The organism is Achromobacter sp. 2789STDY5608615 (assembly GCF_001298995.1).
Classification (GTDB): Bacteria; Pseudomonadota; Gammaproteobacteria; order Burkholderiales; family Burkholderiaceae_B; genus Achromobacter; species Achromobacter insuavis.
In genome coordinates this window covers 99,906-157,576 of sequence record NZ_CYTY01000002.1, presented here as the reverse complement: position 1 = coordinate 157,576, position 57,671 = coordinate 99,906, and the positions used below count along the sequence as shown (strand labels likewise).

The window sequence follows — 57,671 nt, the reverse complement described above, 5'->3', positions numbered from 1 at the left end:
CGCCGGTGGCGCCGAGGTCAAAGGGGAAATCATCCACTTTCACCACGGTATCGCGCAAGGCATTACGGCGCTTGACCACCGCATATTCTTCGGCGGTGATGCCGCCGGCGGCAAAGGCGGCGTCGGCCAGGTCGCGCACGTTGGCCTGCGGGTTGCCCTCGAGCGCGCCGCTTTTCTCGAATTCGCGGATCTTCGACTCGATCGGTTCGGCTTCGAGCGTGGCCGCCAGCGCCTGCTCGATCGCGCCGACCGGTTCGTCGGCGGTGGCGGGCAGGTGGCAGCCGGCGGTCAGGCGGTCGCGGGTCGCGCCCGGGTTGATCAGCAGCCGCGCCACGTCCTGGCCCAGCTGGTCGGACGGCAGCGACTGCGGCCGGCCCCAGGGGAAGACGATGCGGCGCAAGCTCCACGCCACCACGCGGTTGGGATAGTTTTCCAGCACGCCGTCGATGGCGTCCTGCAGGCGGAACAGCGCGTCCTGCACCGACCAGTGCACCAGCGGCGCGTCGGCGTCCTGGCGGCCTTCGTCCTCGAAGCGCTTGAGCGCGGCGCTGGCCAGGTACATCTGCGACAGGATGTCGCCCAGGCGCGCCGACAGGCGTTCGCGGCGCTTGAGGCTGCCGCCCAGCACCAGCATCGAGGTGTCGGCCAGCAGCGCGAAGGCGGCCGAATAGCGGCTCAGCAGCTGGTAGTAGCGCTTCATCGCGGGCGCGACGTCGGCGTCGATGCCGACGAAGCGGCCGCCGGTCAGCGCCGTGCCCAGCGCGCGCAGTTTGTTGCGCGTCACGAAACCGACATGGCCCCAGAAGGCGCGGTCGAAATCGATCAGGCCCTGCTTGCGGTCGGGCGACTGCGCCGCGCGCATCTCGGCCAGCACATAGGGATGGCAGCGGATCGCGCCCTGGCCGAAGATGATCAGGCTGCGCGTCAGGATGTTGGCGCCTTCCACGGTGATGCCGATGGGGATCTGCTGGTAGGCGCGGCCGAGGAAGTTGGACGGCCCCAGGCAGATGCCCTTGCCGCCGATCACGTCCATGCCGTCATTGACGACCTGGCGCGCGCGCTCGGTGACGTGGTATTTGACGATGGCCGACACCACCGAGGGCTTCTCGCCCAGGTCGACGGCGCCGGCGGTCATGCTGCGGGCGGCGTCCATCATGTAGGTGTGGCCGCCGATGCGGGCCAGCGCTTCCTCGACCCCTTCGAACTTGCCGACCGGGGTGCGGAACTGGCTGCGCACGCGGGCGTAGCCGCCGACGGCGCGCGCGGTCAGCTTGGACATGCCGGTGTTGGACGAGGGCAGCGAGATCGAGCGGCCGGCCGCCAGGCATTCCATCAGCATGCGCCAGCCCTGGCCGGCCATGGCCGGGCCGCCGATGATGAAGTCCAGCGGCATGAAGACGTCGTGGCCGCGGGTCGGACCGTTCATGAACATGGCGTTCAGCGGGAAGTGGCGGCGGCCGGTGTCCACGCCCGGGTGGTCGTGCGGCACCAGCGCGCAGGTGATGCCCAGGTCCTTCTTGCCGCCCAGCAGGCCGTCCGGGTCGTACAGGCGGAAGGCCAGGCCCAGCAGCGTGCAGACCGGCGCCAGCGTGATGTAGCGCTTGTCCCAGCTGACGCGCATGCCGATCACTTCGCGGCCCTGCCATTCGCCCTTGCAGACGATGCCGCTATCGGGGATGGCGGCGGCGTCGGAACCGGCCCACGGGCTGGTCAGCGCGAAGGCCGGCACTTCCTCGCCGCGCGCCAGGCGCGGCAGGTAGTGGTTCTTCTGTTCGTCGGTGCCGTAGTGCAGCAGCAGTTCGGCGGGGCCGAGCGAGTTGGGCACCATCACCGACACCGCCAGCGCCGACGAGCGCGTCGACAGCTTGGTCACGATCTCGGAGTGGGCATAGGCCGAGAACGCCAGGCCGCCGTATTCCTTGGGGATGATCATGCCGAGAAAGCCGCTGCGCTTGAGGTAGTCCCAGACCTCGGCGGGCAGGTCGAAGCGTTCCTGCGTGATGTTCCAGTCGTTGACCATGCGGCAGGCCTCTTCGGCCTGGTGGTCGAGGAAGTGCTGCTCCTCGTCGGTCAGGCGGGGGCGCGGGTAGGCCAGCATGCGCTTCCAGTCGGGGCGGCCGCGGAACAGCTCGCCTTCCCACCACACCGTGCCGGCTTCGAGCGCGTCACGCTCGGTGTCCGACATCTGCGGCAGCACCTTGCGGTAGAGATTGAAGATCGGCGCCGACAGCAAGGCCCGCCTGACCGGGCGCACGCCCAGCAGGACGACGGCCAGCAGCGCGATGACGATCAGCGCGACGATGACTGCGTTCATTTCCTTGTCTCCTTTCTCGAATTCTCTGGAACCGCCGCACCGCGCTGACCTCGGGGCATGCCCTAGGTGGCGGGATGCTGCGGCAGGGGAGCGCGCAGGCCGCCGAGCAGGAAGCTCATCAGGCGGGGCAGCAGCAGCTCGGGGTTGTCGGGTTGCTCGGCTTCGTCCAGCGTCCAGCCGGTCACCGAGCGCAACAGGTCGGTGCCGATGATGGCGTAGGAGGTGGCGCCAAGCATGAATTGGAAACGCCACACGATCTCGGCGCGCGGCACGTCGGGCAGCGCGGCGAAGAAGGCATTGCGGTAGCGCTCGAGCACGTCGGCGTATTCCTCGGCGAACAGCGCGCGGATGAAGCCGGCCGGGTCGGTCATGGTGCGCTCGAGCAGCGGCAGGAAGGTGCTGCCGGCCTGTTCGGGATCGGCGGCCAGCCGCAGCAGCGTGCCGAAGAAGGCGTCGACGATCTGCGACGGCTTGAGCGGCTTGCCCTGGGCCTGCGCCTCCAGTTCGTCCAGCAGCCGCAGGCGTTCGCGGTTGAGGACTTCCAGGCGGCGCTTGAGCACGGCCTGCACCAGCGATTCCTTGGAACCGAAGTGGTAGTTGACCGAGGCCAGGTTGACGCCCGCCGCGCCGGTGATCTGGCGCATCGACGTGCCGTCGTGCCCCTGCTGCGCAAACAGGGCTTCGGCGGTGTCCAGGATCGATTCGCGGGTGCTGGAGGATCTGAGTTCTTGCATCGGGTTGAATTCAAACGTTCGTTTGAAAGAAGTATGCGCAAAAGATGACAAGGATGCGATCCCGGCAATCCCGAATAGGGTTTACCCCTAAAAATGGAGGGCATCCCGCCCGTCCGGCGGAGCCTGGCGCGGCGCTCGTTCCTTTGCATGAGGGCCCCTGCGGTTGGCTGAGGAGGAGCGCGCCGCGTCGTCCAAAAGGCCCTGCGCCGTTTGTCCTCGGACGTGCGCCCTAGGATGAAAGCCGTCTGGAAGGTCGGGCCGAAACGCCGCAGTATCACTGCGAGGACTTGAGAGCGTGGCACCGTGGATGCGCCTGGCGAGCCCGATCGCCGTTCCGGTGCCGCAGGCCATATCGACCTGACACAGGAGCAGGAGACATGAAGACCTACAGAGTGGGGCTGTTGATCGACGGGACCGACCAGCCCGGCTGGATCCACGACATGGCTGAGTGGCTCGCGCGCAGCCAGGATTTCGAACTGTCCGCACTGCTGGTCTTGGAGAAAGATACCGCCGATCGCGCGCCGCGACTGGGCGCCAAGGCGTTGTTCGGCACGCTGTCGCGGCTCGAATCGCGCCTGCTGCCAGCGCGCCAGCGACAGATGCTGACCTGCCGTGATCTGCGCGACGGCCTGCCCGCATCGACCGCCGTGCTGACCCTGCCGGCCGGCCCGCGGGACAGTGGGCGCGATGACGGCGTGGCGGCGCTGGGGCTGGACCTGGTGATCATGCTGGGCGCGCTGCCGCCGCCGCCGCGCGCGCGGGTGGCGGGCTGGGCGCGGCACGGCACCTGGCGGCTCAGTTATTCCGACATCGCCGTGTCCACCAGCCGCTACGCGGGTTTCTGGGAGGTCTACCAGCGCGAGGACCACACCACGGTGAAGCTGTGGCGCATGGGCGCGAGCGCGGATGAGGACGCGCTGCTGGACCAGCGCAGTTTCAATACCGAGGTGTTCTGGCTGAAGAACCAGACCCGCGCGTTCAGCCTGGGCAACTTCATGGTCTACGACGCGCTGCTGGCGCTGGCGCGCGCGCGGCCGGGCGCGGCGCCACCCGGCATGCAGATCATGAGCGGCCAGCGGCGCGACGATCCGGCGGAGTGGGACAGCGCCGCCTACATCGCGCGCCAGGCCTGGTTAATGACCGATTTGATTGTGCGGCGCGTCATGGGACGCAATGTGCGCTGGCGCATCGGTATGTTCGCGTCGACCCGGCAGCAGGCGGTGGTATCCGAGGCCATGGTATTGCAACCACCCAAGGGGCGTTTTTTCGCGGATCCGTTCGTTTATATGCGGGGCGAGAATCCATATATATTTTTCGAAGATTACGATTTTCACTCGCGCAAGGGCACGATCTCCGTCGCCACCTATGAAAATGGGGCTTTCCAGCTGTTGGGGACGGCCTTGAACCTGCCTTACCATTTATCGTTTCCGTATATATTTGAATATGAAGGAACCACCTACATGGTGCCGGAAACGTGCGGAAATCGCAGTATAGAATTATGGAAATGCATCGAATTTCCATTGAAATGGGAATTGGATTTGACGCTGATGACCGATGTTTCGGCGGTCGATACCATTATTTTCAAACGTGGCGAATACTGGTGGCTATTAACCAATATCGACCGCGCCGACGGCCAGAATCACTGCGATGAATTGTTCGCGTTCTTCGCCGACTCGCCGCGCTCGAGCCACTGGACGCCACACGCCTGCAACCCCATCGTGCGCAACCCGATGCGGGCCCGCAACGCCGGAATCGTTGTCTCTCCTGGCGGAGAGGTGATCCGCTGCGCGCAGTACCAGGGCTTCTGCCACTACGGCAAGGGCGTCTCGCTCAACCGGATCGAAGAGCTGTCGCCGTCGACCTACGTCGAGACCGATGGCGAAATCCATTACGCCAGCTTCCTGAAAAAGCGCCATGCTTCAATGCACCATTGGCATCATCAGGGTGGTCATACGGTATTCGACTTCGCGTATATGGAGTAAATGACGCAAGCTACCGGAAAATAAAAGTGTTACCTATATTTCGATTGCGGCGGAAGGCCACGGGCATAATGTGTCGGTGGAAACATATAGACAAGTCTGCCGCCGAATCTGGCCAAGTCTTGCCTGCATTTCCGCTGGCGCCGGTCGCGCCCCTTCCCATCTGTGAGCGCCCTGGATACGGCCCTGCCGGCGTCGCCCCGCAGGCGTGGCAGCGGCCTGCCAAGCGGCTCTCCGTCCGGGTGGGGTCGGTGAAAACCCTAGCGGATAAAAGGATGAGAGGGGTGCCTCATCCTGTTTTATGAGAACGTTTACGGCTAACGAATGATTTCTGTTTTTGTCGGATTATATCGCTTGCCAACGTCTTGATTTTGCCAATTTCGAACCATAAGATGGGTTCATGCCATCCGTTATGTTGGCTACGAAAGTCTCCCAGCCCAAATGGCCCGGTGCAGCGTCATTAGATATTCCGGGAGTCGCGGACCACCCCGCGGGGTTGGAAAAAAAATAGTCTTCAGCACAGCGAAGATCCCTTCTAGGCCTGTTGAACAACCGGGAGGAAACCATGGCCAAGATGGTCCTGATTGAAGCCCATCCGCTCCTGCGGCTGGGTTTGTGGCAGATTCTGAGCAAGTTGGACGATGTGTGGGAAATCGAGGGAATGGGGTTGGCCGATGTCTCGAAGGCCAACGGGGCGCATGCCGGCGCAGATCTTCTGATCTACGGCTTGCCGGTGGACAGCGAGGAAGCCTGGAGCACGCTGCATGAGATCCAGCGTGAACTCAGCCCGAAGCGCATCCTGCTCTTGACCGATGTCATGCCGCTGCCGATGCCGGTGCAGGGCCTGCCCGGCGCCAGCGTCTACGGTTGTCTGATGAAGACGGCCTCGGTGGAGATCCTGGAAGCGGCCATCCGCCTGGTCATGGCGGGCGGGCAGTGCTTCCCGAGCGAGCAGGCGTTGCAGGCGCCGGCGCAGGCCAGCTGCGTGTTGCCGGCGCGCGAGGCCGACGACGCCGGCAAGGGCACCATGCCGATCAGCGCCGGCGCGCAGTTGCTGCAGATCACGCCGCGCCAGTACGAGGTGCTGGTGCTGCTGGCCAGGGGCTATCCCATCAAGACGGTCAGCCGCATGCTCAACATCTCGGTGGCCACCGCGAAGACGCATGCCTGCACGCTGTACCAACGCCTGCACGTCAAGAACAAGGGTGAAGCCGTGTACGCCGCGCTGCAACGCGGCGCCACGCTGGAATGGCATGAACCCAATGGTCGCGACGTGGACGCCGGGCAGCTGTACGGGCGCAAGCTGGGCTGACGCGCCGGGGCAGCCGGCCCCGGTTCGCGCCGCCTGCCCGGCGGTGCGCGGCCCTCGCCCTGCGGTCCGGCGGGATGCTCCCCCGCCATCCCGCCTAGGGCATTCACTGCAGCATCGGCGGTCGCCGTGCCGCAGCATTCCTCCTCCAATCATCCTCCTGCACGAGATTCAGCGAACGTAGCCGCTGATAGCATGGGTTGTGTCCGCAAGCATGGGTTGAGACGGCGAATCACAATGCCCGCCCGAGCCACCCCCCGCGGCGGACGAGATTCCCGTGAGCCGGGTGACGCGCCTGATCCGTCGTCGCTGCCGTGCGCCGCCTTGCCATGGGAACCGTGTCTGGGCCCTGTGTCACAAGGTTCCCCCCGGGATGACAACCGTTCTGATCGAAGACTACGCGCTGCTTCGTGTCGCTATCCAGCATGTGTTGGAGCGCGTGCGCAATGCCGAGGACATCCTGGCGATCTCGCCAGCCCATCTCTTGAACATGCCCGGCTCGATCAACCGGCCGGTGGAATTGCTGGTTGTCGGCTGCAGCGGCGTGGCCGAGCCCGACATCGGCCTGCTGTCGCAGGCGATGGCGCTGTTCATGCCGCGCCTGGTGCTGGCGCTGTACTCCGTGCTGGACCAGAGCGTCATGGCGGCCTGCGCCCGGGCCGGCGTGGCCGGCTACCTGCCCAAGGCCTCCAGCCCCGATGCGCTGGCGGCCGCCGTCAGCCTGGTGCTGGCGGGCGGGGAGTGTTATCCGCAGCCAGCGGCGCGCCTGCTGGGCGCCTCGCAGAACCCGGTGCAGGAATTGCGCGAGCTGACGCAGCGGCAGGAGGAGATCCTGCAATTGCTGGTGCAGGGCAAGACCATGCGCGAGATCGGCCAGCACGTGGGCATTTCGGTGGCCACCGTGAAGAGCCATGCGCGCACCCTGTACTGGAAGCTGAATGCGCGCAATCAGGCCGAGGCGGCCTACATCGCCGTGCAGATGGGCTTGGTGCGCGGCAGCGGCAAGCCTGGCGACTCCACATGAAATCCACCCATTGAACAATGGCGGCGCGCCCGGGAGCGCGCCGCCATGGATGCCGTCTGGTCGAGAGAGGGGCTCGTCAGCGGCCGCTGTCGCGGCGCACGGCGCTGGCGGGGCTGGGCGCGGCCGGCGCGGCGACGGGATCGACCACCGCGGCGAATTCCCGTTCGGCGGCCGCCAGCACCGCGTCGATGTGCAGATAGCGCAGCGCGTGGCGGCGCGCGGCGGTGCCGAGGGTTTCGCGGATCTGCGCGTTGTTGGCCAGCTTGCGCACCGCCTCGGCCATGGCCGCGGCATCCTCGGGCGGCGTGACCAGGCCGCAGTGCGCCACCACGCCGGCCAGCTCGGTGCCGCGCGCGGCGCCGCACACCACCGGTCGGCCGCTGGCCAGCATGCCGGTCAGCTTGGACGGCATGACCAGGTCGGCGGCGCCGGCGCGCTGCGGCAGCAGGTGGATGTCGGCGGTGTTCAGCAGCGCGCCCAGGCGTTCGCACGGCTGCAGGTCGAGAAAGCGCACCCGCGCCAGGCCCTCGCACTGCGCCTGCAGCGGCGCGCGTTCGGGGCCCTGGCCGCAGAACACGAACCACAGGCGCGGCTCGTGTTGCAGCAGCCGCGCCACCTGCGCCAGCGTCTGCAGGCCCTGCTTGCCGCCCATGTTGCCCGAGTACAGCGCCACCACCGCGTCGGCCGGAATGCCGAGCTCGGCGCGCAGGTTGCCGGCGCGATCGGGGGGCGATGGCGTTGACGTCGATCCAGTTGGGCAGCAGCACCGCGCGTTGCGGGTCGATGCCCTTGTACAGCGCCAGGTCCTGCATGCGCCGCGAAATCGTCGAGACGCGGTCGAAGCGCCGCATCAGCCAACGTTCGGCGCGCTGCACCAGACCGCGCAGCCGCGCGCCCTTGAGCAGGCCCAGGTCGAAGGCGGCGTCCACCTCGTAGTCCTGGATGTGCAGCCAGGCGCGCGCGCCGCACAGCCGCGCCGCCAGCCATGCGGCCGGCGCGCAGAAGAGGGCGGGCTCGACCACGAGGATCAGGTCCGGCCGGCCGGCCGCCGCCCGCAGCAGCGACGGCAGGCTGGAGAGCGCGAAGCTGGCCAGGTGCACCAGGCGCTTGGCGCCGCCGGGCTTGCGCGGCACCCACAAGGGCGCGCGCCGGACGTCGACGCCGGCGCGCGTCTCGCGGCGGTAGCGGCCGGCCTGATAGCCGTCGTGGACCTGCCATTGGGGGTAGTAGGGCGGGGCGGTGACCACGCTGACCTGGTGGCCGCGGGCGGCCAGCCATTCGGCCATTTCCGCGTTGTACTTGCCGATGCCGGTCAGTTCCGGCGCGTAGTTGATGCTGTACAGAAGGATCTTCATGCTGGCGGCTCCACGCGGGGTTTGACGGGACGGCAGGGGTTGCCCAGGCACACCATGGCCGGCGGCAGGTTGCGGAACACCGAGCTGCGCGCGCCGACCACGGCCTCGCGGCCGATGGTGACGCCGGGGCCGACGAACACGTCGGTCGCGACCCAGGCGCCGTCCTCGATGCGGACGGCGCGTTCGCGCAGCGGGAAGTCGGGCTTGCCGGCGTCGTGGTCGGCCGCGCACAGGTAGCTGCGCTGCGACACCACGGCATGCGCGCCGATATGGATCGGTCCCAGGCTGTAGATCACCGTGTCGTCGCCGATCCAGGCGTAGTCGCCGATTTCCACCTTCCACGGATAGGTCACGGTGGCGCTGGGCCGGATCAGGACCTTGCGGCCGACGCGGGCGCCAAAGCAGCGCAGCAGCCAGCGCCGAAAGCCATAGGCCACCTGCGGCGACCAGCGGAACAGCGACCCCTGCACCAGCCACCACAGCTGCACCGTCAACGCCGAGCGGCCGCGCTGGCCGGGCGCCAGGGCGAACTGGTCGAGCCGCTGCAGGGCGCTCATTTGGCGGCTCCGGCGACCGTTCCCCCTTGTTGGCGTTCGGGCACGGCCAGCCGCGCCTTGCGGATTTCCTCGGTCTTGATGCGGATCTGCCAGTAGTACATGGCGCGGGCGATGGCGTAGTCGAAGCCGGCGCGGCCGTCGAGGAAACCCAGGCGCAGCACGTAGGAATGCAGGAACGAGATCGGCGCCTTGAACGGCATGGCCTGGAACACGCGCTTGAGCAGCGCGCGCGCGCCGACGTTGGCCTCGCGCGGGTCGTTCATCAGGCCCTTGATGCGCAGGTTGGCCTCCCAGTCGGAGTAGCGGTTGTGCTTGTCGAAGTAGTGGTAGAGCGAGTCGTGGTCGTTGTGCACCATGCGCGCCCGCAGCGCGAAGGTCTCGCCCTGCACCTGGGGCTGGTAGTGGCCCTCGACCTCCCACATGTGGGCCACGTCCAGGTCGTCGTAGTCGAGAAAGCGCGAACGGTCGCGCGCCAGCAGCGCCAGCTTGTAGACGCGATGGCCGTGGCGCAGCTTCCTGCCGCAGAACACGTAGTCGAACGGCACGAAGGCGCCGCCGGCGCCGGCGGCGAAGCGCGGCAGCGCGGCGCGGATCTCGGCCGCCAGCTCGGGCGTCATCTCCTCGTCGGCGTCGACGTACAGCACCACCGGGTGGGTGAAGGGCAGCTGCTCCAGGCACCACTGCTTCTTCTTGGGGTACTTGCCGTTCCACTGGAAGTTGCTGACCTTGGCGCCGAGCGCGGCGGCCATGGCGCAGGTGGCGTCGGTGCTGTTGGAATCGACCACGAAGACTTCGTCGAAGTCGGCCAGCGCCTTCAGGCACTTGGCGATGTTGCGTTCCTCGTTCTTGGTCATGACGACCACGGATACCGGTATCTTGGACATGATGCTTTCCTTTCAGGAGGCGCCGCGCCGCATCAGCGGCTGGAACAGCTCGATGACGTCGCGGCAGTGCCGCTCCAGTGAAAAGGCGTCGGCGCGCCCGGGGCCGTCGGCCGCCAGTCTCGCGCGCATGTCGCCGTCGTAGGCCAGGCGGCGCACCGCTGCGGCCAGGGCCGCCGCGTCGCCCACCGGCACCAGCAGCCCGTAGCGGCCGGCGTCGAGGATCTCGGCCGGCCCGTGCGGACAATCTGTGGAGATGACGGGAACCCCCAGGCACAGGGCCTCGACCAGCACGTTGCCGAAGCTCTCGCGCACCGAGGTCAGCGCGAAAGCGCCGGCGCCGGCGATCACGGGAAACGGGTTGTCGATGTGGCCGGCCAGCGTCACCGGGCTGCGCGAGACGCGCGCGTCGATGCGCTTTTGCAGGGCGGCGTGTTCCGAGCCCTCGCCCAGGATGGTGAAGCGGATGCCGGGGTCGTCCAGCAGCGCGGCGGCGTCGATCAGGGTGGCATAGTCCTTGACGGCCTCCAGGCGGCCGACCGCGACCACGTGGTACGGCGTGGCCACCGGTTCGGACGCCGGCGGCGTCGCGCTCTGCTCGCGCACGTCGTCCAGCGGCACGCCGTTGTAGATGGTGCGCACCTTGCCGCGCAGCGGCGGGAACATGCTGACCAGGTCTTCCTTGACGCCGCGCGATACGCCGACGACGGCGTCGTGGCGCCGGTAGGTCTGGCTCACCAGCCAGCACTTGAGCCGCCGCATGCGCGAGGCGCCGTAATGGATGGCGGGGCTGCTGTGCTCGAAGGCGACGGTGGCGAGCTTGCCGCGCAGCAGTTTCTTGGCCAGCACCACCAGCATGTTGCACAGCAGGCCGTGCGAGCAGACGATGGCGGGGCGGTCGCGGCGGATCTGCGCCAGCAGCCGCCAGAACGCCACCGGCAGCATCAGCCGCAGCGAGGTGGGCGATTCGATCACCGGCAGGGCCCGCGTCACGCGCGGATTGGCGACCGGGTATTCACGGTTGCGCGAACGCAGCAGGAACAGCGCGGCGTCCACGCCCCGTTCGGGCAGGGCATCGGCGATGAAGGCGACGCATCTTCCAACGCCGCCGTGCAGGTCGGGCGCGACGAACAGGACATCAGGCATGGGGCAGTACTCGCGGTGACGCCCGGTGCGTGGTGTCCGGACGGGGGCTGGGAGCCGCGGGTGCGGGCGTGGGCACGGGCATGGCCCGGGCATTGCGGATGAGCGACAGGCAGTAGCACAGCAGGAAGCCGGTGAAGGCGGTCTTGGGGGCGTACGCCAGGCCCCCCGAGAGCGAGTCGATGAAGATGTAGATCGGCGCCGTGGCGAGCAAGTAGCGCCGGTGCAGTTCGAGTCCGGGATGGGCGTAGCGCCGGAACAGCGACAGCAGCAGGATCAGCAACGGCGGCAGCATGATCATCACCGTGCCGACGATGCCGAACTTCATCAGGTAGAAGGCCCACGAGTTGTGCGCGAAGGTGCTCAGCTCGAAGCCGTTCTCGCCCATCACCCAGCTGCGAAAGCCGGCGCCCTTGCCGAACACCGGGCTTTCGGCGAACGAGTCCATCTGGCCCTGCATCTCCTGGATGCGGGCGCCGTAGCTGGAGTCCTCGTCCAGCCGCTCGACGCTGAAGACGCGGTTGGTCAGCACGTCCAGGTAGCCGATGCTGGCGAACACCAGGATGCCGGCCACGGCGGCCGGCGCGAAGATCATCACCACCCGGCGGCGCACATCGGAACCAGCCGCCAGCATCACCGCCAGCAGCACCGACACCATCAACTGCAGGTACTGGCTGCGGTTCAGCGAGAACACCAGCGCCAGCAGCATGTACACCGTCAGCGCGTAGGCCTTGGGGCCGGACACGTTGAGCGTCTTGCGGAAGTACAGCAGCGACACCACGCCGAACGGAATCGCCCAGACGCCGAGCCGCACGTTGCGCAGCGGGTTGGCGACGCTGAAGCCCTGCAACTGCTCCAGCAGCATCAGCGTGGCCACGGCCAGGCACGCCGCCACGATGTACTTCTGCAGCAGCGCGTAGGCCGCCGGACTGTCGATGTCCTTGTAGCAAAGGAACGGCACGCTCAGGAAATAGAACACGATGCGCAGGTCGCGCGCGACGTCGCCGGTCTCGATGCCTGGATGATGCAGCGACACCAGCAGCAGGTAGATCACCGTCAGCACCTGCAGGCCCAGCAGCATGCCGAGCGTGCCGCGCGGCAGGGCGTAGGCGGCGGGGTCCGCCAGCCGCAGCGCCTTGACCACCAGGATGGCGACGAACAGCACGTCGAACGGCGACAGCTTGAAGCTGCCCACCCCGAGGATGAAGTGGTCGTCGTTCAGCGCCAGCGCGGTGAAGGCGAACAGGCCCAGCAGGTGCAGCGTGGAAAGACGGCGGTGCGGATGCATGGCGGCTCCATGGCTGGGTGGGGTCAGTGCGCGGCCCAGTCGTCGCGTCCGAACAGCTTGATGGCCAGCTTCTCGACCAGGTACGACAGGTCGCCCTGGCGCGCGTGCGCCGCCACCTGCGAGGCGCGGCACGACAGGCCGAACAGCTTGCCCATGCCCGGTTCGGTGCGGCGGATGCGCTCGACGATCTGCTGGCGCTCCTCCAGCAGCACGTCCTGCATCAGCGCGGTCTTGGTCTCGTCATGGGCGGTGTAAACGCCCATCGCGTCCGGCACGATCTGGTTGCGGCCCTCGCGCAGCAGGCGGCTCCACAGTTCCAGGTCCATGCAGTAGCGCATGCTTTCCTGCAGCAGGCCGTGCTTGAGCAGCAGGTCGCGGCGGAAGATCGCCGACTGGTTCGGGATCGAGGCCTTGACCACGGTCAGCGTGCCGCGGTTGACGGGGGTGTAGTGGATCTTGCGGAAGATGTGGTTGTCGGCGTCGGCCACGAACAGGTTGCCGCTGACGATCGGCGCCCGGCCCCGCGCCGCCGCCGCGCCCAGCTTGCGCAGCGCGCCCGGGTAGTACAGGTCGTCGGAGTTCTGCCAGCCGACGTAGTCGCCGGTGGCGCGCTCGAAGCCCTTGTTGATGGCGTGCGACTGGCCGCGGTCGGGCGCGCTTTCCCAGTGGGTCAGGTAGCGCTCGTACTTGCGGATGATGTCGACGCTGCCATCGGTCGAACCGCCATCGATGATGATGTACTCCAGCCGCGGATAGCCCTGGTTGAGCACCGACACGATGGTGCGTTCCAGGAAGCGGGCCTGGTTGAACGAGGGGGTCACGATGGTCAGCTTGGGCAACAGGCCGCCGGCGATCGGCGCGGGCGGGCGCAGCTCGCTCACGAAGTCGATCAGTTGACGCGAGTACTCGTTGTGACGCTTGCGCATATAAGACCTCAGCATGTTCACTACCGGGTGGCCGCAGGCATTGCGCCCGGGTAGTCGGGCCGGGATTGACGGATGGCGAGCGCCACGCCGGCCAGCGTGATCGCCGCATAGGCCATGCGGCCCCAGGCCGCGGCGTGCTCGCCCGCCGCTTGCACCAGGACGGCCATGACGCACAGCATGGCCGGGCCGCCCAGGCCGTTGAGAATGGCGACCGCGCGCGAATTGCCCAGCCCGAGCAGGGAAAAATGCGCCGCGGCATTCAGCGACAGCAGCCCGGAGGCGGCGATCAGCAGGCGGAAGGTGCCCAGGTGGCCTGCGGCCACCGCGTGGCCCAGCAGCAGGTCCAGCAGCGGCTGGCTGACCGCCAGCACCGCCACGGTGGCGCCGGCCGACAGCAGCAGGTTCCACCACATCAGGCGGCGGATTTCCTCTTCGGCGGCGCCGGGGTGCGGCGGCGCGGCGGCCAGGCGGCTGACGCGCGGCATGGCCTTCTGGAAGATCGCCACCGACGCGGTGTGGATCATCTGGCCGACCTGCACGCCGACCGTGTAGATGGCCAGCGCGGCCGGCCCCATCAGGCTGCCCACCAGCACCCGGTCGACCGAGCCGAACGCCAGCGCGCTCAGGCTGTTGAGCCAGGACCAGCGCGAGAACTTGAACGCCGCCAGCATGGCGCCGCGGTCGCGCACCGGGCGCACCAGCGCATGGCCGTAGCGGCGCGCGAACACGCGCATCTTGACCGAGCCGGCCAGCAGCAGGCCGACGGCCTGGGCCAGGCCGGTCCAGGTGGGCGAGGCGGTCAGCCAGGCGGTGGCGCAGGCCAGGGCCATGGTGCCGCTGCGGCTGAAGACCTCGCACAGCGCGGTGGCGCGGAAGTCCTCGCGGCCCTTCAGGCAGCCGGACATCAGCTGGTCGTATTGCTGCGTCAGGTAGACGGCCAGCGCCGGCATGGCCAGCAGCGTCACGGCCACGCCGCCGAAGGTGGCGGCGGGCCAGCCCAGCCACACCACGCCCCACAGCAGCGCCGCGGCCGCCGTCACCACGCCGAGCGCGCAGCCGATCAGCGACATGGCGACGCCAGCCGCGCGGTAGGCGCCGCCCGGTTCGTGTATGCGTTCGGACACCAGCTTGGTGGCGGTCACGGCGGCGCCCAGGTTGGCGGCGTTGCCGAAGCCGGCCAGCGCGATGATCATCGAGTACTGGCCGAAGCCCACCGTACCCAGCTGGCGGAACAGGATGGGCAGCGCCACCAGCGCCGCGACCGGGCCGATGCCATATTCCACCAGCCCCCAGAACGAGGCATTGCCGGCGACGTGCTGCCTGATGAGTCGGTACATCGGTAGGCCTGTGCTCGGTTGGCGTGGCGCTCAGGCCACGGGCAGCGGCGGACGCACCTGCTCGCGCAGGAAATGGCCATAGGCCAGCGTCACCCCATGGGTCAATGAGATCTCCGGTTTCCAGCCCAGCGCGCGCACCCTGGACGAGTCCATCAGCTTGCGCGGGGTGCCGTCGGGCTTGCTGGCGTCGTAGACGATGCTGCCCTGGTAGCCGACCACCTGCGCCACCACCCGCGCCAGTTCGGCGATGGACAGGTCCTGGCCGGCGCCGATGTTGTACATGCCCTCGGCCGACGGCGTTTCCATCAGCATCACGCAGGCCCGCGCCAGATCGTCGACGTACAGGAATTCGCGCAGCGGCTTGCCGCTGCCCCACAGCGTCACGCTGTCGTCGCCGGCCTCGCGGCCTTCGTGGAACTTGCGGATCAGCGCCGGCAGCACGTGGCTGCTGTGCAGGTCGTAGTTGTCGTGCGGGCCATACAGGTTGGTCGGCATGGCGCAGACGAAGTGCGCGCCGTATTCGCGCTGGTAGGCCTCGCACAGCTTCAGGCCGGCGATCTTGGCGATGGCGTAGGGCTCGTTGGTGGCTTCCAGCGGGCCGGTCAGCAGCGCGTCCTCGCGCAGCGGCTGCGCCGCGTCGCGCGGATAGATGCAGGACGAGCCCAGGAACAGCAGCTTGCGCACGCCGGCCGCGTAGGCGGCGCGGATCACGTTGCACTGGATCATCAGGTTGCGGTAGAGGAAGTCCACCGGATGGTTCTGGTTGGCCAGGATGCCGCCGACCTTGGCGGCCGCCAGGTACACCACGTCGACCGGCGTGGTCGAGAAGAAGCGGTGCACCTGGTTCTGGTTCTCCAGGTCCAGTTCGCTGTGGCTGCGCGTGATGACCTGGCGGTAGCCGCGCCCCTGGAGCTCGCGCACCAGCGCCGCGCCCACCATGCCGCGATGGCCGGCCACGAACACGCGTTGATCCTGATGGCTCATGGCGGGCTACTCCTTGTAGGCGTAGATTTCGTAGCCGTTCTGCTCCACCAGGGCATCGCGGCGCGCGTCCTTCAGGTCGCTCTCGACCATCTCCTTGACCAGCTGGGCGAAGGTGGTGCGGGGCGACCAGCCCAGCTTTTCGCGCGCCTTGGTCGGATCGCCCAGCAGGGTCTCGACCTCGGTCGGGCGGAAGTAGCGCGGGTCGACCCGCACGATCACCTGGCCGGCCTTGATGTCGTGCACCGGGCTGAACAGCACCGTGGCCGTCTCGTTCAGGCCTTCGCCCTCCCACGCCAGCAGGATGCCCAGTTCGCGCGCGGCGGTATTGATGAACTCGCGCACGCTGTACTGCATGCCGGTGGCGATGACGTAGTCCTCCGGCGTGTCCTGCTGCAGCATCAGCCACTGCATTTCGACGTAGTCGCGCGCATGGCCCCAGTCGCGCAGCGCCGACAGGTTGCCCAGGTACAGGCATTCCTGCAGGCCCAGCACGATGCGGGCCAGGCCGCGGGTGATCTTGCGCGTCACGAAGGTCTCGCCGCGCTTGGGCGATTCGTGGTTGAACAGGATCCCGTTGCAGGCATACATGCCGTAGGCCTCGCGGTAGTTCACGCTGATCCAGTAGGCGTACAGCTTGGCCGCGGCGTAGGGGCTGCGGGGATAGAACGGCGTGCTTTCGCGCTGCGGCGTTTCCTGCACCAGCCCGTACAGCTCGGAGGTCGAGGCCTGGTAGAAGCGCGCCTTGTCCTCCAGCTTGAGGATGCGGATGGCTTCCAGCAGGCGCAGGGTGCCCAGGCCGTCGGCGTTGGCGGTGTACTCCGGCTCTTCGAACGACACCCCGACGTGGCTCTGCGCCGCCAGGTTGTAGATCTCGTCGGGTTGCACCGATTGCACGATGCGGATCAGGCTGCAGGAGTCGGTCATGTCGCCGTGGTGCAGCACGAAGTTGCGCGGCTGGTCATGCGGATCCTGGTACAGGTGATCGATGCGCGCGGTATTGAACAGCGACGCGCGCCGCTTGATGCCATGGACTTCATAGCCCTTGGCCAGCAGGAACTCGGCCAGGTATGCGCCGTCCTGTCCGGTGACGCCGGTAATCAGTGCCCGTTTTGGCATGGTTTTATCCTTAAGACTTAGTCACTGCACGAAAGGAGCCGAAGGCTGCGGAACCGATGTTCAACGAGATTACTGTCGCACCCGCCGCGGAGATATCGGCCAGAAGGTCTAAGAGATCAGCTTGTCGATAGGCAAAAAAGGACTGGATGGTTTCGTCCAGCGCGCCCAGCGCCGTCACCGTCGCCAATGCCGTCAACGCGGGCCGGCGACGCACCGAGGCGTAGATCAGCACCGTCAGAAAGGCGTAGGCCGCAAGGTGCAGGCGCTTGTCGCCGAAGGTGGCCGACATTTCGGCCGCCAGGCCCGGCAGGTTGCCCACCGTGACCAGCGTCAGGAAGAACAGCGCCGCCGCGGGCAGGCAGACCCGCGCCACGCCCGGGCGCCAGAAGGAGGAGGCCGCGCGCCGGGGCTCAGACACGGCCGTACATGTCCTGGAAACGGACGATGTCGTCCTCGCCCAGATAGGCGCCGGATTGCACCTCGATGATCTCCAGCGGGATCTTGCCGGGGTTCTCCAGGCTGTGGACCTCGCCCAGCGGAATGTAGGTCGACTGGTTCTCGGTCAGCAGGTACTGCTTGTCGCCGTTGTAGATGCGCGCGGTGCCCGACACCACCACCCAGTGCTCGGCGCGGTGATGGTGCATCTGCGACGACAGGCGCGCGCCCGGCTTCACGGTGATGCGCTTGACCTGGTAGCGCGGTCCCTGGCCCACCGAGTCGTAGGAGCCCCACGGCCGCTGCACTTCGCGGTGATGGTTCATCTCGCTGCGGTGCTGGACCTTGAAAGCCTCCACCAGCCGCTTGACGTCCTGCGAGCGGGACTTGTGCGCCACCAGCACGGCGTCGGCCGTTTCGATCACCACGATGTCGTCCAGTCCCACCGAGGCCACCAGCCGGCTGGTCGAATGGATGAGGCAGTTGCGCGAGTCCTCGACCATCACGTCGCCGCTGGTGGAATTGCCCTCGGCCGTCTTGCGGGCGATGCCCCAGACCGCGTCCCAGGCGCCGACGTCGCTCCACGGCGCGGCCAGCGGGATGACCACGGCGCTGTCGGTGCGTTCCATGATGGCGTAGTCCATCGAGTCGCTGGGGCAGGCCTCGAAGGCCGGGCCGTCCAGCTGGAACAGGCTGTTCTCGCCATGGCCGGCGGTCACCGCCGCGCGCACCTGCTCCAGGATGCGCGGCGCCAGCCGCTCCATTTCGGCCAGGAACACCGAGGCCTGGAAGGCGAACATGCCGCTGTTCCAGTAGTAGCTGCCGGTCTCGATGAAGCGCTGCGCCACTTCGGGCGAGGGCTTCTCGACAAAGCGGCGCACGCGCCGCGCCGGCGCCAGCGCGTCGGACTCGGCCGCCTGGATGTAACCGTAGCCGCTCAGCGGCGCCGTCGGCGTGATGCCGAAGGTCACCAGGGCGCCCTGGCGCGCGGCCTGGTAGGCCTCGGTGAAGGCGGCGGCCAGCACCGGGCCGTCCTCCAGCACGTGGTCGGACGGCATGATCAGCATGACCGGGTCCTCGCCGTCGCGCATCGCCCGCAGCGTGGCGGCGACGATGGCGGGCGCGGTGTTGCGGGCGTGCGGTTCGAGCACGATCTCGGCGTCCTGGATGCCCAGTTCCTGCGCCTGCTCGGCCGCGATGTAACGGTGGGCCTCGTTGCACACCAGCATCGGCTGCGCCTGGGCGCCGGCCGAGCCGAGCCGCAGCAGGGTGTTCTGCAGCAGGCTGCGGTCATCGGTCAAACGGATGAACTGCTTCGGCAGCAGCTCGCGCGACAGGGGCCACAGGCGCGAACCCGAACCGCCGCAGAGAATGACGGCCCGATAGGGGGGGGGTGGGGGTGGGTCATGGCGCTGACTCCTTGAAGTAGGCCTGGGTGTTCGGATGCGCGCCGGGATCGGCGGCGATGGCCGCCGGGGACTGCCAGCGGTAGCGGCGGTGCTGGCCCAGCGGCAGGCTGGCGGTGTCCAGCGTCAGGTCGGCCTCGTAGGCGAGGACGACGTAATGGGTGGCGCGGCCGGGCTCGCCGGCGAAATTGGTGTCATAGAAGTGTTCGTACACGCCGCGCGGCCGCCAGGCGTGAGGCGGCAGCGTCACGCCCAGTTCCTCGCGGGCGATGCGCTGCAGCGCGCGAGCCAGCGTCTCATTCTTGCGGATGCGGCCGCCGGGCACGAACCAGGCGCCCTGGGCCGGCGGATTGCTGCGCAGCCCGGTCAGGTAACGGCCCTCGGCGTCGCGCAGCAGCAGGTCGATGGACACCAGCGGCAGCATCTCCACCGCGCGGCGGAAGTCGTCCTCGGCCAGCAGGCCGGGGGCCGGCGCGGCCGGGCCGGGCGCGAAGCGCACGCGCGCCGGGACGATCAGGGGCCAGCCGAGCGGTTCAGTAGACATTTCGGCCCGTCCATCCGGAGACCGCCGTGCGGGCGATGATGATCAGGTCCATCCGGAACGTCCAGTGCTGGATGTAATAGATGTCGTGCTCGACGCGGTCGCTCATCTTGCGCAGCGTGTCGGTCTGGCCGCGCAGGCCGTTGACCTGGGCCCAGCCGGTGATGCCCGGCTTGACGCGGTGGCGCATCATGTAGCGCTGCACCAGGTCCTTGTAGAGCTCGTTGTGCTCCAGCGCGTGCGGGCGCGGGCCGACCACCGACATGTCGCCGCGCAGCACGTTCAGGAACTGCGGCAGTTCGTCCAGGCTGGTGCGGCGCAGGAAGCCGCCGATGCGGGTGATGCGGGCGTCGTTGCGGGTGGCCTGGGTGACCACGCCGTGCTCCTGGTGCACGGTCATGGTGCGGAACTTGTAGACGTGGAACACCTTGCCGTCCACGCCCAGGCGCGGCTGGGTGAACAGCACCGGGCCGCGCGAGGTCAGCTTCACCAGGCAGGCCACCGTCAGCATCACCGGCGACAGCCCCACCAGCGCGCACAGCGCGAAGGCGCGGTCGAAGGCTTCCTTGGCCAGGCCGCGCACGCCGGCGGCCGGCAGGCTGTTGAGCTGGATGGCGGGCAGGCCGAGGAATTCGCCGATGCGGTGGCCCAGCAGCCGGATCGACATCACGTCGGGGATCCAGCGGATGTCGACCAGGTCGTTGCGCAGGTGGTAGAGCACTTCGCGCAATTCCTGGCCGGCCTCCATCGGCAGCACGATCCAGACTTCTCGCACGTCGTTCTCGCGCACGAAGCCGTGCAACGCATCCAGCTCGTGCAGGCGCCGGACTTGCGGCGGCAGGTTCTCGTGGGCTTCGGCGTAGATGCCGGCGACCTCGTAGCCGGCCTCGCGGTAGCGTTCGACGCGGCGCCACAGGTCGTGGCCGAGCGCGCCGAAGCCGACCAGCAGCACGCGCTTGCGGTCCAGGCCGCGGTCGCGCGCCGCGCCCAGGACGGTGTAGGCCGCCAGGCGCACCCCGGCCAGCGCCAGGGCGACGGAGCCGAACCAGGTCGCGGCCCACAAGCGCGATACCGCCGCGCTCTGATGCATGAGAAAACTGACCAGGATGCCCAGCGCGAACACCAGGGCCCACGCCGCCAGGCTGCGCACCACCAGGTCGGTCAGGCGGCGGCCGCGCCAGGAGACATAGAGACGGAAGGCCGGGAACAGCGCGATGACGCCCAGGCCGCACAGGTAGATCAGGAACAGGTGGATCTGCGGAGGATCCGCCATCGCCTCATCCGAGAACTTCAGCTCGGTGACGGCGAGGCCGCAGATGATGACGATCGCGGCATCCAACAGCCGGTACAGATAGCTGGATCGATTCGATCTCGCCGACGTGTCCGTAAGGGACGGGTCCATCGCGTACTCCTTTGTTCGGGGAGTCGCCCTGCGGCCGCGCGAAAAACAACGGTGCACCGCCGCAAAGCATGTGGCTACCGTCGAAATCTTATTGAGTGCCCGGCGCACCCGAAACCTCCAAACGATGTAGGAGAAGGCTTAGGGCATCCGTCGAATGTGCGGGGGCTGGAAAAGAGAGTGGAATGTCGCAACCCGTTACGCATCGGGCTCCTTTCCAAGCAACGAAGTCATTCACAGTGGATTCGCCATGACGACATTTTTCGGAACGTTGAGCCGAGCCATCGCAGCCATTGCGCTCGTGTCCTCGCTGGGCGCCTGCGCCCTTTCTCCCGGCATGACCTTTGACGCCAAGCACCTGGTCGATCCCCTGGATCCGAACTCGGTGGCGCAGATCAAGGAGATCACGCCCTCCCTGGTGCTGGACGACAACCGCGCGCGTCAGGCGCTGCTGGACAACGACGGCGTTTCGCGGCTGGTCGACAAGGCCGAGCCCTATCGCATCGGCCCCGGGGACATCCTCTCGATCGTGGTCTGGGATCACCCCGAGCTCGTGCTTCCGACGCAAACCTACGCCATTGGCACTGGGGTGACCGAACTAGCCTTCGGGGACACCGCATCGGGCATTCCGGGGTATACGGTCTCCTCCACTGGATATATCCAATTTCCCTATACGGGACTGCTGAAAGTGGCGGGGTTGACTGAACTTCAGGCGCGCAATCTCATAGTCAATAGTTCGGGCAAATACATCCAGGACCCGCAGATCACGGTGCGCGTGCTGGGCTACCGCAGCAAGCGGGTCTACGTCGAAGGCGAGGTGAAGACGCCAGGCACGGTGGCGATCAACGACATTCCCATGACCTTGCTGGAAGCGATCAACCGCGCGGGCGGCGTACTGCCCACGGGTGACCGCAGCAGCGTCTATGTCATCCGCGAAGGCAAGAAGACGCGCGTGAATCTGCCCGCGCTGATCGACCGCGGCCAGGACTTGAACCAGGTCATGCTGAAGTCGGGCGACATCGTCCGGGTGACCCCGAGGGATGACAGCAAGGTGTTCGTGACCGGCGAAGTGACTACGCCGGCCACCATCGTGATGCGCGATGGCAGGTTGACGTTGAACGAGGCGCTGGGCGTGGCGGGAGGGCCCAACCAGCTGACCGCGGACTCGTCGCAAGTGTTCGTGGTGCGCAGCACCGAGCAGGCCACGCCGCTGGTGTTCCACCTGAATGCCGCCTCGCCGCAGGCTTACGCGGTGGCGGAGAAGTTCGAGTTGCAACCCAAGGATGTCGTCTTCGTGGATACGGCTGGACTGGTGCGGTGGAACCGCTTCATCAGCAATCTGTTCCCGAGCGCACAAACGGTACAGACCGTGCATTCCATCAAGTAACCCTGGAGAGCTGCATGCCGTTGCCCATCGAATCGTTCGAGCCCTCCGTCCCGGCTCGCCAGCAGGAAACCCCGCTGTCCTCGCACGTGGACGCCATCTTCTCCAACCGTTGGCTGATCATCGCCATCACCCTGATCGCGCTGCTGGGGGCCGTCGCCTACGTCATGGTGACCCCCTCGGTCTATTCGGCCGACATCATCGTCCAGGTGGAGGAGGAGCTGCCGCAAGGCCAGAACCGCAGCCTGCTGGGCGACGTCTCGGCCATCTTCGACACCAAGGCCGAGACCTCCGGCGAAATGGAGGTGCTGCGCTCGCGCATGGTGGTGGGGCCGGCCGTCGACAAGTTCATGCTGTACATCCACGCCAAGCCGCGCTATTTCCCGGTGGTGGGCGAGTGGCTGGCGCAGCGCCACGAAAGCCTGCCGTATCCGTCCGGGCTACCCCGCGGCGGCTACGCCTGGGGCGGCGAGTCGATCTCGATCTCGCAGCTGGACGTGCCCAACGAATGGCTGGGCAAGCCCTTTCGCATCACCAACCTGGGCGAAGGGGCCTACACCCTGAACGACAAGCTCACCGGCGCCACCTTCAACGGCACGGTCGGCAAGCCCGAGCATTTCCTGCTGCCCGGCGGCGGCGCGCTGGACGTGCACGTCGATGCGCTCAACGGCCGGCCCGGCACGGAGTACACCGTGTCGCGCACCTCGCGCCTGGCGGCGATCGAGGACGTGCAGTCGCGCCTGGGCATCTTCGAGCGCGGCCGCACCTCGGGCGTGATCGGGGTGACGCTGGAAGGCAACGATCCGGCGCTGACCACGGCGGTGCTGAACCAGATCGGCCAGGAGTACGTGCAGCAGAACGTCAACCGCAAGTCGGCGCAGGCCGAGAAGTCGCTGGCCTTCCTGGACCAGCAGCTGCCGCAGCTCAAGCGCGAACTGGACGCGGCCGAGACCAAGTACAACTCGCTGCGCAACAAGCGCGGCACCATCGACCTGAGCGAAGAGGCCAAGCTGATCCTGGCGCAATCGGTGGACGCCCAGACCAAGGTGATGGAACTGCGCGCCAAGCGCCAGGAGCTGATCACCCGGTTCGCGCCGACCCATCCGAGCATCGTCGCCATCGACCGCCAGATCGCCTCGCTGACCGGCGACGTCAACCGCATCGGCAACAACATCAAGCAGTTGCCTGACCTGGAGCAGGACGTGGTGCGGCTGGTGCGCGACGTGCGCGTCAACACCGAGCTGTACACGGGCCTCTTGAACAACGCCCAGCAGCTGCGCCTGATCCGCGCCGGCAAGGTCGGCAACGTGCGCATCCTGGACGCGGCGGTGCAGCCGGACAAGCCGGTTCGTCCCAAGGCCGCCATCATCATCGCCGTGGCCACGGCCATCGGCCTGATCTTCGGCGTGCTGTGCGCCTTCGTGCGCAACGCGCTGTTCGGCGGCCTGTCGGAGCCCGATGACGTCGAGCGCTACACCGGCCTGCCGGTGCTGGCCGCGATTCCCCATAGCGACCTGCAGGACAAGCTGTGGCGCCGCAGCCGGCGCAAGAACGCCACGGTGCCGGCGCTGCTGGCGCAAAGCCAGAGCACCGCGCCGCCGATCGAGAGCCTGCGCTCCTTCCGCAACGTGCTGCAGGCCTCGCTGCGCCAGTCGGCCAACAACATGGTCATGTTCACCGGCCCGGTGGCGGGCGTCGGCAAGTCGTTCCTGTCGGCCAACTTCGCCTTCATCCAGGGCGGGGTCGGCAAGCGCGTGCTGCTGATCGACGCCGACTTCCGCAAGGGCCAGCTGAACCGCTATTTCGGCGTGCCCAAGGAAGACGGCCTGTTCGAGGTGCTGTCCGGCACGCTGCCGCTGGAGCGCGTGCGCAAGCACAGCGTGTCGGAGGGGGTGGATTTCATTTCCACCGGCGCGGTTAGCTTCGATCCCTCGGAGCTGCTGGCCTCGCCGATCTTCGGCCAGACCCTGCGCGAACTGGCCAGCCAGTACGACATGGTCATCCTGGACACCGCGCCGGTGCTGTCCTCGCCCGACGCGGCGGTGGTCGGCACGCATGCGGCGGCGGTCATGGTGGTGGTGCGCTCCGGCATGAACACGGTGGGCGAGATCCGCGAAACCGCCAAGCGCCTGATCCAGGCCGGCGCCCCGGTCGACGGGGTGCTGTTCAACGGTCTGAAGCTGATGCCCGAGCGTTTCGGGTTCCGCTCCAAGTATGGCGGATACCGCTATTCGCGGGCGGCTTATTACGGTGATTTCAAGCAGAACGGCCCCAAGTAACCTCCGCGGAGAACTGGCATGCATGGAACGTTTGGCTGGGAAACCCCGCAGATCCTGGATGCGGTCTTCAAGGCGTATGACATACGCGGCACGGTGCCTGATGAAATCGACGCGCGCTTCGCCCACAGCCTGGGCATGGCGGCCGGCGTGCGGGCGCTGGAACTGGGCGCGCGCGCCATGGTGGTGGGGCGCGACGGGCGCCTGAGCAGCGTCGAACTGGCGGCGGCGCTGCAGGCCGGGCTGCGCTCGGCCGGCCTGCACGTGATCGACATCGGCATGGCGACCACGCCGATGGTCTATTTCGCGGCCCGCCTGATGGACACCGGCGCCGGCATCGCCGTCACCGGCAGCCACAATCCGCCGGCCCGCAACGGCTTCAAGATCGTGCTGGACGGCGCGTCGCTGTATGGCGACGGCATCACCGCGCTGCGCGACGCCATGCGCCTGCCGATCGAGTCGGCCAGCGTGGCCGGCGGCTGCACGCAGATGCAGATCCAGCCGTGCTACGCGGCGCGGCTGGTGGGCGACATCCGCCTGGCGCGGCCGATGAAGATCGCCATCGATTGCGGCAGCGGCGTGGCCGGCGCGGTGGCGCCGGCGCTGTTCCGGGCGCTGGGCTGCGAGGTCACGGAGCTGTTCTGCGAGGTGGACGGCGCCTTTCCCGGGCACCACCCGGACCCGGCCGATCCGCAGAACCTGCAGGACCTGATCTATTGCCTGCGCTACTCCGACTGCGAAGTCGGGCTGGCGTTCGATGGCGATGGCGACCGGCTCGGCGTGGTGACCAAGTCGGGCCAGATCATCTGGCCCGACCGCCAGCTGATCCTGTTCGCCCGCGACGTGCTGGCGCGCAACCCGGGCGCCGAGATCCTCTACGACGTCAAGTGCAGCCGCCACGTCGCGCGCGCCATCACCGAGGCCGGCGGCAAGGCCACCATGTGGAAGACGGGCCATTCGCTGATCAAGGCCAAGATGCGCGAGACCGGCGCGCTGCTGGCCGGCGAGATGAGCGGCCACATCTTCTTCAAGGAGCGCTGGTACGGCTTCGACGACGGCATCTACGCCGCCGCCCGGCTGCTGGAGATCCTGTCCGGCGCGCCCAATCCGTCGGCGCTGCTGGAGAGCCTGCCGCAGTCCTGCGCCACTCCCGAAATCAAGCTGGAAACCACCCAGGGCGAGCAGTTCGAGCTGGTCGAGGCGTTGCGCGCCGGCGGCCAGTTCCCGGGCGCGCTGTCCATCAACGACCTGGATGGCGTGCGCGTCGACTACGCCGACGGCTTCGGCCTGGCGCGGCCGTCGAACACCACGCCCACGGTGGTGTTGCGCTTCGAAGGAGACTCCGTGGCCGCCCTGGCCCGCATCGAGGAGGACTTCCGCAATGCGTTCCGGCGCGTTGCCCCCCATATCCGTTTACCGTTCTAAGGAGCATCACGCGATGGGTAATGCGAATTTTGCGAGAGAGGCCGAGGCCGCGGCCGAGGCCGACAGCCTCGCCGCCAGCCACGAATGGCGCGCTTTCGCGCAAGCGGCGCACGGCGCCGCGCTGGATGCGGGCGCCTTGAAGGTGATCGAGGCGGCGGGCCTGTGCGTGGACCTGACCATGCAGCGGCAGTCGCCCGCGCTGGACGCCGCCGCGCTGGCGCTATTGCGCGCCCGCGGCCTGGATGCGGCGCGGCAGGCGCTGTTCTCCGGCGGACCGGTCAACTGGACCGAGGGCAAGCCGGCCTGGCACACCGCGCTGCGGGCCGGCCGCACCCGCGAGCAGCCGGACGGCCAGGACCGGGATTCGGTCTGCGAGTATTCGCGCATGGCCGATTTCGTGCGGCACGTCGACCAGAACGCCGACTTCGCCACCGTGCTGCACATCGGCATCGGCGGCAGCGACTGGGGCCCGCGCCTGGCGATCCAGGCCTTCGGCGGCCCGGGCCAGCGCCGCCAGATCCGCTTCGTCTCCAACATCGACGGCCATGCTTTCCATGACGCGGTGGCCGGGCTGGACCCGCGCCGCTGCCTGGTGGTGGTGTCGTCCAAGTCCTTCACCACCGCCGAGACCCTGCACAACGCCCGCGCCGCCATCGCCTGGCTGCGGCAGGGCGGGGTGGCCGATCCGTCCGCGCACCTGGCGGCGGTCACCGCCAACGCGCCCGCAGCGCGCGCCCTCGGGGTGCCGGCGAGCCAGGTGCTCCGCATGTGCGACTGGGTCGGCGGACGCTATTCGGTCTGGTCGGTGGCCGGGCTGTCGATCGCGCTGACCGTCGGCACGGACGTGCTGATCGGCATGCGCGCCGGCGCCGAGGCCATGGACCAGCATTTCCAGCAGGCGCCGCTGGGCGCCAACGCGCCGGTGCAGCTGGCGCTGGCCGGCCTGGTCAATTGCAGCGTGCTGGGCCACGGCTCGCTCAACATCGCGGCCTACAGCGCGCGTCTGCTGCACCTGGTGACCTATCTGCAGCAGCTGGAAATGGAATCGCTGGGCAAGCGCGTCGGCGGCGACGGCGCCGCGGTGGACGTGCCGACCGCGCCGATCATCTGGGGCATGCCGGGCACCGACGGCCAGCACACCTTCTTCCAATGGCTGCACCAGAGCGCGCATGGCGCGCCGGTCGATTTCATCGCCAGCCTGCAGGGCCATCCGGACAGCCCCGACGCCCACCGCATGCTGCTGGCCAATTGCCTGGCGCAGCGCCAGGCGCTGCTGCGCGGCAAGGACCTGGAGCAGGCGCTGCTGGACGTGGCCCATGTCGAGGATCCCGAGCAGGCGCTGACGCTGGCGCACCACATGGTGCATCCGGGCGGGCGGCCGTCCACGCTGATCGTGCTGCGCCAGCTGGAGCCGCGCGCGCTGGGCGCGTTGCTGGCGCTGTATGAACACAAGGTGTTCGTGCAGAGCGTGGTGTGGGGCGTCAATCCCTTCGACCAGTGGGGCGTGGAGCTGGGCAAGCGGCTGGCCACCGGCATCGAGCGCGAGCTGGCGGTGCCGGTGTCGGCCGGCGTGGTCGACTGGGGCCACGACGCGTCCACCTCGTACTGGATCGACCGCTACCGTGGCCACGCCCAGGCGCCGCAGCCGCGCCATGCCTGGCTGCCCGGCGTGGCGGCGCATCTTTGACGGGGAGCCGGGCATGAGCGAGATGCGCGTGCTGGTCACGGGCGGCGCCGGCTACATCGGCGCCCATACCCTGGTGGCGATGCTGGCCGCCGGCCAGCGGCCGCTGGTGCTGGACAACTTCAGCAACGGCAGCCCGGAGGCGGTGCGGCGGGTCGAGCGCCTGTGCGGGACGCCGATCCCGCTGGTGCAGGGCGACATCCGCCAGACCGGCCTGGTGCAGGCGCTGCTGGCGCGCGAGGCGCGGCGCGGCGAGCCGGTGCAGGCGGTGCTGCACCTGGCCGGCTGCAAGGCCGTCGGCGAATCGGTGGCCGACCCGCTCAAGTATTACGACAACAACGTCGCGGGCTCGGTGGCGCTGCTGCGCGCCATGCGCGACGAGGGCGTGACGCGGGTGGTGTTCAGCTCGTCGGCCACCGTCTATGGCGAACCGCGCTCGCTGCCGTTCACCGAGGCGCATCCGCTGGCGCCGGCCAATCCGTATGGCCGCAGCAAGCTGATGGTCGAGCAGATGCTGCGCGACCTGTGCGCGGCCGAGCCGGCCTTCGGCGCGGTGACGCTGCGCTACTTCAATCCGATCGGCGCGCATCCCAGCGGCCAGATCGGCGAGAGCCCGCGCGACGTGCCCAACAACCTGTTCCCGTACATCACGCAGGTGGCGGTGGGGCGGCAGCCGTTCCTGAACGTGTTCGGCGACGATTACGCCACCGCGGACGGCACCGGCGTGCGCGATTACCTGCACGTCATGGACCTGGCGCAGGGCCACGTGCAGGCGCTGGCCTACGCCGCCGGCCATCCCGGCTTCGTGGCGGTCAACCTGGGCACGGGACGCGGCACCAGCGTGCTGGAACTGGTGCATGCGTTCGAGCGCGTCAGCCAGCGCCGCATCCCGCTGCGCACCGGGCCGCGCCGCCCCGGCGATATCGAGCGGATGTGGGCCGACCCGGCGCTGGCGGCGTCGCTGCTGGGCTGGCACAGCACCCGCGGGGTCGAGGCCATGTGCGCCGACGGCTGGCGCTGGCAGCAGGGCAACCCGAGCGGCTACGACACCGATCCGCCGCCGCCATAACCCCTGCGCCGTGTCGGATGGGTTCCGCGAAGCGGGCCGAGCGGTTACAGTTGACGGATATATTGCAAAGCAGCATCGCCGCGCGGCCCCGCCGCCGCGGGCGATGCACCGTCATCGAGGCCCCCTCATGTTCGATTCTCTTTTGTCTGCCGTTCCGTCCGGCGCCCAGCAGGGGCTGTTCCTATGAGCGGCCCGGCCTACCTTCCTTCCGCCCACTGGAACCTGGATAGCATCGTCTCGGGCCTGCGCGAGGCGCGCGTGGCCTGGCGCGGTCCGCGCGGCCGCCTGCGCGAAGACGCCGGCCTGCGCGAGTTTCCGTCGCAGGAAAGCCTGCGCCAGATCATCAAGGATCTCTGTGGCGCCTTGTTCCCGATGCGCCTGGGGCCCATCGACCTGCGCGAGGAAGTCGAGGATTTCTACGTCGGCCACACCATCGGCGCGGCGCTGGACGCGCTGCTGCACCAGGTCGGCCTGGAGCTGCAGTACGTCGGCCGCGATGATCCGGCGCTGCTGGCCGATTCGCAGCTGCGCGCCATCGAGATCGTGCGCCAGTTCGGCGCCGAGCTGCCGCGCGTGCGCGCCGCGCTCGACCTGGACGTGACCGCCGCCTACCAGGGCGACCCGGCCGCGCACAGCGTCGACGAGGTGCTGCTGTGCTATCCCGGCGTGGCCGCCATGATCCACCACCGCCTGGCCAACGTGCTGTACCGCCTGGGCGTGCCGATGCTGGCGCGCATCGTGGCCGAGATCGCGCATGCCGACACCGGCATCGACATCCATCCGGGCGCGACCATCGGCCGCAGCTTCTTCATCGACCACGGCACCGGCGTGGTGATCGGCGAAACCGCCATCATCGGCGACCGCGTGCGGCTCTACCAGATGGTCACGCTGGGCGCCAAGCGCTTCCCGCCGGGCGAGAACGGCGAACTCAAGAAAGGCCTGGCGCGCCACCCGCTGATCGAAGATGATGTGGTCATCTACGCGGGCGCCACCATCCTGGGTCGCGTCACCATCGGCAAGGGCTCGACCATCGGCGGCAACGTCTGGCTCACGCGCAGCGTGCCGCCGGGCAGCAACGTGACCCAGGCCAGCCTGGTCAGCGACATGCCGGATTGTGGCCTGGGCGGCTGATACGGCGTCCGCGTTTCGGCTGGGCGGCCCTGGCGCCGCCCGTTTCTCGCCTGGGCGGCACTGACCCCCGGGATTCGATACGGGAGCCTGGATGGACACACGTGTTTCGGATCTGGCCGCGCTGCGCGGCTTCGTCGACCGCCACCCGCGGCTGTTCGTGCTGACCGGGGCGGGCGTCAGCACCGATTCCGGCATTCCCGACTACCGCGACACCGACGGCGAATGGAAACGTTCGCCGCCCATGACGCTGCAGACCTTCATGGGCGCCGAACTGGCGCGGGCGCGCTACTGGGCCCGCAGCATGGTGGGCTGGCGCCGTTTTGGCAAGGTACAGCCGAATGCCGCCCATCGCGCGCTGGCGCAGTTGCAGCAGCGCGGCCGGGTGTCGATCCTGGTGACGCAGAACGTCGATGGCCTGCACGAGGCCGCCGGCAGCCGCGACGTGGTCGACCTGCATGGCCGGCTCGACCAGGTGCGCTGCATGAATTGCGACTGGCGCGGCGGCCGCGACGCCTGGCAGGACGCGCTGCACCAGCGCAACCCCGGCTGGATCGCCTTCGAGGCCGACGATGCGCCCGACGGCGACGCCGACCTGGAGGGCGTGGACTTCGCCACGTTCCAGGTGCCGCCCTGTCCGGTTTGCGGCGGCATCGTCAAGCCCGACGTGGTGTTCTTCGGCGAGACCGTGCCGCGCGAGCGGGTCGACCGCGCCAACGCCGGCCTGATGGCGGCCGACGCGGTGCTGGTGGTGGGCTCGTCGCTGATGGTCTATTCGGGCTACCGCTTCGTCACGGCCGCCTCGCGCAATGGCATGCCCATCGCGGCCATCAACCTGGGCCGCACCCGGGCCGACAACCTGTTGACGCTCAAGGTCGAGCTGCCCAGCGCCATGGCGCTGGAGGCGCTGACGGCGGCATAAAAGCGGGACGGACAGCGGCCGGTTTTTGACCGGTTTAACCAAGTGCCCGCCCTGTAAGGATTTTTTTGCGCCGTTACAGACCTTTCCATAGGGTTGTCCACAGATACTGTGGATAATTCCTAGGGATTACCCCGATTTTGTGAGCATGTTGGGGCCATTTTCGACCAACGCGTGGTCATCTGGCCCCGGTATTCAGCCTTCGGCGTCGGGGATGTCATCGCCCAGCAGGGCCTTGCGCGCCGCGTGCCAGCTGCCCGCGTCCGGGGCGTACAGCAGGCCGCCGCTGCGGTGGGTGGGCTTGTACGGCGAGCCGTCGAAGCGCGCCGCGTAGCCGCCGGCCTCGCGGTGCAGCAGCCAGCCGGCCGCGTGGTCCCAGGCGGTCAGCTGGTTGTACAGGGCGACGTGGCTGTGGCCGGCCGCCAGCATGCGGTATTCATGGGCGGCGCAGCGCAGGTTGGCGGTGCTGCCCAGGCGCGACAGGTTGCCGTTGACCGTGGTGCGCAGCGGCTCGGGCAGGAAGCCGGTGGAGATCAGGCCGTCCATGTCCTCGGGCGGCGCGGGGCTGGCCACCGCCAGTTTCGCCTGCTTGCCGTTCTCGTACTCCATCCACGCGCCTTCGCCGCGCACCGCCAGCGCGCTGTCGCGGCTGACCGGGTCGTAGATCACGCCGGCGATCACGTCGCCGCGATGGCAGGCCGCGATCATCATGCCGAACAGCGGCAGGCCGGCGACGTAGTTGCGGGTGCCGTCGATGGGGTCGATCAGGAACGCCAGATCGGCGTCCACCAGCATGTTCAGCAGGGCGGGGTTGCGGGTCGAGGCTTCCTCGCCGATCAGCACGGCGCCCGGGTGCAGCTTGGACAGGCGCGCGGCGATCAGGCGCTCGGCGGCCTCGTCGGCGTCGGTCACCAGGTCGCGCGGCGAGCTCTTGTCGCGCACGCTGCCCTCGGGCAGGTTGCGAAAGCGCGGCATGACCTCCGCCTGCGCGGCTTCGGCCAGGATGCCGGCCAGCTTGCGGGTGTCCTCACGGGTAAAGGTTCTGCTCATAGTCGCTCGTCCAGGGAACGCGCAAATCTATCACGCCTGGGCGGCATTTGATCGCGATTTATAACCGCATGAACTTAAAGGGGATTTTGTACCTGTGCAGGAGTTATCTGCCAGGTTGTCCACAATTCCTGGGGATAAACGGGACCGGAGCCCCGTTTATCTTCCCCCGGGCGGGCGCCCGGGGGAGGCAGGACGCGCTCAGGCGCCCAGGTCGACGCAGAGGTACTTGATCTCGAGGTATTCCTCGATGCCGTACTTCGAGCCCTCGCGGCCCAGGCCGGATTGCTTGACGCCGCCGAACGGGCCGACTTCGTTGGAGATCAGGCCGGTGTTGATGCCGACGATGCCGTACTCCAGCGCCTCCGACACGCGCCAGATGCGGGCGTAGTCGCGGGTGAAGAAGTAGGCGGCCAGGCCGAAGATGGTGTCGTTGGCCATGCCGATGACTTCCTCTTCGGACTCGAAGCGGAACAGCGGCGCCACCGGGCCGAAGGTTTCCTCGGTCGCGAAGCGCATCGACTGGGTCACGTCGCGCACCACGGTCGGCTCGAAGAACGTGCCGCCCAGCGCGTGCGGCTTGCCGCCGGCGATGACCTTGGCGCCGTGCGCGGTGGCGTCGGCGATGTGCTCCTGCACCTTCTCGACCGCGCTGGCGTCGATCAGCGGACCCTGCGTCACGCCGTCGCCGAAGCCGTCGCCGACCTTCATGGCGTTGACCTTGGCCACCAGGCGCTTGGCGATTTCCTCGTACACGCCGGCCTGCACGTAGATGCGGTTGGCGCAGACGCAGGTCTGGCCGGCGTTGCGGTACTTCGAGGCCAGGATGCCGTCGACCGCGCGGTCCAGGTCGGCGTCGTCGAACACGATGAACGGCGCGTTGCCGCCCAGTTCCAGCGACAGCTTCTTGATGGTGGGGGCGCATTGCTCCATCAGCGTGCGGCCGACTTCGGTCGAGCCGGTGAAGCTCAGCTTGCGCACCACGTCGCTTTCGCACAGCGCCGCGCCGATCTCGCGCGAGCTGCCGGTGATGACGTGGAACACGCCGGCCGGCACGCCGGCTTCCTCGGCCAGCACCGCCAGCGCCAGCGCGGTCAGCGGCGTCTGCTGGGCGGGCTTGACCACCATGGTGCAGCCGGCGGCCAGGGCCGGGCCGACCTTGCGGGTGATCATGGCGGCGGGGAAGTTCCACGGCGTGATGGCGGCGGTGACGCCGATCGGCTGCTTGAGCGCCAGCAGGCGCTGGCCGGCCTTGGGGCTTTGCAGCACGTCGCCGTCGATGCGCTTGGCTTCCTCGGCGAACCACTCCAGGAACGAGGCGGCGTAGGCGATTTCACCGGCGGCCTCGGTCACGGGCTTGCCCTGTTCCGAGGTCATGATGGCGGCCAGGTCCTGCTGGTTCTGCATCATCAGCTGGGCCCACTTCAGCAGGATCGCGGCGCGTTCCTTGCCGGTCTTGGCGCTCCAGGCGGGCAGGGCGGCCTCGGCGCTGGCGATGGCCTGCTCGGTCTCCTTGCGGCCCAGCTTGGGCACCGACACGATGGTCTTGCCGGTGGAGGGGTTGTCCACGGGGATCGACGGGCCGTTGCCGGCGGATACCCACTTGCCGTCGATGTAGCAGGCGTCGCGCAGCAGTTCCGGGCGCGCCAGGGGATGGGTCAAAGAAGTCATTGCAATAGTCCTAAGAGTTAGGCCCACCCCCGAAGCGCTGCGCGCTTCCCCCTCAAGGGGGCATGCCCGCGGACCGGCGGAGCCGGATCCGCGGCATCCCGATGGGGGCGCCGGCTCAGGATTGTGGGATGGCGCGATAACGCCATGGAAAACGGATATCCGGCCGGGCGCGGCTCAAGCCCGTTGAGGCTGCCGCTACCGGCCGGATGAACGAAATGCGCCCGGTTCCTATGCTGCCAGGGCCTCGGACAGGATGGCCAGCGCGCGATCGAACTGGGCGTCGGGGATGGTCAAGGGGTACAGGAAGCGCAGGACGTTGCCGTACACGCCGCAGCTCAGCAAGATCAGGCCTTGCTCGATGGCGCGGGCCTGCACCTTCTTGACCGCCTCGGCGTCGGGCTTGCCGTTGGCGTCGTTCAGTTCCAGCGCCACCATCGAACCCAGGCCGCGCACGTCGGCGATGCCCGGCACCTTGGCGCGCAGGCCCTCGAGGTGGGCGCGCAGCTTGTCGCCCAGCTGCACCGCGCGTTCGCACAGCTTTTCTTCGGCAATCACGTCCAGCACGGCGTGGGCCGCGGCCACCGCCAGCGGGTTGCCGGCGTAGGTGCCGCCCAGGCCGCCCGCGGCCGGGCCGTCCATGACGTCGGCGCGGCCGACCACGCCCGAGATCGGGAAGCCGCCGCCCAGGCTCTTGGCCATGGTGATCAGGTCGGCCTGCACCGAGTGGTGCTCCATGGCGAACAGCTTGCCGGTGCGGCCGAAGCCGGTCTGCACTTCGTCGGCGATCAGCAGGATGCCGTGTTCGTCGCAGAGCTTGCGCAGGGCCACCATCAGTTCGGGCGGGGTGATGTTGAAGCCGCCTTCGCCCTGCACCGGTTCGATGATGATCGCGGCGACGCGCTTGGGATCGATGTCGACCTTGAACAGCAGGTCCAGCGCCTTGAGCGAGTCGGCCACGGTGATCGACTGGGTGCCGTTGGGGAACGGCACGTGGTAGATGTCGCCCGGCATCGGGCCGAACGACAGCTTGTAGGGGGCGACCTTGCCGGTCAGCGCCATGCCCAGCATGGTGCGGCCGTGGAACGAGCCCGAGAAGGCGATGACGCCCGAACGGCCGGTGGCCGAGCGCGCGATCTTGATGGCGTTTTCAACGGCTTCGACGCCGGTGGTGAAGAAGGCGGACTTCTTCAGGCCGTCGATCGGGGCCAGGCGGTTGATGCGCTCGGCCAGCGAGACGTAGCCTTCGTACGGCACGATCTGGTAGGCCGTGTGGGTGAAGTTGTCGAGCTGGGCGCTGACGGCGGCCTTGACCTTGGGGTGCAGGTGGCCGGTGTTCAGCACCGCGATGCCGCCCGCGAAGTCGATGTATTCCTTGCCGTTGGCGTCCCACAGCGTGGCGTTCTCGGCGCGCACGGCATAGAAGTCGCACATGACGCCGACGCCGCGCGGCGTGGCCAGGGAACGGCGGGTATTCAAATCCTGATTCTTCATCTCAGCCTCGAATGGCAAGTGGGCGGTAAACCCTTACTTTAATGCTACTATGGCCCCATTGGTGGGAACCACTTTTATAAATCAGGTAGAACCAATTGCGGTCCATCGTCGGAGACTTGTTGCAGCTGCGCCTGGCCGATGCCGACGGCGGGCCGATGAACAAGCGCCTGTACCACGGCATCCGCGAGGCGATCCTGGAGGGTTCGATCGCCGCCGACTCGCGCCTGCCCGCCTCGCGCGACCTGGCCGCCGAGCTGGGCATCGCCCGCAACACCGTGGTGCACGTCTATGGCCAACTGCTGGCCGAGGGCTACACCCGCAGCCTGCAGGGCAATGGCACCTTCGTCAATGCCTCGCAGCCCGATTCCTGCCTGGCCAGCGGCCGCCAGTCGCGCCGCGCGCCGGTGCCGCAACCGCGTCCGGCGCTGTCGGCGCGCGGCGCCGCCATCGTCGACGGCGTCTCGGCCTCGCCCTACCAGTGGGGCGCCTTCATGCCGGGCGTGCCCGACCTGACCGAATTTCCGCACAAGAAGTTCGGCCGCATCTTTTCCGCGCTGTGGCGCAATCCCGCGCCCGACCTGCTGACCTATGCCTACGGCGGCGGCCTGCCGGCGCTGCGCGAGGCGCTGGCCCAGCACCTGGCGCTGACGCGCTCGATCGACTGCGACCCCGACCAGATCCTCATCACCGAAGGCTCGCACCAGGCCATCGACCTGGCCACCCGCATCCTGGGCGAGGCCGGCGAGACCGCCTGGGTCGAGGACCCGGGCTACTGGGGCGCGCGCACGGTGCTGCAGGCCAACGGCCTGCACACGGTGCACCTGCCGGTCGACGAAGAGGGCATGCGCCTGCCGGACGCCGACGCCGCGCCCGGCATGGCGCCGCCGCGCTTCATCTTCGTGACGCCGTCGCACCAGTATCCGCTGGGGCCGGTGATGTCGCTGGCGCGGCGCCGGCAACTGCTGGCGGTGGCGCGCCGCCACGGCAGCTGGATCATCGAGGACGACTACGACAGCGAATTCCGCTTCTCGGGCCGGCCCATCGCCTCGCTGCTGGGCCTGGAGCCGGACGCGCCCGTGATCTACATGGGCACCTTCAGCAAGACACTGTATCCGGGCCTGCGGGTCGGCTACCTGGTGCTGCCCAAGCCGCTGACCGCGGCGTTCCAGGCGGCCCACGCCGAGCTCTACCGCGAAGGCCACCTGATGACGCACGCGGCGCTGGCCACCTTCATCGCCGAGGGCCACTACGCCGCCCACATCCGCCGCATGCGCATGCTGTACGCGCGTCGCCGCGCCATGCTGGTCAACCTGATCGAACGGCGCCTGGGGCCCGACTGGCTGCACCGCGACGCCAGCCTGGCCGGCCTGCACCTGGTGCTGACATTGCCGTCTCACATGGACGACCTGCGGGTGGTCGAGGTGGCGCGCCGCAAGGGCGTGCTGACGCGCGCGCTGTCGCGCTACTACGTCGGCGCCGAAGGCCGCCGGCCCGGCCTGCTGCTGGGCTACGCCTGCGTGCCGGAGCACGACATCGCGCGCAAGTTCGAGGTGCTGCTGGAAAGCCTGGCCGAAGTGGCGCGCATGACGCCCGCCGCGCCGGCGGTGGCGGCGCAGCCCGCGTAATTCAGGTCAGGGGGCGCCGCCCAGCGCCGCCGCGAAAGCCGTGGCGTTGCGCATGCCCTGATCCTCGAAGTTGGTGTTGAACACCGCGTGCGCCTGCGCGCTCTGCCGCGCCAGGTCCTGGAAGCGGCGCGCCAGTTCGGCCAGCTCGGCCTCGGAATATTCATATTGGAAGCGCCCCGACGACGCGGCGCCGTTGGCGTTCCAGGTGGCGGCGTTGCGCCCGTGCAGGCGCAGCAGTGTCAGCTCGGGATGGGTGCAGGCCCACACGGCCGGCACGCTGTTCTCGAACCCCTGCGGCGCGTCCACCACGGTATGCACCACGCCCAGCTCGCGCTCGAACGCCAGCGTGGCGGCCGTGGCCTCGGACGAGTCGAACCAGCTGTGGTGGCGGAATTCGACCGACAGCAGGTGTTCCGGCAGGCGCCGCGCGCCTTCGGCCACCAGGGCGCGGCCGCGCGCGTCGCGCCGGACCCAGGGCGGGTACTGGAAGTGCACCGCGCCCAGCTTGCCGGCCATGCGCAGCGGTTCCAGCGCCAGCGTGTAGCGGCGCCAGAGCTCGTCGCGCAGATCCTCCGGCATGGCGTGGTGGTAGATGACCGGTTCGGGCCAGTCGGCCAGCTCGCGGCGGATGTCGGCGGGCAGCGAGGCCAGCGGCGTCTGGTGGCCGGTGAAGAGGCGGTAGGCCTTGATATTGAAGACGAAATCGTCGGGCGTGCGCTGCGCCCACAGGTAGGCGTTGTCGGCGCTGGGCAGGGCGTAGTAGCTGGAATCGACCTCGGCCAGCCCGAAGCGGGTGGCGTAGAAGCGCAGCCGTGACTGGGCGTCGTGCGCCTCGCGCGGGTAGAAGCGGCCGCACGCCAGCAGCGTGGGATCGGTCCAGGAAGCGGTGCCGGCAAGCAGGCGCATGGGGAAATCGGGCGTAGCGGGAGCGGGAGGCGATGCGGTTATGATACCTGGATATATCCCCAGGTATCGGGCCGCGCCGACCGCGCCCGCCGCCCTCCATTCCACGCCCCATGTCCGACCAGAATCCCGCCAACCCGTCCAGCCATCCCGATCCCCTGGCCGACCTCAACCCCGCCCAGCGCGAGGCCGCCGAGTTCGGCGTCGGCGGGGCGGGCGGCGACGGGCCGCTGCTGGTGATCGCCGGCGCCGGTTCGGGCAAGACCAACACCCTGGCGCACCGTGTCGCCCACCTGATCCTGAACGGCGCCGATCCGCAGCGCATGCTGCTGCTGACCTTCTCGCGCCGCGCCGCCCAGGAAATGGAACGCCGCGTCGGCAGCGTGCTGCAGCGGGTCATGAACCTGCGCGGCGGCCAGCAGGCGCCGTCGCTGCCCTGGGCCGGCACCTTCCACGCCATCGGCGCGCGGCTGCTGCGCGATTGCGCCCAGCGCATCGGCCTGTCCGAGGCCTTCACCATCCACGACCGCGGCGACGCCGAGGACCTGATGGGCATGGTGCGGCACGAACTCGGCCTATCGTCCACCAAGTCGCGCTTTCCGCTCAAGGGCACCTGCCTGGCGATCTATTCGCGCGTGGTCAACAGCCAGACGCCGGTGGCCGACGTGCTGCACGCCACCTTTCCGTGGTGCGCGCAATGGGAAGACGAACTCAAGAACCTGTTCCGCGCCTACGTCGCCGCCAAGCAGGACCAGCAGGTGCTCGACTACGACGACCTGCTGCTGTACTGGGCCGAGATGATGGGCGACGCGGCCATCGCCGCCGACGTTGGCGCGCGCTTCGACCACGTGCTGGTCGATGAATACCAGGACACCAACCGGCTGCAGGCCGCCATCCTGCTGGCCATGAAGCCCGATGGCCGCGGCCTGACCGTGGTGGGCGACGACGCGCAGTCGATCTATTCGTTCCGCGCGGCCACGGTGCGCAACATCCTCGATTTCCCGGCGCAGTTTCCGCAGCCGGCGCGCGTCATCACGCTGGACCGCAACTACCGCTCGACCCAGCCCATCCTGAACGCCTCCAACGCCGTCATCGGCCTGGCGGCCGAGCGCTATGCCAAGGGTCTCTGGAGCGACCGGCCGTCGTCGCAGCTGCCCGAGCTGGTCACCGTCAGCGACGAAGGCGGCCAGGCCCGCTGGGTCGCCGACCAGGTGCTGGCGCAGCGCGAGGGCGGCGCCACGCTCAAGTCGCAGGCGGCGCTGTTCCGCACCTCCAGCCACAGCGCCGCGCTGGAACTGGAGCTGACCCGGCGCAACATCCCCTTCGTCAAGTTCGGCGGCCTGCGCTTTCTGGAAGCGGCGCACGTCAAGGACCTGCTGTCGCTGCTGCGCTGGGCCGAGAACCCGCGCGGGCGCATGGCGGGGTTCCGCGTGGCGCAACTGCTGCCCGGCATCGGCCCGGCCACCGCCGGCAAGCTGATGGACGCCATGGCGCAATCGGCCGAGCCGCTGCGCGCGCTGCGCGAATTCAAGCCGGGCGCGGCGGCGCAGGCGGAGTGGGGCGCGTTCGCCGACACCTACGCGGCGCTGGCCGACCCCAAGCTGCGCTGGCCCGCCGACGTCGACCTGGCGCTGCGCTGGTACGCCGGCCAGCTCGAACGGCTGTACGACGATGCGCGGGTGCGCAAGACCGACCTGGACCAGCTGGTGCGCATCGCCGCGGGCTACCCGTCGCGCGAGCGCTTCCTGACCGAACTGACGCTGGATCCTCCCGACGCCACCAGCGACGAATCCGGCGCGCCCTCGCGCGACGAGGACTACATGATCCTGTCCACCATCCACTCGGCCAAGGGCCAGGAATGGAAGGCGGTCTATGTGCTGAACGTGGTCGACGGCTGTATTCCGTCCGACATGAGCACCGGCACCGCCGAAGAGATCGAGGAAGAGCGGCGCCTCCTGTACGTGGCCATGACGCGCGCCAAGGAACGCCTGCAGCTGATCGTGCCGCAGCGCTTCTACGTGCACCAGCAGACCGGCATGGGCGACCGCCACGTCTACGGCTCGCGCACCCGCTACATCACCAACGCCATGCTGCCGCTGTTCGACCACCTGCCCAAGCTGCCGGACCTGCCGGCGCGCGAGGCCAAGGCGCCGCAGGCGCCGAGCGTGGACGTGGCCAAGCGCGTGCGCAACCTGTTCGCATAGCGCGCGGTCCGGCGGGTTCGCGCGCCGCGCCCGCCGGGCGGCGCGCGGCCGCGCCCATGCGCCGGTGGGCTATCATCGGCCGATACGCTGGATACACGTTGCACCCGCAGGGCTCGCATCGCCAAAGGATGTCTATGTCTACCGAAGAGAATGCCGCCGCCGCTGCGCCCAAGAGCGAAGTCGTGGCGTCCATCGCCTATGTGAATGGCCGGCGCGACCACGAGGTGCCCATCGAGGAGGTGGGCAAGCACGTCGATGCCAAGCGCAGCATGCTGTGGATCGGCCTGCGCAATCCCAGCCCGGAGCGGCTGGCCGACGTGGTCAACCAGCTCGGCGCCTGCGACAAGAACCAGGAAGAGATGCTGGAGTCGCACCGCCGGCCCAAGATCATCGACTACGGCAACATGGTGCTGATCGTCGCCATCACCGTCGAGGTCGAGGCCGAGCGTCCCATCTTCGGTGAAACCCAGTTCCTGATCGGCGAGGGCTTCCTGGTCACCGTGCGGCGCGGCGCCACCGCCGGCCACAGCCCCTTGCGCGAACGGCTGGAGTCCTCGCCCGACCTGCTCAAGCGCGGCAGCGACTACGTCGCCTCCGAACTGCTGGACTGGCTGGTGGACCGCTACGTGGCGGCGGCCGGCAAGATCGAGTCGGTGGTCGAGGGCGCCGAACAGAAGCTGCTGATCCGCGGCGCCAAGGATTCCGACATCCGCAGGCTGTATCGCCAGCGCCGCGACCTCCTGCGCATCCACACCGTGGTGTCGCCGCTGGCCGAGATCTGCCGGCGCCTGGCGCGGGTCGAGATGTCGGCGGTGGACGAGCATGCCCGGCCGTATTTCGGCGAGGTGGCCGACCGCGTGCTGCGGGTCGATGAACTGTTCAATTCGCTGCGCGAGTCGCTGGCCTTCGCCTTCGAAGCCAGCCTGATGATCGGCCAGGCCGCGCAGAACGACACCACCCGCAAGCTGGCCTCCTGGGCCGCCATCCTGGCGGTGCCCACGGCCATCGCCGGCATCTACGGCATGAACTTCAAGTTCATGCCCGAGCTGGAATCGCCGTTCGGCTATCCGGTCACGCTGGGCGTGATCGCGTCGGTCTGTTCGTTCCTGTACTGGCGTTTTCGCAAGTCGGGCTGGTTGTAGGACTACGTCCGCCGGGAGCGTGGCGGCGGCGACGCGCTTTGCCGCGCGGCGCCGGCGCGGCTGTGGCAAACTGCCTGCGTTTTCCTTTTCGGAGCGCGGCCCGTGCGCGGCAATTCCCCCTTTCGCGGCGGCAGCAAGCTGACCGCCCTCGTGGTCGCCCTGATCCTGGCGGCGGCGGGCGCCCTCGTCAATTGGCTGCAGCCGTCCCGTCAGGGCGGCGAGCGCCCGGCCGAACGGCCCGGCGCCAGCGCGCCGGCGGCAACCGGCAAGTCCGGCGCGGCCCCGGCCGGCGCCGTCCCCGCCGGCAGCTATACCCTGACCGGCATGATCGTCAACGTCGCCGACGGCGACACCGTGACGCTGCGCGCGCCCGACGGCCAGCGCCGCATCCGCATGGACAGCATCGACGCGCCCGAGGAGGGCCACGGCGCCGACCAGCCCGGCCAACCCTACGCCGAGGCCTCGCGCCAGCACCTGGCCAGCCTGGTGGCCGGCAAGACCCTGACCGCCCAGTGCTACCTGAAGGACCAGTACGGCCGCGACGTCTGCGCGCTGATCCTGGACGACGGCCGCTCGGTCAACCGCCTGCAGGTCGAGGCCGGCTACGCCTGGGCCTACACCGCCCGCCAGGGCGAGTACCTGAACGACAAGGCCATGCCCGACCTGCAACGCCAGGCCAAGGCCGCCGGCCGCGGCCTGTGGGCCGGCAAGGACCCGATGCAGCCCTGGAAGTGGCGCTACGACTGCTGGCGCCAGCGCCAGTGCGGGTGATGGCCGCGGGCCCGCAAGTTCCCTAGGGGGATGCCAGGGTACTGGGGCGGATGCACCTTTGCTATCCTCTGTCGCACTGAATAGAAGGAAAGGTTTCCATGCGTGCTTTGATGCGGCTCTGGGCGGCGGCCATGATGCTGTTGCTGGCGTTGGCGGGCTGCTCCCGGGAGGGCAGTCCCATCAACAGCCCCTATCCGGCCGGCGCCGAAAGCCAGAACACGCTGTATTCCGCCTTCGTCAAGCGTTCGCCCAAGTACCTGGATCCGGCCAGTTCTTATTCCGGCGATGAAACCCCTTATACCTACAGCATCTATGAGACGCTGTACGGCTACCACTACCTCAAGCGGCCTTACGAACTGATCCCGCGCGCCGCGGCCTCGATCGACCCGCCGGTCTACCTGGATGCGCAGGGCAAGGTGCTGCCGGCCGACGCGCCGGGCGAGCAGATCGCCGAAAGCGTCTACGACATCAAGATCAAGCCCGGCATGCGTTTCGCGCCGCACCCGGCCTTCGCCCGCAAGACCGACGGCAGCTACGACTACTTCCCGATCGCGCCGGAGGACCTGGCCGACAAGTACGCCATCCCCGATTTCCCGCGCACCGGCACCCGCGAACTCACCGCCGACGATTACGTCTACGCCTTCCGCCGCCTGGCTAGCCCGCGCGTGGTGTCGCCGATCTATTCGCTGATGGCCGAATACGTCAGCGGCCTGAAGGACTACGGCGACCGCCTGCGCGAGCGCGACAAGGCGTTGCGCCGCGACCTGCCGGGCGGCGCCGGCGCCTCGTGGCTGGACCTGCGCGAGGCCGACGGCTTCACCGGCGTGCAGGCGCTCGACCCGCACACGCTGCGCATCCGCGTCAACGGCAAGTACCCGCAGTTCAAGTACTGGCTGGCCATGACCTTCACCGCGCCCGTGCCCTGGGAGGCCGACCGCTTCTACAACCAGCCCGGCATGGCCGATCACGACCTGTCGCTCAACACCTGGCCCGTCGGCACCGGACCCTACATGCTGGCCGAGTCGCTGCAGAACCGCCGCCACGTGCTGGCGCGCAATCCCAACTTCCACGGCGAACCCTATCCCTGCGAAGGCGAGCCGGGCGACCGCGCCGCGGGCCTGCTGGCCGATTGCGGCAAGCCCACGCCCTTCATCGACCGCGCCGTCTTCAGCGTCGAGAAGGAAGCCATTCCGCTGACCGGCAAGTTCATGCAGGGCTACTACGACGTGCCGCAGATCGAGCGCGGCGAGTACGGCGTGGCCATGCTGGTGGCCGCCGGCGACAGCCAGGACAAGGCGCGCAAGTATGCCGAGCACGGCATCCGCCTGCCCACCACGGTCGAGACCGCCAACTGGTACATGGGCTTCAACTGGCTCGATCCGGTGGTGGGCAAGGGCGACACGCCCGAGCAGGCCGAGAAGAACCGCAAGCTGCGCCAGGCCATCAGCATCGCCTTCGACTGGGAGGAATACGTGGCGGTGTTCGAGAACAGCCAGGCCTCGGTGGCCTACGGCCCGGTGCCGCCCGGCGTGCTGGGCTACCGCGAGCCGCCCGAGGGCGTGAACCCGGTGGTCTACGACCTGGTCGACGGCAAGCCGGTGCGCAAGTCCATCGACACCGCGCGCAAGCTGCTGGCCGAGGCCGGCTATCCCGACGGCCGCAACGCCGTCACCGGCGCGCCGCTGGTGCTGTACTACGACTCCATGACCGGCGGCGGCTCCAATCCGCAGTTCGACTGGATGCGGCGGCAGATGGCCAAGATCGGCGTGCAGATGGACGTGCGCTCGACCGACTACAACCGCTTCCAGGACAAGATGCGGCGCGGCTCGGCGCAGATCTTCCTGTGGGGCTGGAACGCCGACTACCCCGACGCCGAGAACTTCCTGTTCCTGCTGTACGGTCCCAACGCCAAGGCCAAGAACGGCGGCGAGAACGCCGCCAACTACGACAGCCCCGAGTACGACAAGCTGTTCGAGCAGATGAAGTTCCTGGACGACGGTCCCGAAAAGGAAGCCCTGATCCAGCGCATGGTCGCCATCGTGCAGCGCGACGCGCCCTGGATGTTCGGCTACTTCCCGATGTCGGGCGGCGCCTACCAGCAGTGGGTCGGCAACGCCAAGCCGACCCAGATGGTGCGCAACACGCTGCAGTACATGAAGATCGACCCGGTCCTGCGCGAGCGCAAGATCGACGAGTGGAATTCCCCCATCTGGTGGCCGGTGGGCCTGTTCGCGCTGCTGATCGCGCTGGCGATCTGGCCGTCGTACGTGGCGCTCAAGCGACGCGAGCGGCAGACCGCCTTCGTCCCGGCCGCGCGCAAGGAGCATCAATCATGATCGGCTACGTCATCCGCCGGCTGCTATATGGCGTGCTGATCCTGATCGGCGTGAACCTCTTCACCTTCATCCTGTTCTTCGCGGTCAACACGCCCGACGACATGGCGCGCCTGGCCATCGGCGGCCAGCGCATCAGCCAGGACGCGGTCGAGAAATGGAAGGTCGAGCACGGCTACGACAAGCCGCTGTTCTACAACGCCCAGGCCAAGGGCGCGGCGCAACTGACCGACACCGTGTTCTACCAGCGCTCGGTGCCGCTGTTGGCGATGGACTTCGGCGCCTCCGATGGCGGCCGCGACATCGGCCGCGAGATCCAGACGCGCATGGGGCCGAGCCTGGCGCTGGCGGTGCCGACCTTCTTCCTGGGGCTGTTCGCCAGCATCGTGTTTTCGCTGACGCTGGTGTACTTCCGCGCCACGCGGCTGGATTTCTGGGGCGTGGTGGTGTGCGTGATCCTGCTGTCCATCTCCAGCCTGTTCTACATCATCGCCGGCCAGTGGATGTTCGCCAAGCTGCTGCGGCTGGTGCCGTTCTCCGGCTTCGAGGGCGGGCTGGACATGGTCAAGTTCCTGGCCCTGCCGGTGCTGGTGGCGATCGTCTCGCGCCTGGGGCCCGAGGCGCGCTTCTACCGCACCCTGTTCCTGGAGGAGATCGGCAAGGACTACGTGCGAACCGCCCGCGCCAAGGGGCTGGCCGAGCGCGTGGTGCTGTTCCGCCACGTGCTGCGCAATGCCATGCTGCCGATCCTGACCAGCACCGTCGCCGCCTTGCCGCTGCTGTTCATGGGCAGCCTGATCGCCGAATCCTTCTTCGGCATCCCGGGCCTGGGCAGCTACACCATCGACGCCATCAACGCGCAGGATTTCTCCATCGTGCGCGCCATGGTGTTCCTGGGGGCGTCGCTGTACATCGTGGGGCTGATCCTGGCCGACATTTCCTACACGCTGGCTGACCCCCGCGTCCGATTCGAGTAGCCGCCATGCCCAAGTTCGTATTCCTCTGGACCGACATTGCGCTGTGGCTGATGGTGCTGGGCGCGCTGGCCTATGCCTGGCACGTGCGGCGCAGCCCGAACCTGCGTTCGACCTGGGCGCGGGTGGCGCGCGACACGCCGGCGATGTGCTCGGCCGTGGTGCTGGCCGCGTTCGCGCTGGTCGGCCTGCTCGATTCCGTCCACTACCGCCCGCAATTGCCGCCCGCGCCGGGCGCCGCCGCCGACGCCGCGCCGGTCTACGCGCCGGCGGTCAAGTCGGCGCTGGACGGCCTGCTGGGCGGCAGCGTGCTGACCCAGCCCGAAAAAACCTATTCCAGCCCGCTGGCGGTGCGCCAGTTCACCAAGGAGACCCTGCTGGTCGACGACAAGCCGGTGCGCGACTTCCCGCGCCTGCGGGCGGCCGGCACGCACCTGGCCGATCCCGACCGCGACCACCTGGGCGACGTCTACTACTGCCTGGGCCTCGGCCTGGCGGCCGGCCTGGCGGTGTCGCTGGTTGGCGCCGGCCTGCTGTTCGCCTGCCTGGCGCGGCGCCAGGGCGCCGCGGCGGCGGCCGAGGCCCTGCTGGGCGGACGCGCCGAGGTGCCGTGGCGCGCCATGGCGATCACCTTCACCCTGCTGTGCCTGGTGGCGGGGGCGCTGGCCGGGCTGTCCAGCGGCTACCACGCCCTGGGCACCGACCGCATCGGCAACGACGTGCTGTGGCAGGCGCTCAAGAGCATCCGCACCGCGCTCGTCATCGGCAGCCTGACCACGCTCGCCATGCTGCCGCCGGCCATCGTCTTCGGCATCGCGGCCGGCTACTTCAAGGGCAGGGTGGACGACGCCATCCAGTATCTGTACACCACCATCACCTCGATCCCGGGCGTGCTGCTGGTGGCCGCCTGCGCGCTGATGATGCAGGTCTACATCGACAACCACGCCGAGCTGTTCGACACCTCGGCGGCGCGCGCCGACCTGCGCCTGTTCCTGTTGTGCATGATCCTCGGCTTCACCGGCTGGGCCGGCCTGTGCCGCCTGCTGCGCGCCGAGACCCTCAAGCTGCGCGAGCTGGAATACGTGCAGGCCGCGCGCGCCTTCGGCGTGTCGCACTGGCGCATCATGACGCGCCACCTGCTGCCCAACGTCGCGCACCTGGTGCTGATCACCGTGGTGCTGGAATTCTCCGGGCTGGTGCTGTACGAGGCGGTGCTGTCGTACCTGGGCATCGGCGTCGATCCCAGCATGAATTCCTTCGGCTCGATGATCGACGGCGCGCGCCTGGAAATGTCGCGCGACCCGATGATCTGGTGGAACCTGATGACCGCCTTCCTGTTCATGCTGGCGCTGGTGCTGGCCGCCAACCTGTTCGCCGACGCCGTGCGCGACGCCTTCGATCCGCGCACCCGCCGCTACAAGCCGGGCCGCCTGCCCGGCATGGGCTGGTTCGGCCGCCGCCCGGGCGCCGCGCTGGCGGCCGACGCCCGATCCACCAAACCGGGAGACGCGCCATGAGCCAGGATATCCGGCAGGACACCCCCTTGCTGGCCGTGCGCGGCCTGGACGTCGACATCGCCGGTGAGAGCGGCATGACGCACGCGGTCAAGCGCCTGCAGCTGGCCATTTCGCAGCGCGAGACCTTTGCCCTGGTGGGCGAGTCCGGCTGCGGCAAGAGCATGACCGCGCTGGCGCTACTGCGCCTGCTGCCGGACGCCGGCCGCATCGTCGGCGGCCAGATCGACCTGGATGGCGAGGACCTCAACCGCCTGCCCGAGAGCGCCATGCGCGGCGTGCGCGGCGGCCGCATCGGCATCATCTTCCAGGAACCGTCCACCAGCCTCAACCCGGTCATGCGGGTCGGCGACCAGATCATCGAGACGCTGGTGGCGCACACGCCGCTGCGCGGCGCCGCGGCCCGCGCCCGCGCCATCGACTGGCTGCGGCGGGTCGGCATCCCCGAGCCCGAGCGGCGCGTGGACGATTACCCGTTCCAGTTCTCCGGCGGGCAGAAGCAGCGCGTCATGATCGCCATTGCGCTGGCGGCCGAACCCTTGCTGCTGATCGCCGACGAGCCCACCACCGCGCTCGACGTCACCGTGCAGGCGCAGGTGCTGGCGCTGCTGGCCGACATCCAGCGCGAGATCGGCATGGCGGTGCTGCTCATCACCCACGATCTGGCGGTGGTGCGCAACGTCGCCCACCACGTGGCCCTGATGCGCGGCGGAGAGATCGTCGAAAGCGCCAGCGCCGAGGAATTCTTCCGCGCGCCCAAGCATCCCTACGCGCGCCAGCTGTTCGACGCCATTCCCACTTTCGAGAAGCGCGGCGTGCCGCTGAGCGAGGCCGGCCGCGCCGCCCTGGGCGCGGACGCGGCCGTGGCGCGCAAGCGTGCGCGCGAACCCGGCGTGGTGCTGGACGTGCAGGACCTGAAAGTCCATTACCCGGTGCGCAAGGGCCCGTTGCGGCGCGTGGCGTCATGGGTCAAGGCGGTCGACGGCGTGACTTTCAGCCTGCGCGCCGGCGAGACCCTGGCGCTGCTGGGCGAGTCGGGTTGCGGCAAGACCACCACCGGCAAGGCCTTGCTGCGGCTGATCGACGGCGCCCGCATCTCCGGCCGCGCGATGCTGCAGGGGCAGGATCTGCTGACCGCCGACCGTGCCCGGCTGCAGCGTCTGCGCCAGGACATCCAGATCGTGTTCCAGGATCCCTACGCCTCGCTCGATCCGCGCATGCGGGTCGGCGACATCCTCGACGAAGGCCTGGAATCGCTGCGCCGCGGCATGGGCGCGCAGGCGCGCCGCGACCGCGCCGTCCGGCTGGTCGAACGGGTCGGCCTGCCGGCCAATACGCTGGCGCGCTATCCGCACGAGTTCTCGGGCGGCCAGCGCCAGCGCATCGCCATCGCCCGGGCGTTGGCGGTCGAACCCAAGGTGCTGATCTGCGACGAGCCGACCTCGGCGCTGGACGTGTCGGTGCAGGCGCAGATCCTGGACCTGTTGCGCGAGCTGCAGGACGAGCTGGGCATCGCCTACCTGTTCATCACCCACAACTTCGGCGTGGTCGAATACCTGGCCGACCGCATCGCGGTGATGGAGGGCGGCCGCATCGTCGAACTGGGCGAGGCCGACGCGGTGCTGCACGCGCCGCGCCAGGACATGACGCGCCGGCTGCTGGAAGCCGTGCCCAGGCTGCAATTCGGCCAGGCCTGAGCCGGGTCCTCCCCTTGCCGCCGGGGCGGGGGACGGCCGGAATCATGCGATACTGTCTCTTCGAACACCGCGAAAAACGATCTTGCGCGTGACGCCGCCAGCCGGCCGCGCCCGCACAGGATCGCGCACACGTCACCCGGCCCGCCAGGCCAGGTCGGCCAGCGATTCCCCGACATCCGTCGGAACGTCCCGAGTCATCGCGCCGTTGGCGCGCATGGCTCGTTTCACCGGAATACGCCATGCACCGACCTTTTTCTCCCGCCATTCCCCTTGTTCACGCCACCATCGCCATTGTCGGCGCCGGCCTCGGCGGCCTGACGTTGGCCCGCGTCCTGCACCGCCACGGCATCGCCGCCACGGTCTACGAGGCCGACGCCTCGCCCGCGGCGCGCACGCAGGGCGGATTGCTGGATATCCACCCGCACAACGGCCAGGCCGCGCTGCGCGCCGCCGGTCTGTACGAGGCCTTCCTGCCCCTGGTGCGGCCGGGCGAGGATGCCAAGCGCGTGGTCGACCGCCACGGCCGCGTGCTGCTCGACCGGCCGGGGCAGGGCCAGGCGCGGCCGGAGGTCGACCGCGGCGACCTGCGCCGGCTGCTGATCGATTCGTTGCCGCCGTCCGCCATCCGCTGGGGCCACAAGCTCACCGCCGCCGCGCCCCTCGCGTCTGGCCGTCACCGGCTGGCGTTCGCCAATGGCGCGACGGACACGGCCGACCTGTTGGTCGGCGCCGACGGGGCCTGGTCGCGGATCCGTCCGCTGCTGTCCGGCGCCGCGCCGGCCTACGTCGGCACGACCTTCTTCGAGAGCACGCTGTTCGACGGCGACCGCCGCTATCCGGACAGCGCGCGCGCGATCGGCCATGGCACGCTGATGGCGGTCGAACCCGGCCAGGGCATCCTGGCGCATCGCTACGCCGATGGCACCCTGCGTAGCTACGCGGCCGTGAACTGGCCGCTGGCGGCGGTCGACGCGCTGGTCCGCGATGGCCAGGCCGCCGTGCGCCAACGCATCGCCGCCGCATTCGCGGACTGGGCGCCGGCGCTGCGCGCGCTGGTCATCGAGAGTGATGGGGCGGTCATCGCCCGGCCCCTGCATGCATTGCCGGTCGAGCATCGTTGGCCGCGCATCGCCGGCGTCACGCTGGTGGGCGACGCGGCGCACCTGATGTCGCCGTTCGCGGGGGAGGGCGCCAACCTGGCCCTGTTCGACGGCGCCGAGCTGGGCCTGGCGCTGTGCCGGCATCCCGCCGACCTCGGCGCGGCGCTGGCGGCGTACGAACAGGCCCTGTTCCCGCGCAGCGCGGCGGTGGCGGCGCGAACGGCGCGGAACCTCCAGCGCTTCTTCGGCCCCGACGCGCCTGGCAGCGTGGCGGCGCTGTTCGCCGCCCAATGAAAACCGCGCCCGGATCCTTGCGGATCGGGGCGCGGCGCGTCGAGGCTGGCGCCTCAGTCGTGGGCGTTGCGGGTCTCGAGCCAGACCAGGGTGTCGTGCCTCAGGGCGCGCACGCATTGCGCCAGGAAGGCATGCACCACCTCCAGTTCGCCGGCGTCGTAGCGCCGGGCCATCAACACCACCGCCTCGGCCACCCACTGGCGTTCCTGGGCCAGTTGCTGGCACTGCTCCTCCACCGGCCGGATCACGATCATGCGGCGATCCAGCGGATGGCGGCCCCGTTGCACATAGCCAGCCGCTTCCAGGCGGTTGATCAGCGCGGTGGCGCCGCCGGAGCTGATGCCCATCAGCTGGGCCAGTTGGCCGGTGGGCAGGGCATCGAACTCCATCACCAGTTCCAGCGCTTTCAGATCCGCCAGGGGGATACCCATTTTCTCCGCCAGGGCCGATTGGCAGGCCGCGTTGTACACGGCGAACTGTCGGCCCAGCATCAGGGCGATATCGTCAAGCATTCCGGGCCGCAGATCGTTGTTGCGAGATTCAGGCATCACGGTCACATGCTCGTGGTGAACGATGGATTCTTGTTGCAGCATGGCGTCGCTCCCTCACGGATCCGGTTGATTACTTCTTGGCCGTCAGGCCGCCGAGCAGGCCGCCCAGCAGCCCGCCGTTGTTGCCGCCGGTGCTGGCGCCGCCGCTGACGCCGGCCGTCACGCCGCCCAGCAAGCCGCCCAACAGGCCGCCGTTGTTGGTCGAACCCGAGGCCCCCGCACCCGCGCCCGCTCCGGCACTGGCGCCGGCCGAGGCGCCGCCGCCGGTCAGGCCGCCCAGCAAGCCGCCCAGCAGGCCGCCATTGGCGCCCGCGGTGCCGCCCGCCGTGCCGCCCGCGCCGCCGGTCACGCCGCCGAGCAGGCCGCCCGGCAAGCCGCCGTTGGGCGCGCCGCCCGTGGCGCCGCCCAGATTGCCCGTCACGCCGCCCAGCAGGCCGGTCACCGGGGCCAGCAGGCCGCCGTTGCCGCCGGCCGCGCCGCCGGTCACGCCGCCCAGGATCCCGGTGATCGGGCTGAGCAGGCCGCCGTTGTTGCCGCCGACCGCGCCGCCCAGGCCTAGGCCGCTGGTCAGGGAGGCGACCGCGCCGGTGGCATTGGCCAGCGTGTTGCCGAGCGGGTTGGTGTTGCCCGGCGTGGCATTCAACAGGCCGCCGGCGCTGCTGACCGCGCCGCCCGGGCCTTGCAGCACGCCGTTCAGGCCAGCCACGTTGCCGCCAGGCAGTTGGTTGCCCAGGTTGCTGACCGTGCCGCCCAGCGTGTTGAGCAGGCCGGCGACCGGCGCGCCCAGCTTGGTGGTGGCGCCGACTTGTTGCGTCAGGCCGACCACCGTGCCCGCCAGGGGGCTGGCCGTCGGGTCGAGCGCCTTGCCGATGCCGCCCAGGGTCGGCTGCAGGCCGAGCGGCAGCACGTTGTCGACGGTCTTGCCGACATTACCCAGCGCGGGTTCGAGCAGCGGCTTGGACGGTCCGCCCAGCACGCCGCCGGTAACGCCGCCGACCAATTGGTTGACGGGGTTCAACAGCCCGCCGGGGCCGGACAGGCCCGCGGTCAGGGCGCCCACCGCGTTGGTGGCATTGCCCAGCACCGTGGTCAACGGTTGCGGATTCTTGGGATCGGCATTGAGCAGGCCGCCGGTGCTGGCGACCGTCTTGCCCAGGCCTTCCACCAGGCCACCGACGCCGGCGCTCAGGCCGCCGGGCAGGCCGGTGCCCTTGACCGTGGTGCCCAGGCCTTCGACCAGGCCGCCCACTTGCTTGACGGTGCCGTCGACGGGCTTTCCCAGGCCAGTGGTGGCGCCGACCTGCTGCGTCAGGCCGACGACCGTGTCGGCGACCGGCTTGATGGTGGGATCGAGCGCCTGGCCGATACCGCCCAGGGTGGTGCCCAGATTCAGGGGCAGGGTATTGTCGACCGCCTTGCCGGTATTACCCAGCGTGGTCTGCAGCAAACCGGTGGTGACCGGGTTGTTGGGGTTATTCGGTTCGTTCGGACCGCCAGGGCCGCCAGGGCCGCCGGGGTTGCTCGGATTATCGGTGCCAGGCAGGCTGGCGGAACTGTTGTGACCACCACCACCGCCGCCGCATGCGGCCAGCGCGCTCATCAGAGCGGCCGCCATAACGGTGGAGGTCAGAATACGTTGTACGCGCTGCGTGTCAATCTTGGCATTCATGGCGAGCTCCTGTGGGGGAAGTGTCAGGCGTCGAAACTGCCCGATACATCCCTACATGCATAAACCGTGCCAATATTTTTCAAACGCAGTTCCGGTTTGCGTTCAGGCCATTTTTATATAATTAAAAATCCTTTTAAATCAATAACTTGAATTTAAAACAGAGGGTTTGTACCAATATTTGGAATCCCCCATTTTTACGATCACGCGCCACCTGCGAATGTTACGTCCGGGCCCGATTGGGCCGTTACGTTACGGGCCGCGTTACGTAACGTGGTGTATGGAACAGGCAAAAAAAAGCGCCTGTCGAAACAGGCGCGGGTGTTGCGAGGCGGCTGCCCGCGGCGCGCTAGAACGCGTCGTAATACAACGAGTAATTGGCGTTGAAGCGCACGTCGCGGCCATTGTTTATGGTGGCCGAACCGATCGGCTTGGCCACGTTGAAATCAAACAGGTAGTACTTGTCATCGGTAAAGCGCAGCCCCAGCGCCACTGACGACAGGTGCCGCTGGTTCAACTGCTGCAGGCTGGAATTGTTGTACCAGGTGCGGGCGTAGTCGATCAGCGCATAAGGCTGCACGTTCGACAGGTACTGCCAGCCGATACCGAAGCGGCGATTAACTTCGGCGGAAACACCCACGCCCTTGTCGCCGCTCTGTTCGCCTTGCGGATAACCCATCGCATACCGCCAGCTGCCGTACGACACCTGTTCCGACGAGGGCAGGATATTGCTGGAGTACTGCGCGGCGCCGGACAGGGTCAGGCCGAATTGCGCCGGCAGCGCGAAGGTCTGCTTGGCGTTGAGGTTGTAGCGGGTGAAGTCCGGGTCGAGGATCGGCACGGCCGAATAGCCGTAGTTGGTGTTGATCTCCTTCTTGGCCCCGGCGCCGGTGAAGCCCCGGTCCACCGCCAGCGTCACATCGGTGGTCTTGGACTCGGATACCTGGATATAGCGCATCTCGAGGTTGGCGGCGCGCACCTGGGCGTCCTGCTGCAGCCAGCGATCGGAGTTCTTGGCGTCGTAGCGATCCTTCGAGTTGGCCGCGTAGACCCCCAGCGTGCCCGTCAGCGAACGGGTGTTGTTCAGCAGGAAGGGATAGCTGACGCCGATGCCGATGCGGTCGTTCTTGACCCGGCGATTGAAGCCCAGGTATTCGATCGCCTCGTCCTTGGGACGGGCGTCGTAGTGGTAGCCATCGACCTTGACCGCCAGGCCGTCATTGCCCAGCGGCACGCGGACCTCGCCCGAGATGTATTTGACGTCATCGGTGTTGAACGGCACCGAGGCCGTCAGCTTGACCTGTTCGCCCAGCGGCGTGAGGCTGTTGGTGGCGAAGTTCACCAGCGGCTGCATGCCCGTGCCCAGGTCCGCCACTCCGCCAGTCAGGCTGACCGGCTGGCGCGTGGCCGCCAGCACCAGTTCGGTGGCGCCGTCGGCGCGGCGCGGCAGATCCAGCGACGGGGTGAACTTCACGCCCGGCACCGTGCGCATCAGGTTCAGCACCCGTTCCAGCGTGGCCTGTTTCAGCGGTTTCTCCGCCTTCAGCGGCTCGGCCAGCGATTCCAGGCGGTCCTGGGCATTGCCGAGATCGCCCTCGATGCGCACCGTGCCGATATAGCCTTCGACCACGGTCACCACCACCAGCCCGTTGGCGAAAGTCTGGTTCTGCACCAGCGCGAACGACAGCGGATAGCCGCGGTCGCGGTACAGCTGGGTGATCTTGTCGACCTGCTGCACCAGCTCGCCCAGGCTGATTTCCTTGCCGGACAGCGGCGCCAGCAGGGCGGAGACTTCCTCGAACGGCATTTCGTGCACGCCCGTGACGTCGAAATGCTGGGGCACGATGCGCTGCGCCAGCCGGGCCTGCAGAGCCAGTTGTTCGGGAGTGGGGGGCCTGCACCACCGGCGGCGGCTGGGTGGCGCCGGGCGGCCGTTCGATCTGCGGCAGCGCGTCCACCGGGTTGCCGCGCAACGGGCCGTCGGCATGTGCCGTGCCGACGGCGGCCAGGGTGCAGATAAGGGCGAGGGAAAGCGGACTTGCGGGAAGCGTGCGTCTCATGCCTGGTTGTCTCTCTTTTGCCGCTGGCGCCGTTTAAACAGGGGCATCCATATTAAGGGTCTGAATAAAGGCTTAACTATATGGGGCCGCTATATAAGTAAACCGGTGGCGCGCCGCTCAGGCGGTATGTTGCCAGCGCGCCGAGGCAATGACAAATTATTTCATTGTGACTGGCCGGAAACGTGGATATAACAATAGAGCGACATACAAGGCAATCTTTCCTCGGCCGAATTCAGGGTTTACCGGTACATTGAAAAATGACCCTGGCTAATTTCCGAGTATTCGTTACAAGTAAGCTGTCGCACTGTTGCGAATACTGGTATAAACCCTGATGTGTATTAATTGTTAATAGATAAGACTATATAAACGTATCAAAACACATCGGGTTTACCGGCTCTCGGGAGTCCACAGATGGACCAGGATGACCGCAACAAATTCGTCGCAAGTCGGCTCGCCGCAAGCGCCTGCCGACCGCCGGCTCACAGGGGCCGCGCATGAACCCGGGCGATATCGTTCCCCTTTCCTTCAACAGCGGCCTGGTGGCGCTGTCGTTCCTGATCGCGGCGCTCGGCTCCTACGTGGCGCTGCTGGCCGCGGTGGGTATCCGCGCCGAAATGCAGGACGGCGAGATCCGCATCGGTTACATCATCATCGGCGCCCTGGCGATGGGCGGCGTCGGCATCTGGAGCATGCACTTCATCGGCATGCAGGCACAGGACTTGCCGTTCGCAGTGGGTTACCAGATCGGTTTGACCGTGCTCAGTTTCCTGGTGGCGGCGGGTTTTTCCGGCTGGGCCTTCTGGTATGTGGGCCGCGACCGCTTCACATTTATGCGCTGCGTGGTGGGCGGCCTGGCCGCGGGCCTCGGTGTGGCGGCGATGCATTATGTGGGTATCAGCGCCATGCGCATGCCCGCGGTATTTATCTGGAATCTGCCGATGGTTGTTTTGTCGGTATTCATAGCGGTAATCGCCGCGTCAGCCGCATTGTGGCTGGCTTTCAATACGCAGAATGAGTTCCAGCGCGTCGCGGCGGCCATTTTGATGGCGATCGCGGTGTGCGGCATGCATTACACGGGGGCGGCGGCCGGCACGGTGGTTTGCACCGCCCCGCGCGATTTTTCCAGCATGCAGATCGGCGGGGTGATGCTGCCGTACATCGCGTTCGCGCTGTCGTTCCTCATGCTGCTGGTGATGCGCTGGCATTTGCAGCGGGCTTCACGCCGTTTCCGCGCGCGCCTGGCGCAACGCATCGACTCGATCATTGAATCGGCCCCCGTGGTCGATCCGGGCAGGGCGCCCGGCTCGACGCTGGGACCGGGTTGAGGGCCCGTCGGCAGCGACGGACCTGGCGGTACCCCGGGGACGCGAAGGTGTGGAACACGCCAGCGCGCCGGCAACACCGGGCTTAGGGGGCCACGCCGTCCCTGCGGCATGGCTCGATTATCAAGCGAGACCTGAGGAGCTCGACATGAAAGCGAAACTTGCGCAGTTCTGGAACGATGAAGAAGGCATTACTGCCCTGGAATACGGGCTGATCGCGGGCACCATCGCGGTGGCGCTGGTAGCGGCTCTGGCGACGTTCACGGGCGCGCTGAGCGGCCTGTTCACGTCGCTGCAGGCCAAGCTCGCCAACGCGTCCAAGTGAGGCCGAAGGTCCCGGCCGCCCGGATGGGCCTGGCTTTGGCCAGGCGGCGCCGGACGGTCGGGCCTGCCGCCCCACCGGGTGTGGAGCTGATGTTGACAACACTTCCCGCGCAGCGATTTCGGGCGGTTGCGGATTGACGGCGTTGCGCGCATCGGCTCCTGCGTACTGCGCGCCCATGTTTTGCCAGATTGAACCCGAAACCGTCAGAAGGTCCTGCCTTGTATCCAGGGGAAGTGCTGTGGTGGCTGTTGTTCGCATGCTGGAATCTGGTGTTGATATACACCGATCTGCGCTATCGCCGCGTACCCAACACGCTTATCGTCGCGGGGTTCGCGGGACAGGCGCTGTGGCTGCTCGCGGCGTGGCTCGCGCCAGCCTGGGGCTATCCACCGCGCTGGGCCGGCTGGCCCATGGCATTGGCCGGATTCGCGCTGGCCTTGCCGTTCTTCCCGCTCTGGCTCAAGCGCCTGATGGGCGCGGGCGACGTCAAGGCGATCGCCGTGCTGGGGCTGCTGACGGGCTTCGCGCCGCTCGTGATGACGCTGGTGGCCGCGAGCCTGCTGGCCGGGCTGCACGCCTTGCTCTACCTGTTTCTTTCCCGAAGCTGGGCCTTGCCGCTTCGGGCTCGCCAGATCCCGTACGGAACCTACCTGGGCGCGGCCGCGCTCAGCGTGGTGTTTATTCCCTTGAATTCGGACTGGTATTCGTGGTGTTTTTCCTGGTGTTCTACGCGATCCTGACGTACGCCCTGGTGTTCACCGCGCAGCATTCGGTCACCCTGGCGGCGCAGGACGGCGCCCGCAAGGTCCTGCAATGGCAGCCGGGCGCCGCCTCGCTGACCGTGCGCGCCAACGCCGGGCGCGACAGGGCGCTGGACCGCGCAGGCTGGATCACCACCATGTCGTCGGCCGCCGTGGCGGTGGCGGTGTGCGGCGCCAGCGGCACGCTCAGCAGCACCGCCGGCGGCGCCTGCAGCGGCCAGCCGCTGAGCGCGGACCAGATCGAGGTGACGGTCAGCTACCCCTACGGCGCCAACCCGCTGATCCCGAATTTCCCGTTCCTGGCGCAGGCGCTGATGCCGCCGTCGAGCGTGCTGTCGGCCCGCGCCACGGTCCACCTGGGCAACGGCCTGGACGGGAGCAACTGACATGAATGCGCGCCGCGCCCCTGGCCATCCCCACGGTCGCAAGCGCGGCCAGCGAGGCATCGCCGCGCTCGAGTTCTCGTTGATGGTGACGATGCTGCTGATGTTCGTCTGCGCCGTCGTCGGCTACGGCGTGCTGTTCTGGATGCAGCAGCAACTGGCTTCGGCCGCCTCGGAAGGCGCGCGCGCGGCGGTCTATGCGCGCTTCGCCGGCCAGGCCGACGTGCCCGGCGCCGCCTGCACCGCGGCGATGAGCGTGTTCGGCACCGGGTCGGCGGTGGCCTGCGCGACCACCAGCGCGCCGTGCGCCTGGAGCGGTTCGGGCGGCCAGACGGCCCAGTGCAGCACGGTCGCCATGACATTCAACGTGCAGGCCTGGCCGGTGCTGTCGACCTTCCAGGCATTCATCGCCATGTTGCCCGGGACGGACAAGAACTGGATACCGACCCGGCTGTCGTCGAAAGCCATCGTGCAAATCTCCCAAGGGACACCATGAGCAGTCTGAGCAAAATCATCGCGGGTGTGTTGCTGGCGGCGGGCCTGGTGCTGGCGTTCGTGGCGTGGAAGCTGGCCTCGGAACCGTCGGCCCCGGCGCCGACGCCGGTCGGTCCGGTGGCGACGACGCCGACCGCGCCGGCCGAGGCGCCGGTCAAGCGCTATCCGGTGGTGGTGGCGGCGGCGCCGATCCCGGCCGGCACGCGCATCGACAGCGACAAGATGCTCAAGGTGGACCAATGGCAGGTGGCGCTGTCGGGCGGCTACAGCTCGCCGACGCCGTTGCAGGGCGCCTATGTGCGCGTGGACGTCGCGGCCGGCGATCCGCTGCTGCCCAGCATGCTGGCGCAGGGACTGGCGCGCCAGCTCAAGCCCGGCGAGCGCGCGTTGGCGATCGCGGTCGATGAGGTGGTGGGCGGCGGTAACCGCATCGCGCCGGGAGACCTGGTGGACGTGTTCTTCTTGCTGGAGAAGGGCGTCGAGATCCAGGGCGGACAGGCCCGCTTGCTGCAATCGCAGGTGCGCGTGCTGGCGTATGGCGCGGCTTCGCTGGACGGCCCCGAGGAAAAGTCCACGCTGCCCGGTCCGCCGGGACAGCCGGCCCGGACCGCCGTGCTGGCCGTGCCGGTCGACCAGGTCAACGAGCTGGTGCTGGCCAGCCGCTCGGGCCGCCTGCAACTGGCCCTGCGCCCGGTCGGCGACGATAGCAAGCCCGATACGCAGCTGTTC

At 68.4% G+C, this 57,671-nt stretch carries 45 protein-coding genes and 2 pseudogenes (1 of these 47 only partly in view); 25 read left to right on the top strand and 22 right to left on the bottom strand.

All coding sequences use genetic code 11. The features are described 5' to 3' along the window. Both AOZ49_RS02325 and AOZ49_RS02320 read right to left on the bottom strand, forming a co-directional pair. A protein-coding gene (locus AOZ49_RS02325) for an acyl-CoA dehydrogenase (RefSeq protein ID WP_054474203.1) crosses the window boundary here: on the bottom strand, positions 1–2,314 show its 5' portion. It extends 35 nt beyond the left edge of the window; only the first 2,314 of its 2,349 coding nucleotides appear in the window; the start codon lies at positions 2,312–2,314; its stop codon lies beyond the left edge, outside the window. 62 nt (positions 2,315–2,376) lie between these two features. After that, a complete protein-coding gene (locus AOZ49_RS02320; RefSeq protein WP_006387729.1) occupies positions 2,377–3,048 on the bottom strand; it encodes a TetR/AcrR family transcriptional regulator in 672 nt (223 codons plus the stop codon). Between the two features lie 377 nt (positions 3,049–3,425). Between AOZ49_RS02320 and AOZ49_RS02315 the strand changes: the two genes are divergently transcribed. From AOZ49_RS02315 to AOZ49_RS02305, 3 genes are all read left to right on the top strand, one after another. Further along, a complete protein-coding gene (locus AOZ49_RS02315; protein WP_054474202.1) occupies positions 3,426–5,030 on the top strand; it encodes a glucosamine inositolphosphorylceramide transferase family protein in 1,605 nt (534 codons plus the stop codon). Between the two features lie 562 nt (positions 5,031–5,592). Then, on the top strand, positions 5,593–6,339 hold the full coding sequence (locus AOZ49_RS02310; protein WP_054474201.1) for a response regulator transcription factor: 747 nt from the start codon (positions 5,593–5,595) through the stop codon (positions 6,337–6,339). A 370-nt stretch (positions 6,340–6,709) separates the two neighbouring features. Next, positions 6,710–7,360, top strand: coding sequence for a response regulator transcription factor (locus AOZ49_RS02305; protein WP_054431960.1), 651 nt, complete (start codon positions 6,710–6,712; stop codon positions 7,358–7,360). A gap of 76 nt (positions 7,361–7,436) precedes the next feature. On the opposite strand, the pseudogene AOZ49_RS33925 reads toward AOZ49_RS02305, so the two are convergent. From AOZ49_RS33925 to AOZ49_RS02240, 13 genes and pseudogenes are all read right to left on the bottom strand, one after another. Then, positions 7,437–8,715 (bottom strand): annotated as a pseudogene (locus AOZ49_RS33925) (glycosyltransferase WbuB). Further along, positions 8,712–9,272 (bottom strand): putative colanic acid biosynthesis acetyltransferase, encoded by a 561-nt coding sequence (locus AOZ49_RS02295; protein WP_054431958.1) that lies wholly within the window; start codon positions 9,270–9,272, stop codon positions 8,712–8,714. Before AOZ49_RS02295 ends, AOZ49_RS33925 begins: the two are co-directional and overlap by 4 nt. Then, entirely contained in the window at positions 9,269–10,156 is an 888-nt protein-coding gene (locus tag AOZ49_RS02290; RefSeq protein ID WP_082380279.1) for a glycosyltransferase family 2 protein, read from the bottom strand. Before AOZ49_RS02290 ends, AOZ49_RS02295 begins: the two co-directional genes overlap by 4 nt. Before the next feature lie 12 nt (positions 10,157–10,168). Further along, on the bottom strand, positions 10,169–11,299 hold the full coding sequence (locus tag AOZ49_RS02285; protein WP_054474200.1) for a glycosyltransferase: 1,131 nt from the start codon (positions 11,297–11,299) through the stop codon (positions 10,169–10,171). Next, positions 11,292–12,584 carry an O-antigen ligase family protein gene (locus AOZ49_RS02280; protein WP_054431955.1) on the bottom strand — a complete coding sequence of 431 codons (1,293 nt, stop codon included), beginning with the start codon at positions 12,582–12,584 and terminating at the stop codon, positions 11,292–11,294. Before AOZ49_RS02280 ends, AOZ49_RS02285 begins: the two co-directional genes overlap by 8 nt. Positions 12,585–12,607: 23 nt before the next feature. After that, positions 12,608–13,510 (bottom strand): glycosyltransferase family 2 protein, encoded by a 903-nt coding sequence (locus AOZ49_RS02275; RefSeq protein WP_006390298.1) that lies wholly within the window; start codon positions 13,508–13,510, stop codon positions 12,608–12,610. 20 nt (positions 13,511–13,530) lie between these two features. Next, a complete protein-coding gene (locus AOZ49_RS02270) occupies positions 13,531–14,847 on the bottom strand; it encodes a lipopolysaccharide biosynthesis protein (protein WP_054474199.1) in 1,317 nt (438 codons plus the stop codon). A gap of 30 nt (positions 14,848–14,877) precedes the next feature. Next, entirely contained in the window at positions 14,878–15,831 is a 954-nt protein-coding gene (locus AOZ49_RS02265) for a GDP-L-fucose synthase family protein (protein ID WP_054431953.1), read from the bottom strand. A 6-nt stretch (positions 15,832–15,837) separates the two neighbouring features. Then, on the bottom strand, positions 15,838–16,947 hold the full coding sequence (gmd, locus tag AOZ49_RS02260) for a GDP-mannose 4,6-dehydratase (RefSeq protein ID WP_054431952.1): 1,110 nt from the start codon (positions 16,945–16,947) through the stop codon (positions 15,838–15,840). A gap of 10 nt (positions 16,948–16,957) precedes the next feature. Further along, positions 16,958–17,320: a VanZ family protein gene (locus tag AOZ49_RS02255; protein ID WP_054431979.1), complete on the bottom strand. Its 363-nt coding sequence runs from the start codon at positions 17,318–17,320 to the stop codon at positions 16,958–16,960. 37 nt (positions 17,321–17,357) lie between these two features. Then, positions 17,358–18,755, bottom strand: a complete 1,398-nt coding sequence (locus tag AOZ49_RS02250; RefSeq protein ID WP_197286687.1) for a mannose-1-phosphate guanylyltransferase/mannose-6-phosphate isomerase — start codon at positions 18,753–18,755, stop codon at positions 17,358–17,360. A gap of 31 nt (positions 18,756–18,786) precedes the next feature. After that, entirely contained in the window at positions 18,787–19,248 is a 462-nt protein-coding gene (locus tag AOZ49_RS02245) for a GDP-mannose mannosyl hydrolase (protein ID WP_156333210.1), read from the bottom strand. A gap of 73 nt (positions 19,249–19,321) precedes the next feature. Then, on the bottom strand, positions 19,322–20,731 hold the full coding sequence (locus AOZ49_RS02240; protein ID WP_054474197.1) for an undecaprenyl-phosphate glucose phosphotransferase: 1,410 nt from the start codon (positions 20,729–20,731) through the stop codon (positions 19,322–19,324). Between the two features lie 247 nt (positions 20,732–20,978). Between AOZ49_RS02240 and AOZ49_RS02235 the strand changes: the two genes are divergently transcribed. The 7 genes from AOZ49_RS02235 (at position 20,979) to AOZ49_RS02205 (ending at position 30,616) form a co-directional block, all read left to right on the top strand. Further along, entirely contained in the window at positions 20,979–22,115 is a 1,137-nt protein-coding gene (locus tag AOZ49_RS02235) for a polysaccharide biosynthesis/export family protein (protein WP_054431949.1), read from the top strand. 14 nt (positions 22,116–22,129) lie between these two features. Next, the gene (locus tag AOZ49_RS02230; RefSeq protein WP_054431948.1) at positions 22,130–24,391 is read left to right on the top strand and encodes a GNVR domain-containing protein; all 2,262 of its coding nucleotides are present in this window, start codon (positions 22,130–22,132) and stop codon (positions 24,389–24,391) included. A gap of 18 nt (positions 24,392–24,409) precedes the next feature. Further along, positions 24,410–25,813, top strand: coding sequence for a phosphomannomutase/phosphoglucomutase (locus AOZ49_RS02225; protein ID WP_054474196.1), 1,404 nt, complete (start codon positions 24,410–24,412; stop codon positions 25,811–25,813). 13 nt (positions 25,814–25,826) lie between these two features. After that, positions 25,827–27,500: a glucose-6-phosphate isomerase gene (gene pgi, locus AOZ49_RS02220; RefSeq protein ID WP_054474195.1), complete on the top strand. Its 1,674-nt coding sequence runs from the start codon at positions 25,827–25,829 to the stop codon at positions 27,498–27,500. A 13-nt stretch (positions 27,501–27,513) separates the two neighbouring features. Further along, positions 27,514–28,566 carry a UDP-glucose 4-epimerase GalE gene (galE, locus tag AOZ49_RS02215; protein ID WP_054431946.1) on the top strand — a complete coding sequence of 351 codons (1,053 nt, stop codon included), beginning with the start codon at positions 27,514–27,516 and terminating at the stop codon, positions 28,564–28,566. Between the two features lie 183 nt (positions 28,567–28,749). Then, the gene (epsC, locus tag AOZ49_RS02210) at positions 28,750–29,697 is read left to right on the top strand and encodes a serine O-acetyltransferase EpsC (protein WP_054431945.1); all 948 of its coding nucleotides are present in this window, start codon (positions 28,750–28,752) and stop codon (positions 29,695–29,697) included. A gap of 91 nt (positions 29,698–29,788) precedes the next feature. Continuing rightward, positions 29,789–30,616 carry an NAD-dependent protein deacetylase gene (locus tag AOZ49_RS02205; protein WP_054431944.1) on the top strand — a complete coding sequence of 276 codons (828 nt, stop codon included), beginning with the start codon at positions 29,789–29,791 and terminating at the stop codon, positions 30,614–30,616. 192 nt (positions 30,617–30,808) lie between these two features. On the opposite strand, the gene AOZ49_RS02200 is transcribed toward AOZ49_RS02205, so the two are convergent. The 3 genes from AOZ49_RS02200 to gabT form a co-directional block, all read right to left on the bottom strand. After that, positions 30,809–31,663 (bottom strand): inositol monophosphatase family protein, encoded by an 855-nt coding sequence (locus AOZ49_RS02200; protein ID WP_054431943.1) that lies wholly within the window; start codon positions 31,661–31,663, stop codon positions 30,809–30,811. Between the two features lie 198 nt (positions 31,664–31,861). Next, a complete protein-coding gene (locus AOZ49_RS02195; RefSeq protein WP_054431942.1) occupies positions 31,862–33,331 on the bottom strand; it encodes an NAD-dependent succinate-semialdehyde dehydrogenase in 1,470 nt (489 codons plus the stop codon). A 228-nt stretch (positions 33,332–33,559) separates the two neighbouring features. After that, the gene (gene gabT / locus AOZ49_RS02190) at positions 33,560–34,822 is read right to left on the bottom strand and encodes a 4-aminobutyrate--2-oxoglutarate transaminase (RefSeq protein WP_054431941.1); all 1,263 of its coding nucleotides are present in this window, start codon (positions 34,820–34,822) and stop codon (positions 33,560–33,562) included. Between the two features lie 95 nt (positions 34,823–34,917). Between gabT and AOZ49_RS02185 the strand changes: the two genes are divergently transcribed. Continuing rightward, complete coding sequence (locus tag AOZ49_RS02185; RefSeq protein WP_369815764.1) at positions 34,918–36,447, top strand: MocR-like pyridoxine biosynthesis transcription factor PdxR; 1,530 nt, start codon at positions 34,918–34,920, stop codon at positions 36,445–36,447. 6 nt (positions 36,448–36,453) lie between these two features. On the opposite strand, the gene AOZ49_RS02180 is transcribed toward AOZ49_RS02185, so the two are convergent. Then, positions 36,454–37,353 (bottom strand): DUF72 domain-containing protein, encoded by a 900-nt coding sequence (locus AOZ49_RS02180; protein ID WP_054474194.1) that lies wholly within the window; start codon positions 37,351–37,353, stop codon positions 36,454–36,456. 110 nt (positions 37,354–37,463) lie between these two features. Here AOZ49_RS02180 and AOZ49_RS02175 point away from each other — a divergent pair, with 110 nt between their 5' ends. The 8 genes from AOZ49_RS02175 to AOZ49_RS02140 all read left to right on the top strand — a co-directional run bounded on the left by AOZ49_RS02175 (position 37,464) and on the right by AOZ49_RS02140 (position 49,379). Continuing rightward, entirely contained in the window at positions 37,464–39,554 is a 2,091-nt protein-coding gene (locus tag AOZ49_RS02175) for an ATP-dependent helicase (protein WP_054474193.1), read from the top strand. A 134-nt stretch (positions 39,555–39,688) separates the two neighbouring features. After that, positions 39,689–40,696 (top strand): magnesium and cobalt transport protein CorA, encoded by a 1,008-nt coding sequence (locus AOZ49_RS02170; RefSeq protein WP_054431938.1) that lies wholly within the window; start codon positions 39,689–39,691, stop codon positions 40,694–40,696. Positions 40,697–40,798: 102 nt separating this feature from the next. Continuing rightward, entirely contained in the window at positions 40,799–41,467 is a 669-nt protein-coding gene (locus AOZ49_RS02165; protein ID WP_054474192.1) for a thermonuclease family protein, read from the top strand. 98 nt (positions 41,468–41,565) lie between these two features. Next, a complete protein-coding gene (locus AOZ49_RS02160) occupies positions 41,566–43,803 on the top strand; it encodes an ABC transporter substrate-binding protein (protein ID WP_156350124.1) in 2,238 nt (745 codons plus the stop codon). Next, entirely contained in the window at positions 43,800–44,777 is a 978-nt protein-coding gene (locus AOZ49_RS02155) for an ABC transporter permease (protein WP_054431935.1), read from the top strand. Before AOZ49_RS02160 ends, AOZ49_RS02155 begins: the two co-directional genes overlap by 4 nt. Positions 44,778–44,782: 5 nt before the next feature. Next, positions 44,783–46,291, top strand: a complete 1,509-nt coding sequence (locus AOZ49_RS02150; protein WP_054474191.1) for an ABC transporter permease — start codon at positions 44,783–44,785, stop codon at positions 46,289–46,291. Further along, the gene (locus AOZ49_RS02145) at positions 46,288–47,985 is read left to right on the top strand and encodes an ABC transporter ATP-binding protein (protein WP_054431933.1); all 1,698 of its coding nucleotides are present in this window, start codon (positions 46,288–46,290) and stop codon (positions 47,983–47,985) included. The genes AOZ49_RS02150 and AOZ49_RS02145 overlap by 4 nt, the downstream gene beginning before the upstream one ends. 239 nt (positions 47,986–48,224) lie before the next feature. Beyond that, positions 48,225–49,379: an FAD-dependent oxidoreductase gene (locus AOZ49_RS02140; RefSeq protein WP_054474190.1), complete on the top strand. Its 1,155-nt coding sequence runs from the start codon at positions 48,225–48,227 to the stop codon at positions 49,377–49,379. 53 nt (positions 49,380–49,432) lie between these two features. Here AOZ49_RS02140 and AOZ49_RS02135 read toward each other — a convergent pair whose 3' ends face one another. The 3 genes and pseudogenes from AOZ49_RS02135 to AOZ49_RS02125 form a co-directional block, all read right to left on the bottom strand. Continuing rightward, entirely contained in the window at positions 49,433–49,972 is a 540-nt protein-coding gene (locus tag AOZ49_RS02135) for a MarR family winged helix-turn-helix transcriptional regulator (protein ID WP_006390271.1), read from the bottom strand. Between the two features lie 28 nt (positions 49,973–50,000). Beyond that, positions 50,001–51,599 carry a collagen-like triple helix repeat-containing protein gene (locus tag AOZ49_RS02130; RefSeq protein ID WP_054474189.1) on the bottom strand — a complete coding sequence of 533 codons (1,599 nt, stop codon included), beginning with the start codon at positions 51,597–51,599 and terminating at the stop codon, positions 50,001–50,003. Positions 51,600–51,945: 346 nt separating this feature from the next. Further along, positions 51,946–53,656 (bottom strand): annotated as a pseudogene (locus AOZ49_RS02125) (ShlB/FhaC/HecB family hemolysin secretion/activation protein). 494 nt (positions 53,657–54,150) lie between these two features. On the opposite strand from AOZ49_RS02125, the gene AOZ49_RS02120 reads away from it, so the two are divergent. The 6 genes from AOZ49_RS02120 to cpaB all read left to right on the top strand — a co-directional run. Beyond that, entirely contained in the window at positions 54,151–54,981 is an 831-nt protein-coding gene (locus tag AOZ49_RS02120; protein ID WP_054474188.1) for an MHYT domain-containing protein, read from the top strand. 145 nt (positions 54,982–55,126) lie between these two features. Then, on the top strand, positions 55,127–55,303 hold the full coding sequence (locus AOZ49_RS02115; protein WP_006390266.1) for a Flp family type IVb pilin: 177 nt from the start codon (positions 55,127–55,129) through the stop codon (positions 55,301–55,303). A gap of 233 nt (positions 55,304–55,536) precedes the next feature. Then, the gene (locus AOZ49_RS02110) at positions 55,537–56,043 is read left to right on the top strand and encodes an A24 family peptidase (RefSeq protein ID WP_050813078.1); all 507 of its coding nucleotides are present in this window, start codon (positions 55,537–55,539) and stop codon (positions 56,041–56,043) included. After that, positions 56,010–56,450, top strand: a complete 441-nt coding sequence (locus tag AOZ49_RS02105; protein ID WP_054431928.1) for a TadE/TadG family type IV pilus assembly protein — start codon at positions 56,010–56,012, stop codon at positions 56,448–56,450. Before AOZ49_RS02110 ends, AOZ49_RS02105 begins: the two co-directional genes overlap by 34 nt. A gap of 1 nt (position 56,451) precedes the next feature. Next, complete coding sequence (locus tag AOZ49_RS02100; RefSeq protein ID WP_054474187.1) at positions 56,452–56,943, top strand: TadE/TadG family type IV pilus assembly protein; 492 nt, start codon at positions 56,452–56,454, stop codon at positions 56,941–56,943. Beyond that, on the top strand, positions 56,940–57,671 hold a 732-nt coding region (gene cpaB / locus AOZ49_RS02095), incomplete at its 3' end, for a Flp pilus assembly protein CpaB (RefSeq protein WP_054474186.1). The genes AOZ49_RS02100 and cpaB, both read left to right, overlap by 4 nt.

Bases quoted from the DNA above. Each gene is read 5' to 3' on its own strand.
- AOZ49_RS02320 (WP_006387729.1), bottom strand. From the start codon at position 3,048: ATGCAAGAACTCAGATCCTCCAGCACCCGCGAATCGATCCTGGACACC.
- AOZ49_RS02315 (WP_054474202.1), top strand. From the start codon at position 3,426: ATGAAGACCTACAGAGTGGGGCTGTTGATCGACGGGACCGACCAGCCC.
- AOZ49_RS02310 (WP_054474201.1), top strand. From the start codon at position 5,593: ATGGCCAAGATGGTCCTGATTGAAGCCCATCCGCTCCTGCGGCTGGGT.
- AOZ49_RS02305 (WP_054431960.1), top strand. From the start codon at position 6,710: ATGACAACCGTTCTGATCGAAGACTACGCGCTGCTTCGTGTCGCTATC.
- AOZ49_RS02295 (WP_054431958.1), bottom strand. From the start codon at position 9,272: ATGAGCGCCCTGCAGCGGCTCGACCAGTTCGCCCTGGCGCCCGGCCAG.
- AOZ49_RS02290 (WP_082380279.1), bottom strand. From the start codon at position 10,156: ATGTCCAAGATACCGGTATCCGTGGTCGTCATGACCAAGAACGAGGAA.
- AOZ49_RS02285 (WP_054474200.1), bottom strand. From the start codon at position 11,299: ATGCCTGATGTCCTGTTCGTCGCGCCCGACCTGCACGGCGGCGTTGGA.
- AOZ49_RS02280 (WP_054431955.1), bottom strand. From the start codon at position 12,584: ATGCATCCGCACCGCCGTCTTTCCACGCTGCACCTGCTGGGCCTGTTC.
- AOZ49_RS02275 (WP_006390298.1), bottom strand. From the start codon at position 13,510: ATGCGCAAGCGTCACAACGAGTACTCGCGTCAACTGATCGACTTCGTG.
- AOZ49_RS02270 (WP_054474199.1), bottom strand. From the start codon at position 14,847: ATGTACCGACTCATCAGGCAGCACGTCGCCGGCAATGCCTCGTTCTGG.
- AOZ49_RS02265 (WP_054431953.1), bottom strand. From the start codon at position 15,831: ATGAGCCATCAGGATCAACGCGTGTTCGTGGCCGGCCATCGCGGCATG.
- gmd (WP_054431952.1), bottom strand. From the start codon at position 16,947: ATGCCAAAACGGGCACTGATTACCGGCGTCACCGGACAGGACGGCGCA.
- AOZ49_RS02240 (WP_054474197.1), bottom strand. From the start codon at position 20,731: ATGGACCCGTCCCTTACGGACACGTCGGCGAGATCGAATCGATCCAGC.
- AOZ49_RS02235 (WP_054431949.1), top strand. From the start codon at position 20,979: ATGACGACATTTTTCGGAACGTTGAGCCGAGCCATCGCAGCCATTGCG.
- AOZ49_RS02230 (WP_054431948.1), top strand. From the start codon at position 22,130: ATGCCGTTGCCCATCGAATCGTTCGAGCCCTCCGTCCCGGCTCGCCAG.
- AOZ49_RS02225 (WP_054474196.1), top strand. From the start codon at position 24,410: ATGCATGGAACGTTTGGCTGGGAAACCCCGCAGATCCTGGATGCGGTC.
- pgi (WP_054474195.1), top strand. From the start codon at position 25,827: ATGGGTAATGCGAATTTTGCGAGAGAGGCCGAGGCCGCGGCCGAGGCC.
- galE (WP_054431946.1), top strand. From the start codon at position 27,514: ATGAGCGAGATGCGCGTGCTGGTCACGGGCGGCGCCGGCTACATCGGC.
- epsC (WP_054431945.1), top strand. From the start codon at position 28,750: ATGAGCGGCCCGGCCTACCTTCCTTCCGCCCACTGGAACCTGGATAGC.
- AOZ49_RS02205 (WP_054431944.1), top strand. From the start codon at position 29,789: ATGGACACACGTGTTTCGGATCTGGCCGCGCTGCGCGGCTTCGTCGAC.
- AOZ49_RS02200 (WP_054431943.1), bottom strand. From the start codon at position 31,663: ATGAGCAGAACCTTTACCCGTGAGGACACCCGCAAGCTGGCCGGCATC.
- AOZ49_RS02195 (WP_054431942.1), bottom strand. From the start codon at position 33,331: ATGACTTCTTTGACCCATCCCCTGGCGCGCCCGGAACTGCTGCGCGAC.
- gabT (WP_054431941.1), bottom strand. From the start codon at position 34,822: ATGAAGAATCAGGATTTGAATACCCGCCGTTCCCTGGCCACGCCGCGC.
- AOZ49_RS02180 (WP_054474194.1), bottom strand. From the start codon at position 37,353: ATGCGCCTGCTTGCCGGCACCGCTTCCTGGACCGATCCCACGCTGCTG.
- AOZ49_RS02175 (WP_054474193.1), top strand. From the start codon at position 37,464: ATGTCCGACCAGAATCCCGCCAACCCGTCCAGCCATCCCGATCCCCTG.
- AOZ49_RS02170 (WP_054431938.1), top strand. From the start codon at position 39,689: ATGTCTACCGAAGAGAATGCCGCCGCCGCTGCGCCCAAGAGCGAAGTC.
- AOZ49_RS02160 (WP_156350124.1), top strand. From the start codon at position 41,566: ATGCGTGCTTTGATGCGGCTCTGGGCGGCGGCCATGATGCTGTTGCTG.
- AOZ49_RS02155 (WP_054431935.1), top strand. From the start codon at position 43,800: ATGATCGGCTACGTCATCCGCCGGCTGCTATATGGCGTGCTGATCCTG.
- AOZ49_RS02150 (WP_054474191.1), top strand. From the start codon at position 44,783: ATGCCCAAGTTCGTATTCCTCTGGACCGACATTGCGCTGTGGCTGATG.
- AOZ49_RS02145 (WP_054431933.1), top strand. From the start codon at position 46,288: ATGAGCCAGGATATCCGGCAGGACACCCCCTTGCTGGCCGTGCGCGGC.
- AOZ49_RS02140 (WP_054474190.1), top strand. From the start codon at position 48,225: ATGCACCGACCTTTTTCTCCCGCCATTCCCCTTGTTCACGCCACCATC.
- AOZ49_RS02135 (WP_006390271.1), bottom strand. From the start codon at position 49,972: ATGCTGCAACAAGAATCCATCGTTCACCACGAGCATGTGACCGTGATG.
- AOZ49_RS02130 (WP_054474189.1), bottom strand. From the start codon at position 51,599: ATGAATGCCAAGATTGACACGCAGCGCGTACAACGTATTCTGACCTCC.
- AOZ49_RS02120 (WP_054474188.1), top strand. From the start codon at position 54,151: ATGAACCCGGGCGATATCGTTCCCCTTTCCTTCAACAGCGGCCTGGTG.
- AOZ49_RS02115 (WP_006390266.1), top strand. From the start codon at position 55,127: ATGAAAGCGAAACTTGCGCAGTTCTGGAACGATGAAGAAGGCATTACT.
- AOZ49_RS02100 (WP_054474187.1), top strand. From the start codon at position 56,452: ATGAATGCGCGCCGCGCCCCTGGCCATCCCCACGGTCGCAAGCGCGGC.